The sequence below is a fragment of the Ramlibacter sp. AN1133 genome, from assembly GCF_037890035.1.
Taxonomy (GTDB): Bacteria; Pseudomonadota; Gammaproteobacteria; order Burkholderiales; family Burkholderiaceae_C; genus Ramlibacter.
Window position 1 is genome coordinate 1 of sequence record NZ_JBBKTQ010000006.1, and the last position, 55893, is coordinate 55893.

Annotated in this window: 53 protein-coding genes (1 of these 53 only partly in view); 34 read left to right on the forward strand and 19 right to left on the reverse strand. The window is 70.8% G+C overall.

From position 1 onward, the window contains the following. Positions 1-153: 153 nt before the first annotated feature. Complete coding sequence (locus WG923_RS09710) at positions 154-999, reverse strand: hypothetical protein (RefSeq protein WP_340350749.1); 846 nt, start codon at positions 997-999, stop codon at positions 154-156. A gap of 300 nt (positions 1000-1299) precedes the next feature. Here WG923_RS09710 and WG923_RS09715 point away from each other — a divergent pair, with 300 nt between their 5' ends. From WG923_RS09715 to WG923_RS09725, 3 genes are read left to right on the forward strand one after another with little or no spacing between them, the layout of a single operon-like run. Continuing rightward, on the forward strand, positions 1300-1947 hold the full coding sequence (locus WG923_RS09715; protein ID WP_340350750.1) for a GntR family transcriptional regulator: 648 nt from the start codon (positions 1300-1302) through the stop codon (positions 1945-1947). A 12-nt stretch (positions 1948-1959) separates the two neighbouring features. Further along, the gene (locus WG923_RS09720) at positions 1960-2448 is read left to right on the forward strand and encodes an OsmC family protein (RefSeq protein WP_340350751.1); all 489 of its coding nucleotides are present in this window, start codon (positions 1960-1962) and stop codon (positions 2446-2448) included. Next, complete coding sequence (locus WG923_RS09725; RefSeq protein ID WP_340350752.1) at positions 2445-2777, forward strand: hypothetical protein; 333 nt, start codon at positions 2445-2447, stop codon at positions 2775-2777. Before WG923_RS09720 ends, WG923_RS09725 begins: the two co-directional genes overlap by 4 nt. A 103-nt stretch (positions 2778-2880) precedes the next feature. Here WG923_RS09725 and WG923_RS09730 read toward each other — a convergent pair whose 3' ends face one another. From WG923_RS09730 to WG923_RS09740, 3 genes are all read right to left on the reverse strand, one after another. Beyond that, positions 2881-4953 carry a DUF1631 family protein gene (locus tag WG923_RS09730; protein ID WP_340350753.1) on the reverse strand — a complete coding sequence of 691 codons (2073 nt, stop codon included), beginning with the start codon at positions 4951-4953 and terminating at the stop codon, positions 2881-2883. 68 nt (positions 4954-5021) lie between these two features. Next, positions 5022-6689 carry an energy-dependent translational throttle protein EttA gene (gene ettA, locus WG923_RS09735; RefSeq protein ID WP_340350754.1) on the reverse strand — a complete coding sequence of 556 codons (1668 nt, stop codon included), beginning with the start codon at positions 6687-6689 and terminating at the stop codon, positions 5022-5024. Positions 6690-6917: 228 nt separating this feature from the next. Then, complete coding sequence (locus WG923_RS09740; protein ID WP_340350755.1) at positions 6918-9191, reverse strand: DUF1631 family protein; 2274 nt, start codon at positions 9189-9191, stop codon at positions 6918-6920. Positions 9192-9524: 333 nt separating this feature from the next. Between WG923_RS09740 and WG923_RS09745 the strand changes: the two genes are divergently transcribed. From WG923_RS09745 to WG923_RS09795, 11 genes are all read left to right on the forward strand, one after another. Continuing rightward, positions 9525-11318, forward strand: a complete 1794-nt coding sequence (locus WG923_RS09745; RefSeq protein WP_340350756.1) for a DEAD/DEAH box helicase — start codon at positions 9525-9527, stop codon at positions 11316-11318. A gap of 43 nt (positions 11319-11361) precedes the next feature. Beyond that, positions 11362-11919, forward strand: a complete 558-nt coding sequence (locus WG923_RS09750) for a hypothetical protein (RefSeq protein ID WP_340350757.1) — start codon at positions 11362-11364, stop codon at positions 11917-11919. A gap of 133 nt (positions 11920-12052) precedes the next feature. After that, positions 12053-14032, forward strand: a complete 1980-nt coding sequence (locus WG923_RS09755) for a hypothetical protein (RefSeq protein WP_340350758.1) — start codon at positions 12053-12055, stop codon at positions 14030-14032. A 121-nt stretch (positions 14033-14153) separates the two neighbouring features. Further along, positions 14154-15233 (forward strand): ABC transporter ATP-binding protein, encoded by a 1080-nt coding sequence (locus WG923_RS09760; protein WP_340350759.1) that lies wholly within the window; start codon positions 14154-14156, stop codon positions 15231-15233. Between the two features lie 53 nt (positions 15234-15286). After that, positions 15287-16597, forward strand: a complete 1311-nt coding sequence (locus tag WG923_RS09765) for an ABC transporter substrate-binding protein (RefSeq protein ID WP_340350760.1) — start codon at positions 15287-15289, stop codon at positions 16595-16597. Between the two features lie 111 nt (positions 16598-16708). After that, positions 16709-17563, forward strand: a complete 855-nt coding sequence (locus WG923_RS09770) for a carbohydrate ABC transporter permease (RefSeq protein ID WP_340351061.1) — start codon at positions 16709-16711, stop codon at positions 17561-17563. A 91-nt stretch (positions 17564-17654) separates the two neighbouring features. After that, the gene (locus tag WG923_RS09775) at positions 17655-18527 is read left to right on the forward strand and encodes a carbohydrate ABC transporter permease (RefSeq protein ID WP_340350761.1); all 873 of its coding nucleotides are present in this window, start codon (positions 17655-17657) and stop codon (positions 18525-18527) included. A gap of 179 nt (positions 18528-18706) precedes the next feature. Continuing rightward, on the forward strand, positions 18707-20443 hold the full coding sequence (locus WG923_RS09780; protein ID WP_340350762.1) for an IlvD/Edd family dehydratase: 1737 nt from the start codon (positions 18707-18709) through the stop codon (positions 20441-20443). Between the two features lie 17 nt (positions 20444-20460). Beyond that, positions 20461-21348: a 2-dehydro-3-deoxygalactonokinase gene (locus tag WG923_RS09785; protein WP_340350763.1), complete on the forward strand. Its 888-nt coding sequence runs from the start codon at positions 20461-20463 to the stop codon at positions 21346-21348. Next, positions 21345-21989 (forward strand): 2-dehydro-3-deoxy-6-phosphogalactonate aldolase, encoded by a 645-nt coding sequence (locus tag WG923_RS09790; protein ID WP_340350764.1) that lies wholly within the window; start codon positions 21345-21347, stop codon positions 21987-21989. The genes WG923_RS09785 and WG923_RS09790 overlap by 4 nt, the downstream gene beginning before the upstream one ends. After that, entirely contained in the window at positions 21986-22783 is a 798-nt protein-coding gene (locus tag WG923_RS09795) for an SDR family NAD(P)-dependent oxidoreductase (RefSeq protein WP_340350765.1), read from the forward strand. Before WG923_RS09790 ends, WG923_RS09795 begins: the two co-directional genes overlap by 4 nt. A 15-nt stretch (positions 22784-22798) precedes the next feature. Here WG923_RS09795 and WG923_RS09800 read toward each other — a convergent pair whose 3' ends face one another. From WG923_RS09800 to WG923_RS09815, 4 genes are all read right to left on the reverse strand, one after another. Next, the gene (locus WG923_RS09800; RefSeq protein ID WP_340350766.1) at positions 22799-22993 is read right to left on the reverse strand and encodes a CopG family transcriptional regulator; all 195 of its coding nucleotides are present in this window, start codon (positions 22991-22993) and stop codon (positions 22799-22801) included. Between the two features lie 62 nt (positions 22994-23055). Then, positions 23056-23238: a ribbon-helix-helix protein, CopG family gene (locus WG923_RS09805; protein WP_340350767.1), complete on the reverse strand. Its 183-nt coding sequence runs from the start codon at positions 23236-23238 to the stop codon at positions 23056-23058. 189 nt (positions 23239-23427) lie between these two features. Beyond that, positions 23428-24657: an MFS transporter gene (locus WG923_RS09810; RefSeq protein ID WP_340350768.1), complete on the reverse strand. Its 1230-nt coding sequence runs from the start codon at positions 24655-24657 to the stop codon at positions 23428-23430. Then, complete coding sequence (locus WG923_RS09815) at positions 24650-25105, reverse strand: MarR family winged helix-turn-helix transcriptional regulator (protein WP_340350769.1); 456 nt, start codon at positions 25103-25105, stop codon at positions 24650-24652. The genes WG923_RS09810 and WG923_RS09815 overlap by 8 nt, the downstream gene beginning before the upstream one ends. A gap of 52 nt (positions 25106-25157) precedes the next feature. Here WG923_RS09815 and WG923_RS09820 point away from each other — a divergent pair, with 52 nt between their 5' ends. After that, a complete protein-coding gene (locus WG923_RS09820; protein WP_340350770.1) occupies positions 25158-25688 on the forward strand; it encodes a PaaI family thioesterase in 531 nt (176 codons plus the stop codon). 4 nt (positions 25689-25692) lie between these two features. Here the strand turns inward: WG923_RS09820 and WG923_RS09825 are convergent, their stop codons facing one another. Continuing rightward, a complete protein-coding gene (locus WG923_RS09825; protein ID WP_340350771.1) occupies positions 25693-29484 on the reverse strand; it encodes a translocation/assembly module TamB domain-containing protein in 3792 nt (1263 codons plus the stop codon). Between the two features lie 11 nt (positions 29485-29495). Next, positions 29496-31277 (reverse strand): autotransporter assembly complex protein TamA, encoded by a 1782-nt coding sequence (locus WG923_RS09830; protein ID WP_340350772.1) that lies wholly within the window; start codon positions 31275-31277, stop codon positions 29496-29498. A 200-nt stretch (positions 31278-31477) separates the two neighbouring features. Here WG923_RS09830 and gloA point away from each other — a divergent pair, with 200 nt between their 5' ends. Further along, on the forward strand, positions 31478-31873 hold the full coding sequence (gloA, locus tag WG923_RS09835; protein WP_340350773.1) for a lactoylglutathione lyase: 396 nt from the start codon (positions 31478-31480) through the stop codon (positions 31871-31873). Here the strand turns inward: gloA and WG923_RS09840 are convergent. From WG923_RS09840 to edd, 3 genes are read right to left on the reverse strand one after another with little or no spacing between them, the layout of a single operon-like run. After that, a complete protein-coding gene (locus tag WG923_RS09840; RefSeq protein ID WP_340350774.1) occupies positions 31831-32679 on the reverse strand; it encodes an alpha/beta hydrolase in 849 nt (282 codons plus the stop codon). The genes gloA and WG923_RS09840 overlap by 43 nt on opposite strands. Next, positions 32676-33323 carry a bifunctional 4-hydroxy-2-oxoglutarate aldolase/2-dehydro-3-deoxy-phosphogluconate aldolase gene (gene eda, locus WG923_RS09845; protein ID WP_445322917.1) on the reverse strand — a complete coding sequence of 216 codons (648 nt, stop codon included), beginning with the start codon at positions 33321-33323 and terminating at the stop codon, positions 32676-32678. The genes WG923_RS09840 and eda overlap by 4 nt, the downstream gene beginning before the upstream one ends. Next, the gene (gene edd / locus WG923_RS09850) at positions 33320-35140 is read right to left on the reverse strand and encodes a phosphogluconate dehydratase (RefSeq protein WP_340350776.1); all 1821 of its coding nucleotides are present in this window, start codon (positions 35138-35140) and stop codon (positions 33320-33322) included. Before edd ends, eda begins: the two co-directional genes overlap by 4 nt. A gap of 160 nt (positions 35141-35300) precedes the next feature. On the opposite strand from edd, the gene WG923_RS09855 reads away from it, so the two are divergent. Further along, positions 35301-35864 (forward strand): gamma-glutamylcyclotransferase, encoded by a 564-nt coding sequence (locus tag WG923_RS09855; RefSeq protein ID WP_340351062.1) that lies wholly within the window; start codon positions 35301-35303, stop codon positions 35862-35864. 158 nt (positions 35865-36022) lie between these two features. Next, positions 36023-37039, forward strand: a complete 1017-nt coding sequence (locus WG923_RS09860; protein WP_340350777.1) for an ice-binding family protein — start codon at positions 36023-36025, stop codon at positions 37037-37039. Between the two features lie 48 nt (positions 37040-37087). Here WG923_RS09860 and WG923_RS09865 read toward each other — a convergent pair whose 3' ends face one another. Beyond that, complete coding sequence (locus tag WG923_RS09865) at positions 37088-37888, reverse strand: Crp/Fnr family transcriptional regulator (protein ID WP_340350778.1); 801 nt, start codon at positions 37886-37888, stop codon at positions 37088-37090. Positions 37889-38062: 174 nt separating this feature from the next. Here WG923_RS09865 and WG923_RS09870 point away from each other — a divergent pair, with 174 nt between their 5' ends. From WG923_RS09870 to WG923_RS09920, 11 genes are all read left to right on the forward strand, one after another. Then, the gene (locus WG923_RS09870; protein WP_340350779.1) at positions 38063-40027 is read left to right on the forward strand and encodes an ice-binding family protein; all 1965 of its coding nucleotides are present in this window, start codon (positions 38063-38065) and stop codon (positions 40025-40027) included. A 31-nt stretch (positions 40028-40058) separates the two neighbouring features. Next, complete coding sequence (locus WG923_RS09875; protein ID WP_340350780.1) at positions 40059-40826, forward strand: outer membrane beta-barrel protein; 768 nt, start codon at positions 40059-40061, stop codon at positions 40824-40826. Then, positions 40823-41149, forward strand: a complete 327-nt coding sequence (locus WG923_RS09880) for a hypothetical protein (RefSeq protein WP_340350781.1) — start codon at positions 40823-40825, stop codon at positions 41147-41149. The genes WG923_RS09875 and WG923_RS09880 overlap by 4 nt, the downstream gene beginning before the upstream one ends. Positions 41150-41172: 23 nt before the next feature. Beyond that, positions 41173-41547: a hypothetical protein gene (locus tag WG923_RS09885; RefSeq protein WP_340350782.1), complete on the forward strand. Its 375-nt coding sequence runs from the start codon at positions 41173-41175 to the stop codon at positions 41545-41547. Next, a complete protein-coding gene (locus WG923_RS09890; RefSeq protein WP_340350783.1) occupies positions 41544-41975 on the forward strand; it encodes a hypothetical protein in 432 nt (143 codons plus the stop codon). The genes WG923_RS09885 and WG923_RS09890 overlap by 4 nt, the downstream gene beginning before the upstream one ends. After that, on the forward strand, positions 41951-43009 hold the full coding sequence (gene ydiK, locus WG923_RS09895) for an AI-2E family transporter YdiK (protein WP_340350784.1): 1059 nt from the start codon (positions 41951-41953) through the stop codon (positions 43007-43009). The genes WG923_RS09890 and ydiK overlap by 25 nt, the downstream gene beginning before the upstream one ends. Positions 43010-43170: 161 nt before the next feature. Continuing rightward, positions 43171-43482 carry a BON domain-containing protein gene (locus WG923_RS09900; protein ID WP_340350785.1) on the forward strand — a complete coding sequence of 104 codons (312 nt, stop codon included), beginning with the start codon at positions 43171-43173 and terminating at the stop codon, positions 43480-43482. 26 nt (positions 43483-43508) lie between these two features. Next, positions 43509-43655, forward strand: coding sequence for a lmo0937 family membrane protein (locus tag WG923_RS09905; RefSeq protein ID WP_340350786.1), 147 nt, complete (start codon positions 43509-43511; stop codon positions 43653-43655). 55 nt (positions 43656-43710) lie between these two features. Then, complete coding sequence (locus WG923_RS09910) at positions 43711-44034, forward strand: DUF1840 domain-containing protein (protein WP_340350787.1); 324 nt, start codon at positions 43711-43713, stop codon at positions 44032-44034. A 23-nt stretch (positions 44035-44057) separates the two neighbouring features. Beyond that, the gene (gene mgtA, locus WG923_RS09915; RefSeq protein WP_340350788.1) at positions 44058-46595 is read left to right on the forward strand and encodes a magnesium-translocating P-type ATPase; all 2538 of its coding nucleotides are present in this window, start codon (positions 44058-44060) and stop codon (positions 46593-46595) included. Between the two features lie 89 nt (positions 46596-46684). After that, entirely contained in the window at positions 46685-47500 is an 816-nt protein-coding gene (locus WG923_RS09920) for a helix-turn-helix domain-containing protein (protein ID WP_340350789.1), read from the forward strand. A gap of 190 nt (positions 47501-47690) precedes the next feature. Here the strand turns inward: WG923_RS09920 and WG923_RS09925 are convergent, their stop codons facing one another. Beyond that, positions 47691-48248 (reverse strand): nucleotidyltransferase family protein, encoded by a 558-nt coding sequence (locus tag WG923_RS09925; RefSeq protein WP_340350790.1) that lies wholly within the window; start codon positions 48246-48248, stop codon positions 47691-47693. 37 nt (positions 48249-48285) lie between these two features. Here WG923_RS09925 and pdxH point away from each other — a divergent pair, with 37 nt between their 5' ends. Next, the gene (gene pdxH / locus WG923_RS09930) at positions 48286-48933 is read left to right on the forward strand and encodes a pyridoxamine 5'-phosphate oxidase (protein WP_340350791.1); all 648 of its coding nucleotides are present in this window, start codon (positions 48286-48288) and stop codon (positions 48931-48933) included. Positions 48934-49072: 139 nt separating this feature from the next. On the opposite strand, the gene WG923_RS09935 is transcribed toward pdxH, so the two are convergent. From WG923_RS09935 to msrA, 4 genes are read right to left on the reverse strand one after another with little or no spacing between them, the layout of a single operon-like run. Then, positions 49073-49570 carry a DUF3299 domain-containing protein gene (locus tag WG923_RS09935; protein WP_340350792.1) on the reverse strand — a complete coding sequence of 166 codons (498 nt, stop codon included), beginning with the start codon at positions 49568-49570 and terminating at the stop codon, positions 49073-49075. Positions 49571-49611: 41 nt separating this feature from the next. After that, positions 49612-50820, reverse strand: a complete 1209-nt coding sequence (locus WG923_RS09940; protein ID WP_340350793.1) for an ABC transporter permease — start codon at positions 50818-50820, stop codon at positions 49612-49614. Continuing rightward, complete coding sequence (locus WG923_RS09945; RefSeq protein ID WP_340350794.1) at positions 50817-51470, reverse strand: ABC transporter ATP-binding protein; 654 nt, start codon at positions 51468-51470, stop codon at positions 50817-50819. The genes WG923_RS09940 and WG923_RS09945 overlap by 4 nt, the downstream gene beginning before the upstream one ends. Beyond that, the gene (gene msrA / locus WG923_RS09950; protein WP_340350795.1) at positions 51467-52006 is read right to left on the reverse strand and encodes a peptide-methionine (S)-S-oxide reductase MsrA; all 540 of its coding nucleotides are present in this window, start codon (positions 52004-52006) and stop codon (positions 51467-51469) included. The genes WG923_RS09945 and msrA overlap by 4 nt, the downstream gene beginning before the upstream one ends. Positions 52007-52097: 91 nt before the next feature. Here msrA and WG923_RS09955 point away from each other — a divergent pair, with 91 nt between their 5' ends. From WG923_RS09955 to WG923_RS09970, 4 genes are all read left to right on the forward strand, one after another. Then, complete coding sequence (locus tag WG923_RS09955) at positions 52098-52862, forward strand: YdcF family protein (protein ID WP_340350796.1); 765 nt, start codon at positions 52098-52100, stop codon at positions 52860-52862. 122 nt (positions 52863-52984) lie between these two features. After that, positions 52985-53668, forward strand: coding sequence for a TetR/AcrR family transcriptional regulator (locus WG923_RS09960; RefSeq protein WP_340350797.1), 684 nt, complete (start codon positions 52985-52987; stop codon positions 53666-53668). Then, positions 53665-54858 carry an efflux RND transporter periplasmic adaptor subunit gene (locus tag WG923_RS09965; protein WP_340350798.1) on the forward strand — a complete coding sequence of 398 codons (1194 nt, stop codon included), beginning with the start codon at positions 53665-53667 and terminating at the stop codon, positions 54856-54858. The genes WG923_RS09960 and WG923_RS09965 overlap by 4 nt, the downstream gene beginning before the upstream one ends. A 6-nt stretch (positions 54859-54864) precedes the next feature. Beyond that, on the forward strand, positions 54865-55893 hold the 5' portion of the coding sequence (locus WG923_RS09970) for an efflux RND transporter permease subunit (RefSeq protein ID WP_340350799.1). It continues 2154 nt past the right edge of the window; only the first 1029 of its 3183 coding nucleotides appear in the window; its start codon is at positions 54865-54867; its stop codon lies beyond the right edge, outside the window.

Genomic DNA, 55893 nt, shown 5'->3' on the forward strand with positions numbered 1-55893 from the left:
CTATTTCCACAGCCTGCGAGGCGGACGGTCACGTCCTGGTCCGGGGCAGAGGCAACCGGCGAACGCAGTAACCATCGGCGACCCTTGTTCTAGTCTCCCCGACGAAAAGAAAAGCCGGCTCGCGGCCGGCTTCGTTCTTCGGGGCGGGGCGGCTCAGTTGCCGGCCTGGTACGCCGCGGTCATCATGCCCGTGTTGGCCATGCGGCCACGCAGTTGCGACAGCTGCGATTCCAGTTCCGCCGCTTCGCGGGCGCCGATGCGCGCGTTGGCGATGTGGCGGCGCGTCTCGATCGGCAGCTTCTTCGTGTTCAGGCCATTCCAGGCCGCGCGCCCCTTGGACGACAGGTTGTAGTAGATCGAGACGCCTTCGCGCAGCTTCAGCGCGTACTCGTCGGGCGAAAGCTTCAGGCCGGTCAGGCGCTTGGCGCTCCACTTCGCGGCGTCCTTCAGGTGCACGGCCAGCGCATGCACGGCCTGCACCGGGTCGGTGGGGTCGGTGAGGCCCACGGCCTTGGCCGTGGCGGGCTCGAACTGCGCGATGCCCAGGTTGGGCGTGCCGTCCTTGCTCGCACCCATCCGCGGCACCCAGGACGTCTCGGCGTTGATGATGCCGTAGACGTCGCGGTAGCTCAGGCCCACTTCGGACAGGTTCGCGCGTTGCGCCGCGGACTTGGCCAGCAGCAGGCGCGAGGGCACGTCGGGCGTCTTCAGGACGCTGCCCGCATAGCGCACCGGCAGCCAGGTGAGCCTGGAGCGCAGCTGGTCGTAGTAGCTGGTGTCGATCTTCAGCGCGCTGAACGGGTTGGCGGGTGCGGCAGCAGCCTGCACGGGCTGGGCCACGGCGGGCGCCAGCGCCACCACCTTGCCCGCCTGCGACCGCTGAGCCAGCGTGTCGGACGTCGGCGCCGGCGAACTGCCCATCGAGCCGGTGAGCGCCACGCTCGCCAGGCCCGCCAGCATCAGCACCGAAGCCACACCCGAAGTAACGCGCTCTTTCATTCGCTGGTCCCCTGTTCGAAATTTGCAAACAAGACTTACAGACGGACCGTGTCGGCGAAAGTTCGGGGGCTGGCGGGATGTCGTCCTACAGGACGCGGATTCGTGAAAAACTCTTGCGATTGGGGCCGAAAAAGCTGCTGCGGTGCAGCGAATGCGAAGCTCAGCCAAGGGAGCGAAAGCGCAGCTCTGGCGGTGAATATTCACGCCCGCAAACCATCCATCGCAGCTCGCAGCGCGGCTGTTGTATTCCCACCGCGGCTGGCTTGTAGCGCAAATTGTATACATGTATAAACCTGAGCCATGCCAGCCTCGTCCATTGCCCAGACCACCTCCACGGCCGTCACCCGGCTGCTGAGGCAGTCCCTCGACCACGGCCGCTGGGCTTCCGGCGAGGCGCTGCGCCAGGAGGAGATCGCCGCCGAGCTGGGCGTCAGCCGCGTGCCGGTGCGCGAGGCGCTGTTCCAGCTGCAGGCGGAGGGCCTGCTGCGCATGGTTCCGAACAAGGGCATGTATGTACGGACGGTCAGCGCCGCGGAACTGCGCGAACTGTTCCGCCTGCGCGGCCTCATCGAGGGCGACGTGCTCACCCAGGCCGTGCCGCTGCACACGGCGGCCACGATCAACCGGCTCGAGACGATCCAGGCCGCCCTCGACAAGGCCGCTGCCGTGGCCGACTGGATCGCGGGCGACCGCGAGTTCCACGAAGCGCTCTACGCGCCGGCGCAGCGCGGCGAGTCGATGGACATCGTGCGGCGCCTGCGCTTCCAGGTGGACCGCTACTACTACGCGCGCATGAAGCCGGGCACGCGCGCGCAGGGCTGGCACGAGGAACATCACGCGCTGGTGCGCGCGGTGCGCCGCCGCGACCCGAAGACCGCGCTCAAGGTGCTGCAGGCGCACCTGGCCGAGACCGAGCGCAGCGCCCTCGCCGCCCTTCCCCCGGCCTGAAAGGAGCCGCCGATGTCCCTCCATGGTTGCGTCGTGGAATGGTCCCGAGGCGATGCGCAGTTCACCGACGGGCGCTACCAGCGTGCCCACGAATGGCGCTTCGACGGCGGCGCGGTGGTGCGCGGCTCGAGTTCTCCGCATTCGGTGCGCGTGCCCTGGTCCGATCCGCAGGCCGTCGACCCGGAAGAAGCGCTGGTGGCCGCGGCTTCGAGCTGCCACATGCTGTGGTTCCTCTCGCTGGCGGCGCAACAGGGCTTCGTGGTCGACCGCTACAGCGATGCCGCCGAGGCGCAGATGGGTCCGATCGGCTTCGGCCGCCAGGGCATCCTCGCCATCGTGCTGCACCCGCAGGTCACCTTCTCCGGCACGCGCGCACCCGACGAGGCCGCGGTGCGCCAGCTGCACGAGGTGGCGCACGAGCGCTGCTACATCGCCAATTCGCTGCGCAGCGAGGTGCGCGTCGAGGGCGGCTGGCAGATGGCGAACGCGCGCCCCGCATGACCCGCCGGGGGGCGCAGCACCATCACGTGTACGTGGTGCAGCTGGACGACGCGGTCTGGAACAACGCGCGCTTTCGCCGCTGCAATCCCGGCTACGTGCCGGGCATGCCCTTCGTGTACGTCGGCATGACGGGGTTGGACCCGGACGTGCGCTTCGACAAGCACAAGGCCGGCATCCAGGCCAACGCCTTCGTGCGCGAGCACGGGATCAAGCTGCTGCCGCACCTGTACGAGGTCTACAACCCGATGCCGTACCGCGCGGCGTGCGAGATGGAGGTGGAGCTGGGGATCGCGCTGCGCGAGAAGGGCTACGGGGTCTGGCAGGCGTGACGCCCGCCGCCGTCATGCCCGCGCAGGCGGGAATCCGGGGCTTGCGCATTCGACGCGCTGCGCGCGTCCCCTGGGTCCCCGCCTGCGCGGGGATGACCTTTCCTCAGAGGCTGTTGCGCCACGCCGCCCGCGCCACCGCGTCCAGTGCGCCGTCCACCACCGGGTGCGCCGACACCAGCCGCACCGCGCCCTGCGACAGCATGTGAGTGAGCTTGCGGCGCGTCATCGAGCGCGTCGCGCCGGTGGCGTTGGTGAACATGAACAGCAGCCCGTGCGGGCTCGCCCAGGTGAGCTGCCAGCGCTCCCAGTTCGCACCCAGCAGGTCCACGTACGAGCCCACCGAGAGATCCTGCACCGGGAGCGTGTCCGCCTCCGGTGCAGCCGTCGTGGCCAGCGTGATCGGCACGTCGGGCACGTAGCCGGACTCGTGCATTTCCAGCGGCGCCAGCCAGGTGCTGACCCGCTCCGGCCCTTTCGGCTCCGTGACCGGGGCGGCGCTGCCCGTGGCGGCGGACAGCGCGAGGTCCCGCAGCGCCGCCAGCAGGTTGACCCACCGCTGCGTGTCGGCGGGCAGGTAGTCGATGCTCGCGAGGCCCTGGCGGATGCGCTGGACCATCTGCACCTGCTGGTTCGCGACGCGTCCCACCAGCGAAGGCTGCACGCTCCACAGCACCGTCGTCACCACCCAGCCATAGCTGCCGGGATCCTCCTGCGCCGCCATGTCGGTCAGGCGCGCCTGCGCCAGCACCTGCGCCCACGGGCCGGTGAGGAAGGCCAGCGCCTCGGCCGGCGCACCCTGCGCCTCGCGCCGCGCCAGGATCTCGCGGCCCATGCGTTCGGCCAGCAGGTTGCGCTGCTCGGCCCGGATCAATGCGCGCACGGCGCGCTCGCGGTTGCGGCGGCCACGCGGCTGCGCCTCGTCCCAGGCTTCCTGCAGCGCCAGCAGCGCGATCTCGAAGGCCTCGGGGCCGTTCGCGCGGGCATCCAGCAGCGCATCGGTGGCCTGCTGCAACGTGTCCATGAAGGCGGGGAAGCCCGCTTCGTGCTGCGAGCTCCAGGCCAGGCTGCGCTGCGTGATCTCCTGCAGCAGCTGGCGCGCCGGATGGGACTTGTCGCTGAAGAAACGCGGATCGGCCAGGGCCAGGCGCAGCAGCGGCGGCTCCAGCTCGCGCACCACGGTGCGCACGGCGGGCAGCAGGCGCGGGTCGGCGGCCAGGTTGCCGATCATGAGGTGCACGACCTCCAGCCCGAGCTCCTGCGCGGGCTTCTTCGCCTGCCTGCGCATCGCCTCGCGGAACGCATCCATGCTGTCGCGTTCGCGCCCGGGCATGGCCGCCTGCCGCTGCCGCAGCTGCAGCATCAGCTGGTCCACCTTGCGCATGTCCTGCACCATCTGCAGCGCCGCCGGCACGGTGTGGGAGAACTCCGTCTCGGCGAAGACGGCGGCGCCGCCCTGCGTGCCCTCGGCCGCTTCGCCGGCCATCAGCTTGCGCAGTTCGCGGATCGTGAGCTGGGTGGCGCGGTCCAGGTCTTCCTGCGTCACCGGCTGCAGCGGCGCACGGGCCTGGTCCTCGGGGTGCAGGCGCTGCGCAATGCGCGCATACGTGCGCGCCAGCTCGGGCGCCATCAGCACCGGCAGGTGGCGCACCCAGCGCCGGCGCACGGCGGGCGAGACAGGGGTGTGGCGCGCCAACCGGTAGACGGCGCGCACGTAGACCTCGGGGCGCAGCGGATGCCGCTGGGCGGCACCGACCGAAGTGAGTTGCGCCGCGACGAGCGTGTCCTCCAGCCCGGCGAGTTCCGGCCGCACGGCTTCTTCCAGTGCCCCGCAGGCCCGCACGAGGTCCGCGTTGTCCTGCATCTGCTCGTCGCCCAGCAGGGAGAGCAGTTCGAAGCTGAGGGGCGAGCCGCGGTCGCCGGCGATCGCATGCGCGAATTCGGCGAGCAAGGCCTGCGGGAAGGCATCGATCAGGATCTGCTGCCGGTCGCGCAGCACGGTGACGGCTTCCTGGAGCAGCCCGCGCTCGACGACGTCGTCGAGCGAGGCGGCGGCCTGCGGCAGCTCGCGCAGGGCGAGCGCCACCGTCGAGCGCATCAGCTCCGCCCCCTGGACGGCGGCGTCCTTGATGCAGGCCCGATAGAGCGTCTGGTACTGCGGCTGCTGTGTGCCGCTCATCGCGGCCGCCCCTCCTCAGTTCTGATCTGGTTCCCCGCCTCCGCGGGGAGACCTTGCATGGCGCAAGGTCACTTCAGCGCTTTATAGCGCACCCGGTGCGGTCTTGCACCTTCTTCGCCCAGGCGCCGGCGCTTGTCGGCCTCGTATTCGTGGAAGTTGCCGTCGAAGAAGACCCACTTGCCCTCGTCTTCGGCCGCCAGGATGTGGGTGGCGATGCGGTCCAGGAACCAGCGGTCGTGGCTGATCACCATGACGCTGCCCGCGAATTCCAGCAGCGCGTCTTCCAGCGCCCGCAGCGTTTCCACGTCGAGGTCGTTCGACGGCTCGTCGAGCAGCAGCACGTTGCCGCCCTGCAGCAGCGTCTTGGCCAGGTGCAGGCGTCCGCGCTCGCCGCCGGACAGCAGGCCGACCTTCTTCTGCTGGTCGCCGCCGTTGAAGTTGAAGCGGCCGCAATAGGCGCGGCTGGCCATCTGGAACTTGCCGATGTTGATGATGTCGAGGCCGCCGGAGACGTCCTCCCACACCGTCTTGTCGTTCGCCAGTTCGTCGCGGTGCTGGTCGACGAAGGCCATCTGCACGGTCTTGCCGATCTTCACCTCGCCGCTGTCCGGCTTCTCCTTGCCGGCGATCATCTTGAACAGCGTGGACTTGCCCGCGCCGTTCGGGCCGATGATGCCGACGATGGCGCCGGCCGGCACCTTGAAGCTCAGGTCGTCGATCAGCACGCGGTCGCCGAACGACTTGGAGACGTTGACGAACTCGATGACTTCATGGCCCAGGCGTTCGCCCACGGGGATGAAGATCTCGTTGGTCTCGTTGCGCTTCTGGTACTCGTAGTCGGACAGTTCCTCGAAGCGGGCCAGGCGCGCCTTGCTCTTGGCCTGGCGGCCCTTGGGGTTCGAGCGCGCCCACTCCAGTTCCTTCTTCATCGCCTTGGTGCGGGCGTCCTCGGTGCGCTGCTCGGACTCCAGGCGCGCTTCCTTCTGCTCCAGCCAGGTGGAGTAGTTGCCCTTGTAGGGGATGCCGCGGCCGCGGTCCAGTTCCAGGATCCATTCGGCCGCATTGTCGAGGAAGTAGCGGTCGTGGGTGATGCCCACCACGGTGCCCGGGAAGCGGGCGAGGAACTGCTCGAGCCATTCCACCGATTCGGCGTCCAGGTGGTTGGTGGGCTCGTCGAGCAGCAGCATGTCCGGCTTGGACAGCAGCAGGCGGCACAGGGCCACGCGGCGCTTCTCACCGCCGGAGAGGTTCTTGATCACCGCGTCCCAGGGCGGCAGGCGCAGGGCGTCGGCGGCGATCTCGAACTGGTGCTCGTGGTCGCTCTCGGCACCGGCGGCGGCGATGATGGCTTCGAGCTTCTGCTGCTCCTCGGAGAGCTTGTCGAAGTCTGCGTCGGGTTCGGCGTAGGCGGCGTAGACCTCTTCCAGCCGCTTCTTGGCGTCCATCACCTCGCTCATGCCGCCTTCGACGGACTCGCGCACGGTCTGCTCGGGATCGAGCTGCGGCTCCTGCGGCAGGTAGCCGATCTTGATGCCGGGCATGGGGATGGCTTCGCCCTCGATCTCCTTGTCGATGCCGGCCATGATCTTCAGCAGCGTGGACTTGCCGGAGCCGTTGAGGCCCAGCACGCCGATCTTCGCGCCGGGGAAGAAGCTGAGCGAAATGTCTTTCAGGATCTGCCGCTTCGGCGGCACGATCTTGCCGACGCGGTTCATGGTGTAGACGTACTGGGCCATGGTTCTGTTCTGCGGGAAACCGTCGATTATCCCGCATCACGAAATCGCGTGCGGGCGGCGGCGAGCAGGCAGTCAAAACTTCCGGACGCAGAGGACGCAAAGGGTACGCAGAGAGCGCAAAAGAACAGCCATCCTTGAGATGGTCTTCTTTGCGTCCTCTGCGTACCCTTTGCGTCCTCTGCGTCCGGCTGTCCGCCTTCGGGTCCGGCTGTCCGCTTTCCGGCTACCTCACCCCTCCGGCGGACGCTCCATGCTGTTCTTGAGCGCGGCCTGGGCGACCTGGTCGAGGGCCTCGTCGACCACCGGGCGGTCGGCCACCACGCGCAGCTGGCCGCCCGTGCGCAGCTTGTCCATGGTGCGGCGCGACATCGAATGCGCGGCACCGCCGATGGACGTGAACATGAACAGCGTCGCATGCGGGCTGCACCACGTGAGCTGCGCCCGCACCCATTCGCCCTTGATCCGGATCTCCACCCAGGCACCGATGCGCAGGTCCTCCGGCGCGACCACGGCCGCTTCGGCTTCCGGCTCCGGCGCCTGGCACGGCACCTGCCGCGCCCGGGCCGACTCCTGCTCGGCCCGCAGGGCCTCCTGGCGCGGCGCCTCCGGCGAGGCGACGTAATCGGTGTCGAGGTCCGCCTCCTGCTCGATGAAGCCGGACTCCTGCGCCTCGTTCTCGTCCAGCCACAGCTGCACTTCTTCCTCGGCGCCTTCCGGGTACTGCGACTGCTCCGACCACGCGGCCTCCGCGGCGGCCTGGATCGTGGCATCGCGCCCTTCCTGCACCGCGGCGCGGTGCAGCGTGATGAGGTGGTCGAAGAAGCGCTGCGTGAGCTCCGGCGGGTAGCCGATGCGCGCCAGGCCCTCGCGCAGGCGCTGCAGCAACGCAGGGATCATCTGCACCAGGCGGCGCGCGCGGCCCCGCTGGGCGGTGCTCTTCTGCACGCTCCAGATCAGGTCGTCGACCATCGCCCGGTAGCCATAGGGGTCCGGCGAGCCGTCCTCGCAACTGAGCTGCGCCTCGGCCACCACCTGCGCCCAGGCGTTCTTCAGGAAGTCGCGGATGAAGTCGGCGACGTCCAGGCTCTCGAGGCTGGCCGCGAATTCGGCCGCCAGCTTCTGCGCCAGCAGGTTGCGCTGTTCGGCATGCAGCAGCGCGCGGGCCGCATCCTCGCGCTTCTGGCGGGCGCCCTGGTCCTGGTCGCCCCACTGCCCCTGCAGTTCGTCGAGCATCTCGCCGAAGGTGTCGGCGTCCATCACCTTGCTTTCCAGCCAGCGGCTGACGGACTGGATCGATTCGAGGAAGCGGGGCCAGCCCGCGTCCTCCTCGGACGGGAAGGCCAGGCTGCGCTGGATGATGCGATCGAGCAGCTGCCGCGCCGGGTGGTTGCGGTCGCTGAAGAAGCGCGAGTCTTCCTTGGTCAGGCGCTGCACCGCGGGCTCCAGCGCCTTGAGCTGGCGCTTGAGCGTGGGCAGCAGGCGGCGGTCGTCCAGCAGGTTGTCGAACATGAGGCGCACCACCTCTTCGCCCAGCTGCTGCCCGATGCGGGCGGCTGCGGGCGGCTCCTTGCCGACGTCCGCCAGCATGTCCACGGGGCGGTCCGCCACCGGCGCGGGCTTGGTGCGCTGCTCCAGCCGCTTGACCAGTTCGTCGGTCTTCTTCAGGTCCTGCAACAGCGCCATCGAGGCGGGCACCGTGTGCAGGAATTCGGCCTTGCGGGGCTGGTCGAAGTCGCCGGCCAGGAGCTTGCGCAGGCGATCCAGCGTCAGCAGCGTCTTGGCCACCGTGTCCGTGACCGGGGCACCGCTCGCGCCGGTGGCCTTGTTGATCCGTCCGCCCACGGGCACCGCGGGCTCCACGCCGGTGGAGCGCAGCCAGTCCGCCAGCTCGCGGTACAGCTTGCGCAGCTGCACGCCCAGCAGGCCCGCCGCCGGCGTGATGAGGACCTCGCGCGCGCCGGCGTCCGCGACGTGCTCGGCCAGCGCGTGCTGCAGCGAGCGCACGAAGACTTCGGGCCGCAGCGGGTTGAGCCCCGGCTGGATGGTGCGCCAGCCGAGCATGGTGCTGATCAGGGCGTCCAGCGGCGGCAGCGTGTCGTCGACGGCGAGCGCCACTTCCTGCTGCGCGCGGGCGATCTCGATGCTCTGGTCCAGCTGCTCGTCCTCGAACAGCTGCAGGTCCTGGAAGCGCAGGACCTCGGTGGCCGTCTGGTCCTTGCCGCCGCCTTCGTAGACGAGGCGCGTGAGTTCCTTGACGAAGGTCTGCTTCACCGCGGCCGTGCGGGGTTCCAGGTCGAGGATGGCCATCTTGACCTGCGGGGCCTGCAGCGGTGCCATGCGCTGCGGCCCGGTGGCGTTCATGCCCAGCTCCAGGCCCTGCAGCACGTGCGTGATCAAGGCATCCGCCTGCTGCAGCATGGCTCCCAGGCAGTCGCTCAGGGACGGCTGCAAGGCGGTTGGATCGTCGGAGACGCCCAGCCGGAGCTTGATCATCTTGGCCATGTAGTGGTGTGCCCGGTCGGTCTCCTGATTATGGGTGAGGCCCAGCCGTGCGCCAATTTTCGGCAGGACGGGTGACGTTTTGTGCCCGACATGCGGTGCATCGACGCAACGCGGACGCCGCGAGCCCCCGAGCACGCCGAGCCGATCCATGCCACAATAGGGCTTCCCGCGGCTCCCCAGTTGCCCGTGGGCTCAGCGTTTCGCTGGGGACGAGGCGGGCTTGCAACGCCCGCCGGCTCCCACCCTAGAACCTCATCTGCCTTTGACTGGATCCGGCCTACGCGGCCTGGAACGGCCGATGCCCCCGCGCCCGGGAAGGCGCTTTATTGCTCAATGAATTTTGACGAACTGAATCTCGCTCCGGCCATCCTCAAGGCCGTCCACGAGCAAGGCTACGAAACCCCCACCCCCATCCAGGCCCAGGCCATTCCCGCGGTGCTCGCGGGGCAGGACCTGCTCGCCGGCGCCCAGACGGGCACCGGCAAGACCGCCGCCTTCACGCTGCCCATGCTGCACAAGCTGAGCAAGGGCCAGGGACGGAAGAACAAGTTCGGCAAGGACGGCATCGCCGCCCTGGTGCTCACGCCCACGCGTGAACTCGCCGCGCAGGTGGAAGAGTCCATCCGGACCTACGGCAAGTACCTGCCGCTCAGCTCCACGGTCATCTTCGGCGGCGTGGGCATGAACCCCCAGATCGACCGCATCAAGAAGGGCGTCGACATCCTGGTGGCCACGCCGGGCCGCCTGCTGGACCTGCAGCAGCAGGGCCACCTGGACCTGTCGACCGTGGAGATCCTCGTCCTCGACGAAGCCGACCGCATGCTGGACATGGGCTTCCTGCCCGACGTGAAGAAGATCCTCGCCCTGGTGCCCAAGGAAAAGCAGAGCCTGCTGTTCTCGGCCACCTTCAGCGACGAGATCCGCGAGCTGGCCCACACGCTGCTGCGCAACCCGCAGAGCATCCAGGTCACGCCGCGCAACACCACGGTGCAGCGCATCACGCAGGTGTTCCACCCGGTGGGCCGCGAGAAGAAGAAGGAACTGCTGGCCCACGTGATCCAGGAACACGACTGGTCGCAGGTGCTGGTGTTCACGCGCACCAAGTTCGGCGCCAACCACGTGGCCGACTTCCTGAACAAGAAGGGCATCACCGCGATGGCCCTGCACGGCAACAAGAGCCAGACCGCCCGCACGCAGGCGCTGGCCGGCTTCAAGAGCGGCGAGATCCGCGCCCTGGTGGCCACCGACATCGCCGCCCGCGGCATCGACATCGACGACCTGCCGCACGTGGTGAACTACGAGATCCCCAACGTGCCGGAAGACTACGTCCACCGCATCGGCCGCACCGGCCGCGCGGGCAAGGAAGGCCAGGCCGTGTCGCTGGTCTGCCTGGACGAGGAAGGCTTCATGCAGGAGATCGAGCGCTTCACCAAGCAGGACATCCCCGCGGTCGTGGTCGAGGGCTTCGGCCCCGAGCCGGGCGAGCAGGCCGAGCCGATCGCCATGGGCCGCCAGGTGCTGTGGGGCGGCAAGGGCCGCCCGCCCTCGCGCGAGGTGCTCAACGCCGCGGCCAAGGCGGCGCGCAGCGAGATGATGCAGCGCATGCGCGAGAACAAGGACAAGCAGGGCGGCTCCGGCCGCGGTGCGCGCAACGGCAACGGCGCGTCCGCGGGTGGCCAGCAGGCCCGCAACGGCGACGGCAACGGCCGGGGCCGCGCGAAGCCGCAGCAGCCCCATGGCGCCCCGGCCCAGCCGCGCGCGGCCAGGCCGGCGAACGGCGCGCGCAACGGCCAGAACGTCAACGGCAACAGCAGCGTCCAGGGCCAGCAGCGCCAGCAGGCGCAGCGCCCGCCGCGCGACGACGAACGCCAGCAGGCCCAGCGCCCGCCGGTGCGCGACGAGGAACGCCAGCCGCGCGAGGGCGCGCACAATAGCCGCAGCCCCTTCGTGATCCGCGAAGCCGCCAACCGAAGCACCGATGGACAACCCGACCCGCTGCGCACCAGCGTCGACAGCATGGCCCGGAACGGCCGCCGCGGCGGCGGCGGCGGGCGGCCGAACCGCACTGGTGGCGGGGGCGTCGGGCCTCGTGGGCCGGCAAATCCTGCAAGGACTTTTGGACGATGAAGCGGTCGCGGCGGTCCATGCCCTGGTCCGCCGCCCCCTTGGGGTGCAACACCCCAAGCTGACGGTCCACACCGTCGATTTCGCGGCGCTGCCGGCGCTGCCCCCCATCGATGAAGCCTATCTCGCGCTCGGGACCACCATCAAGGTGGCCGGCAGCGAGGAGGCCTTTCGCGCGGTCGATTTCGATGCCAGCCTCGCCACGGCCCGTGCCGCGCAGGCGGCGGGCGCGCGCCGCGCCGGCGTGGTGAGCGCGATGCAGGCCGATGCCGGCTCGCGCATCTTCTACAGCCGCGTGAAGGGCGAGCTCGAGGAAGCCGTCACCGGCCTCGGCTTCGAAGGCGTGGTGATCGCCCGCCCCTCGCTGCTGGTGGGCGACCGCCAGGCGCTGGGCCAGCGCGAGCGCGCCGGCGAGAAGATCGGCCTGCAGGTCGGCCGCTGGCTCAAACCCTTCATTCCCGCGAACTTTCGTCCGATCACCGCCGCCGAAGTGGCGCGCGCGCTGCTGCGCGCCGTGCCCGTCGCCCGCGGCCATCGCATCCTGCTCTCGGGGGAGATGCAGGACGACGCGTCGCTGGCCTGGCGTTCGTCCGGCTGGAACTGAGCGCCCCGCGCGGGCGCATCACCGACCGGCGGCTCCGTCCCCGACGCCGAACTTGCGCATCCGCAAGTTCAGGCACCCGCGGCCTTCCACTATTGCCCCTGACTCCGCAAGAAGGGTCACGAGGAGGGATGCCATGGACTGCCTGCGCACGCTGCGCCTGGTTGCGGGTTCGCTGGTCCTGCTCGCCGCGGGTTGCGGCGGCTCCGGCGGGACAGCCGACTCCGGCCCGCCGGACACCCTGCAGTACCTGTTCGTGCAGACGGCCGACAGCGGCAGCTTCGTGGCCTCGGACGACGAGCAGGACGTCTACCTGCTGACGCTCAAGGGCGCCCAGCCCGTCACCACGTTCTTTTCCGACCGCCCGTACCGGCTGGCCGGCATCATCGAAACCGGCGACTTCGTCGGCGGGTGGAACGACACTTCCGACGACAGCTTCCTGCGCGACCCGCCGAACGCGGCGCTGCAGATCGAGGGCGCGCCCGCCGGTGCCGACGTGGTCATCGTCGAACTGCTGGAGGTGCTGTACGACGCGCCCACGGCCACGCTGAAGTACCGCGCGAAGGTCGTGCGGCATGCCGACGATTCGATCGAGCTGTTCCACGCGCGCGGCGACAGCGCCGCGAAGATCCCCGCGAGCTTCGGCGCCGCGTCGCTGTTCATCGACAGCTGGTTCAGCCGCGCCTGGCACAAGGTCAAGCAGGTCGCCGACGACGCCGCCGAGATCGCCCGGAAACAGGCGGCGGAAGCGGCAGCCCGGCTGAAGAAGGCGGAGGGCGATTTCGAGCATGCCGTGGCGGACAACGCCAAGGCACTCGCGAACCTGGGCACCAACCCGGAGGGCATGCTCCAGATGGCCGACGAGGACCTGCACCGCCTCCTGACCCTGGCGCTGCCTTCCGGGCTGGGCGTCTGCCTGTCGGTCATCCCGGCGGAACCCCTGTTCGATCCGACCGCGGCGATCCCGCTGTCGCTGGCGCACGTGGACTGGATGGCGCAACGCGCGGCGAGCCTCGGGCCGCGGCCGCTGCGGCAGGTCGCGCTGCCGGGATCGCACGACTCGGGCACGTATCCGATCAATGGCGTGTCTCCCCTGAGCAAGGAGTTCCAGCAGTTCGGCGGCGCCACGCTGCTGAACGACCTGCGCATCCTGTTCCCGGCGTCGTATCCGCTCACCGCCGCGGCGGCCAGGTGGTCGCGCGCGCAGCGGCACACGATCGCCGCGCAACTGCTCGCAGGCGTGCGCTACCTGGACCTGCGGATCATCCCGGGCGCGGATGGCAGGAGCTTCCGGGCCACCCACATGTTCGCGGGCGCCGACCTCGACACGATGCTGCCGGAGATTTCCGCCTTCCTGGCGGCGCACCCGAAGGAGGTCGTCGTGCTGGACTTCCAGCACCTGTTCGACCGCGCCGGCAACCAGGACGAGATGAGCGCGGCGGATGCGCAGGAGCTGCTGGCGCGGATCGTGGCGGCGTTCGGCGAGCGCATCGTGACTTCCGCCGACACCCTGAATCCGAAGGACATGACGATGAACGAGATCTGGGGCCTCGGCCGCCAGCTCGTGGTGCTCTTCGAACCGGACACGCTCGGCCGCCTTTCCCCCGCCTCGCGCACCGGGCTCTGGCCGAGCGAAGCCGGCTGGAAGGAGCCGTCGCCGCCGAAGGAGCCGGGCAACCGGTACGTCGACCGCTTCTGGCCGAACAGGCAGCAGTGGGACGGCAGCAATGGCGTGGGCGCGTACCTTGACGGCGAAGCCGTCCATATCGCCTCCTCCGGCAACCTCGTGATCGTGCAGGGGCAGATGACGCCCACGCCGGACCTGGTGAAGAAGCGGGTGATCCTCACGATGGCGGCAGGCACGGCGAAGGCACAACTGGACTGCCTGAAGGCCGCCTCGGGCATCGCCTCCGAACTGGTCGGTTCGGTCAGCACGCACCTCGAGCGCCTGCTGCTGATCGACCTGAGCCTGTCGCTGCAGGAGGATGCGTTCCACTCGGTGCCGAAGTTCCGCAGCTGGCTGCGCCAGCACCCGCAGGCGCACATCGTGGTCAACGACTTCATCGCGGACTATCCGGAGCTGATCACGCAGATCATCGACGCCAACGGTCCCTGAGGGCGCATCGACCGGGTTTACCCGCGCTGTGGCGCCGGCGCGGGTGCAATGCTGATGACGCAGCATTTGTTCCATGCTACAAGGTGCGTCGCTTTCCAGCGTGTTCACACCAGCGGGGACGATGGCCAACGTACAGATCCGGGACGTCGAGAAGTTCTTCGGTGCCGCGCACATCATCCGCGGCGTCAACATCGACATCGAGGACGGCCAGTTCGCCGTGCTCGTGGGGCCGTCGGGCTGCGGCAAGTCGACACTGCTGCGCATGATCGCGGGGCTCGAGGAGATCAGCCGCGGGGAGATCCGCATCGGCCCGCGCGTGGTCAACGACCTCACGCCCAAGGAACGGGACATCGCCATGGTGTTCCAGAACTACGCGCTCTACCCGCACATGACGGTGCGCGACAACATGGCCTTCAGCCTGATGCTCGCCAGGCAGCCGAAGTCCGTGGCCGACGAGCGCGTGAAGAAGGCGGCGGAGATCCTCGGCCTCGAGGCCCTGCTCGATCGCTACCCGCGCCAGCTCTCCGGCGGCCAGCGCCAGCGCGTGGCCATGGGCCGCTGCATCGTGCGCGACCCGCAGGTGTTCCTGTTCGACGAGCCGCTGTCCAACCTCGACGCCAAGCTGCGCGTGCAGATGCGCACCGAGATCAAGGAACTGCACCAGCGCCTGAAGACGACTTCCGTTTACGTCACGCACGACCAGATCGAGGCCATGACCATGGCCGACCAGATCGTCGTGATGCGCGACGGCGTGGTGGAACAGACCGGCTCCCCCCTGGAGCTGTACGACCACCCGGTCAACCAGTTCGTCGCCGGCTTCATCGGCTCGCCCGCCATGAACTTCCTGCCCGGCGTGGTGCGGCGCGCGAACGGCAGCGCGCGCATCGACTTCGGCCCGGGCCTGTCGCTGCCCGCGCCGGCCGCGGCGCTGGCCGCGCAGGACGGCCAGGGCGTCATCTACGGCACCCGCCCCGAGCACATGGAACTCGCCGCCGAAGGCGAGGGCATGCCGGGCGAGGTGGTGGTGGTCGAGCCCACCGGCGCCGACACCCAGGTCTTCACCAAGCTCGCCGGCGTCGAGGTCACCAGCGTGTTCCGCGACCGCCACGCCTTCCGCCCCGGCGAGATCATCCGCCTGCGGCCCGACCCCGCGCGCGCCCACCTGTTCGATCCCGCCAGCGGGATGCGGCTGGCGCAGTGAGCGCGCCGCGGCCTGCCCCGAGCTTGCTCCCTTTCACCTCCAAGGAGACAACCATGACGAACCGTCGGAAGTTCCTGAAGAAAGCCTCGGCCGGCGCGGCCGCCGTCTCGCTGCCGCTGCTGTGGCCGGCGAGCGCGCAGGCGCAGTGGAACAACCAGCCCGAGAAGGGCGCCAAGCTGCGCGTGCTGCGCTGGAAGCGCTTCGTGCAGGGCGACGAGGATGCGTACATCGCCAACGTCAAGAAGTTCAGCGCCAAGTACGGCATCGACGTGCGCCTGGACAACGAAGGCTGGGAGGACGTCCGCCCGAAGGCAGCCGTGGCCGCGAACACCGGCGCGGGCCCGGACATCATCCTGTCCACCAACGACGACGCGAACCTCTATCCCGAGAAGCTGGTCGACATGACCGACGTCGCCGACTACCTCGGCAAGAAGTACGGCGGCTGGTACCCGGCCTGCGAGGCCTACCTGAAACCCGATGGCCGCCACTGGATCGGCGTGCCGCTGGGCGGCACCGGCTCGATGATGGTGTACCGCGATTCGCAGCTCAAGGCCGCGGGCGTCACCGCCTTCCCGAAGGACACCGACGGCTTCCTGAAGATGTTCCAGGCGCTCAAGGCCAAGGGCACGCCCGGCGGCATGGCGCTGGGCCACGCCACCGGCGACAGCGGCTGGACGCAATGGCTGATCTGGGCCTTCGGCGCGGCGCTGGTCGACAAGGGCAACAAGGTGATCATCGACAGCCCCGCGACGCTCAAGGCGCTGGAGTACGGCAAGGAGCTGTACGCCACCTTCGTGCCCGGCACGCTGTCGTGGCTGGACCCGAACAACAACAAGGCCTTCCTGGACAACCAGGTCTCGGTCACCAACAACGGCATCTCGATCTACTACGCGGCCAAGAACTCCACCGACCCGAAGGTCAAGGAGATGGCCGCCGACATCCAGCACGCCTCCTTCCCGATCGGGCCCGTGGGCGTGCCGACCGAATACCACCTGTTCTTCAACCAGATGGTGTTCAAGCACACGAAGTACCCGAAGGCGGCCAAGGAGTTCGTGCGCTTCATGATGGAAGAGGAGCAGTACGGCCCCTGGATGCAGGCCGCCGGCGGCTACATCTCGCAGCCGCTGCGCGCCTACGAGAAGAACCCGGTGTGGACGGTCGACCCGAAGAACACGCCGTACCGCGACGCGGTGAAGAACATGCGGCCGGCGGGCTACATGGGCAAGCTCGGGTACGCCTCCGCCGGCGCGCTGGCCGACTTCATCGTGCAGGACATGGTGGCCGAGGCGGTGAGCGGCGCCAAGAGCCCCAAGGAAGCGATGCAGCGCGCCGCCCAGCGGGCCGAACGCTACTACAAGGTCTGATCCGCCATGGAAGCGGGCGCGCTCCAGCCACCGGACGAAGCAGCCGGCCGCGCCCGGCCCGCGCGCCGGCACCGCCTGTCCAACAGCCGCAACTTCCTGGGGCTGCTGTTCATGGTGCCGGCCGCGGTGCTGCTGCTGCTGTTCCTCACCTACCCGCTCGGCCTGGGCGTGTGGCTGGGTTTCACCGACACCAAGATCGGCCGCGGCGGCGAGTGGGTGGGCTGGTCCAACTATGTGTTCCTGTGGGGCGACAGCGTGACGCGGCTGGCGCTGTTCAACACCCTCTTCTACACGGTGGTGGCCAGCGTCATCAAGTTCGGGCTGGGGCTGTGGCTCGCCATCCTGCTGAACGAGAACATCCCGTTCAAGACCTTCTTCCGCACGGTGATCCTGCTGCCCTACATCGTGCCCACCGCGCTGTCGGCGATCGCCTTCTGGTGGATCTACGACTCGCAGTTCTCCATCGTGAGCTGGACGCTCATGAAGCTCGGGTGGATCGACCGCTACATCGACTTCCTCGGCGACCCGTGGAACGCGCGGCTGTCGACGATCGCGGCCAACATCTGGCGCGGCGTGCCCTTCGTGGCGATCACGCTGCTGGCCGGCCTGCAGACGATCCCGCCTTCGCTGTATGAAGCCGCGGCCATCGACGGCGCCGGCGGCTGGAAGCGCTTCCGCTACATCACGCTGCCGCTGCTCACGCCCATCATCGCGGTGGTGATGACGTTCTCGGTGCTCTTCACCTTCACCGATTTCCAGCTGATCTACGTGCTGACGCGCGGCGGGCCGCTCAACGCGACGCACCTGATGGCGACGCTGTCGTTCCAGCGCGCCATCCCCGGCGGGGCGCTGGGCGAAGGCGCGGCGATCGCGATCGCGATGGTGCCCTTCCTGCTGGCGGCAATCCTCTTCTCGTACTTCGGGCTGCAGCGGCGGGCCTGGCAACAGGGCGCGAGCGACGCATGAGCGCCGCACGGCCGCCCGAAGGCGCTCGCCCCCTCCGCTTGCGCAGCGGGGAGGCGGAGCGTGAAATGCGGAGCCTGGGGGAGGTCTTTCAATGAAGAAGCAGGACAACGAGACCCAGGGCATGAACTACCTCAGTTCATTGCCTTCCCGCACGGTCACGCTCTACATCCCGCTGGCCGTCTTCGTGTTCGTGCTGCTGTTCCCCTTCTACTGGATGGCGGTCACGGCCTTCAAGCCCGACCACGAGCTGCTCTCGCGCGACGGCAACCCGTTCTGGATCGTCGGCCCGACGCTGGCGCACTTCAACAAGCTGCTGTTCCACACCGACTACCCCGCGTGGCTGTGGAACACGATGGTGATCTCGGTCGTTTCCACCTTCGTTTCGCTGCTCTGCTCGGTGCTCGCGGCCTATTCGATCGAGCGGCTGCGCTTCCGCGGCTCCAAGCAGGTCGGGCTGTCGATCTTCCTCGCCTACCTGGTGCCGCCGTCGATCCTGTTCATCCCGCTGGCGGCCATCGTCTTCAAGCTGGGGCTGTTCGACACGCGCTGGGCCCTGATCCTCACCTACCCCACCTTCCTGATCCCGTTCGCGACCTGGCTGCTCATGGGGTACTTCCGCTCGATCCCCTACGAGCTGGAGGAATGCGCGCTGATCGACGGCGCGAGCCGCCTGCAGATCCTGTGGAAGATCATCCTGCCCCTGTCGGTGCCGGGGCTGATCTCCGCCGCGATCTTCGCGTTCACGCTGTCGTGGAACGAGTTCATCTACGCGCTGACCTTCATCTCCTCGTCCGAGGTCAAGACGGTGTCGGTGGCGGTGGTGACCGAGCTGGTCGAAGGCGACGTGTACCACTGGGGGCCGCTGATGGCGGGCGCGCTGCTCGGGTCGCTGCCGGTGGCGATCATCTATTCGTTCTTCGTCGAGTATTACGTGTCGGGGTTGACGGGGGCGGTGAAGGAGTAGTCCGGGCCACCTTCCGGGCGATGCGGGCCCGCAGGCTGGCGGTGAGCCGCGAAGCGCGAACCCCAGCGATGCGCGAAAGCGCTGGGGTTCCGGCGCTGACGCGCGTCACCACCAGCCTACGAATTCACCCTGCCGCGAGCACATAATCCGGACAGCAAGACCCACGGACGGACCACGCCATGACCCCTCCCCGCAAGAAGAAGCCCGAAGAACTCCGCTCCCAGCAATGGTTCGGCCGCCAGGACCGCGACGGCTTCGCCTACCGCAGCTGGGTCAAGGGCAAGGGCGTGCCGCACGACCAGTTCGACGGCCGCCCCGTCATCGGCATCTGCAACACCTTCAGCGAGCTGACGCCCTGCAACTCGCACTTCCGCACGCTCGCCGAGCAGGTCAAGATCGGCGTGTATGAAGCGGGCGGCTTCCCGCTCGAATTCCCGGTCATGTCGCTGGGCGAGACGCTGCTGCGTCCCACCGCCATGCTCTATCGCAACCTCGCCAGCATGGACGTCGAGGAATCGATCCGCGGCAACCCCGTCGACGGCGTCGTGCTCCTCATGGGCTGCGACAAGACCACGCCGTCGCTGATCATGGGCGCCTCCAGCGTCGACATCCCCACCATCGGCGTGTCCGGCGGCCCCATGCTCAACGGCAAGTGGCGCGACCAGGAACTGGGCTCGGGCACGGGGGTGTGGAGCATGAGCGAGCAGGTGCGCGCCGGCACGCTCAAGCTGCAGGACTTCTTCGAGGCCGAGAGCTGCATGCACCGCAGCCACGGCCACTGCATGACCATGGGCACGGCCTCCACCATGGCGAGCATGGTCGAAGCGCTGGGGGTGGGCCTGCCGGGCAACGCGGCCTATCCGGCCGTCGACGGCCGCCGCAACGTGCTGGCGCGCATGGCGGGCCGGCGCATCGTCGACATGGTGCACGAGGACCAGAAGCTCTCGTCGATCCTGACCCGCAAGGCCTTCGAGAACGCGATCAAGACGCTGGCGGCGATCGGCGGCTCCACCAACGCGGTGATCCACCTGATCGCCATCGCGCGGCGCATCGGCGTGGAGCTCTCCATCGAGGACTTCGACCGCCTGGGCAGCGAGATGCCCTGCCTGGTCAACCTGCAGCCTTCCGGCCAGCACCTGATGGAGGACTTCTGCTACGCCGGCGGCATCCCGGTGGTGATGAACGAGATCCGCGCGTCGCTGCACCTCGATGCGGTGACGGCCAACGGCCGGACGGTGGGCGAGAACATCGAGGGCGCGCAGAACTGGAACAAGGAAGTGATCCAGCCCCTGGAGGCGCCCTTCAAGGAGAAGGCGGGCATCGCGGTGCTGCGCGGCAACCTGGCGCCCCGCGGTGCCGTGATCAAGCCGAGCGCCGCCACCCCGGCACTGATGGTGCACCGCGGCCGCGCGGTGGTGTTCGAGGACATCGAGGACTTCCACAAGCGCATCGACGACGAGAACCTCGACGTCGACGAGACCTGCGTGCTGGTGCTGAAGAACTGCGGGCCCAAGGGCTACCCCGGGATGGCCGAGGTCGGCAACATGCCACTGCCGCCGAAGGTCCTGCGCAAGGGAATCACCGACATGGTCCGCATCAGCGATGCGCGCATGAGCGGCACGGCCTACGGCACGGTGGTGCTGCACACCGCGCCCGAAGCCGCCGCGGGCGGTCCGCTCGCGGTCGTGCGCAACGGCGACATGATCGAGCTGGACGTGCCGAAGCGCCGGCTGCACCTGGAGATCGGCGACGAGGAACTCGCGCGCCGCCTGGCCGAATGGAAGGCGCCGCCGCCGCCGCTTTCCTCCGGCTACTGGAAGCTCTACACCGACCACGTGCTGCAGGCCGACGAAGGCGCCGACCTGGACTTCCTGGTCGGCAAGCGCGGCTCCTTCGTGCCCCGCGACAATCATTGAGGGCGGGGGGCATCGAAGTGCGTCCCCTCGTCGCCGTGGATTGGGGCACCTCGTCCCTTCGCGTCGCCCGCGTCGGCAGCGATGGCACGGTGCTGGAGGAAAGGACGTCCGACCGCGGCATCCTCTCCGTGCCCGCGGGTTCCTTTCCCGAAACCCTGCGCGAAACCTGCGGCGACTGGCTGAACCAGCCCGACGTGCTGTGCCTCGTGAGCGGCATGGCCGGCAGCCGCCAGGGCTGGCAGGAAGCGCCCTACTGCACCTGCCCGGCCGGCTTCGCCGACGTCGCGCACGCGCTCGCGTGGATCGAGCCGGGCCGCATCGCGCTGGTGCCGGGCCTGTGCTTCGAGTTCCTGGACACGCCCGACGCGCTGCGCGGCGAGGAAGTGCAGGTGTTCGGCGCGATGGACCTGCTGCATCTCGACGACGGCGTGTTCGTGCTGCCCGGCACGCATTGCAAGTGGGTGCGCGTGGCCGAGGCACGCGTGCAGTCCTTCGCGACCTTCATGTCCGGCGAGTTCTACAGCCTGCTGCGCCAGCAGTCGATCCTGGCCCGCACGATGCCCGACGAGGACGGCCCGCTCGAGGAGGCCGCCTTCCTGCGCGGCGTGCACCACGCCCAGCAGGCGCGCTCGCTGCTGCACAGCGCGTTCAGCGCGCGCACGCTGGCGCTGTTCGACATCCTGCCCACGCAGGCGCTGCCAAGCTACCTCTCGGGCCTGGTGATCGGCGAGGAACTGCGCGCCCGCGCGCTGCACGGGCTCGAAGTGGTGCTGATCGGCGCGCCGGCGCTCACGGAGCGCTACGCGCTCGCCCTGCACACGCTGGGCTGCGCATCGCACCGCCTCGGCTCGGAGGCCACCTGGCGCGGCCACTGGGCGCTCGCGCGCACGCTGCAGAAGGCATGAACCCCCTGCTCGCCGAGGCCTGGAAGCGCGCGCTCGACGACCTGCCGCTGGTGGCGATCCTGCGCGGCATCGCGCCGGCCGAAGCCGACGCCGTCGGCGACGCGCTGTGGAACGCGAACTGGCGCGTCTTCGAGGTGCCGCTGAATTCGCCGCAGCCGCTGGAAAGCATCGCGCGGCTGGCGCGCCGCTTCCCGGGCGCGGTGGTCGGCGCCGGCACCGTGCGCACCGAAGACGAGGTCCGGCAGGTGCACGCCGCCGGCGGGCGGCTGGTCGTGTCGCCGCATTTCGACGCCCGCGTCGTGCGCGCGGCCACCTGGTCGGGCATGGCCTGCCTGCCCGGCGTGATGACGCCGACCGAAGCCTTCGCGGCGCTCGAGGCCGGCGCCACCGGCCTGAAGCTCTTCCCCGCGGAAATGATCCCGCCGGCCGCCGTGAAGGCGCTGCGCGCGGTGCTGCCGCCGACGGTGCCGCTGTTCCCCGTGGGCGGCATCGCACCCGCGACGATGGCGCGCTACCTGGCCGCGGGCGCGAACGGCTTCGGCATCGGCTCGGCGCTCTACCGGCCGGGCGCCGCGGCCGAGGAAGTGGCCCGCATGGCGCGCGCCTTCGCGGATGCCTGGGCAGGTACCATGCGCGCATGAACAGCGCGCCCGCTTCCACGCCCTCCGCCCCCATCAACTTCGGCCTGCAGGGCCGCGTCTGCATCGTGACGGGCGCGGCACAGGGCATCGGCGAAGCCTGCGCGCGCCGCTTCGCGCGCGAGGGCGCGACGGTGGTGCTGAGCGACATCGAGGATGCGCGCGGCGGGGCGGTGGCGCAGGAGCTCGGCGGCACCTTCATCCACTGCGACGTGGGCGACAAGGCGCAGGTCGACGCGCTGGTGCGCCAGGTGATGGCCGCGCACGGCCGCATCGACGTGCTGGTGAACAACGCGGGCATCTTCAAGGCCGCCGAGTTCCTCGACGTGACGGAGGCGGACTTCGACGCGGTGCTGCGCGTGAACCTCAAGGGCTCCTTCCTCATGGGCCAGGCGGTCGCGCGCGAGATGGCCAGGGCCGGCCGCGGCGCCATCGTCAACATGAGCTCGGTCAACGCGGTGCTGACCATCCCCACCATCTCCAGCTACAACGTGAGCAAGGGCGGCATCAACCAGCTCACGCGCGTCATGGCGCTCTCGCTGGCGGACAAGGGCGTGCGGGTGAACGCGGTGGCCCCCGGCACCATCGCCACCGAGCTGGCGGCCAGGGCGGTGCTCACGAGCGAGGAAGCCAGGCAGCGCATCCTGACGCGCACGCCCATGAAGCGGCTCGGCGAACCTTCGGAAGTGGCGGACGTGGTGGCGTACCTGGCGAGCGACGCGGCCAGCTATGTCACGGGAGAGATCGTCGTGGTGGACGGCGGGCGGATGACCCTCAACTACACCGTGCCGGTGTAGTCGCCGCGGCGGCGGTCAGCGGGCGCGGCGGGGCGCGGCCTTGCGCGCCGGGGCGCGGCGCGGCGCCGGCGCTTCCTCTTCCATGAAGTCGCGGATCAGGCGCCGCACCACCTGCGAGGGCGTCATGTCCTGCGTGCGGCACAGTTCCTCGAAAGCCTGTTTCTTCGCCGGATCGATGAGGATGGTGAGCCGGGCGGTCTTGAGCTCCATGGGGGCGAACCGGTTCTGATGTTAATCAGATTGTAATTGTTTTCCGTTCGCCGGTGGCACGACTATCCCGATGCCGCGTCCGAGCCGTCGGCCCGGTACGAGACGCCGTGCTTGGCGAGGTACTCACGGATCAACTGGCGCACCACCTGCGACGCGGTGATGTCCTGGGAGGCACACAGCGCCTCGAATGCCTTCTTCTTGTCGGCGTCGATGAGCACCGTGAGGCGGGCGGGTTTGTCTTCCATGCGATCGTTCTGGCTGCCAGACATGATAATACTGTGCACCTGACATGTGAGTCGGATGGTAGTACTGCGACGCATGAGCCATGCCGAAGATGCCGCGCTCCGAAGACGGCTTGCGGCTCATCGGCCTGTAGGCCGGCGGAAACGCTGAGCCAGATGCGGCCTCGCCGGCCGCCTTTCAAGGGGGGTGCGTCAGGCCGCGACGGTGCCGCCGGCGGGCGCCAGCTTGGCCTCCCGGATGGGCAGGTGGATCAGGGCGGCGCCGATCGCCAGCAGGATGTCCACGTACCAGAACCAGTCGTAGGCACCGGTCCACTCGAACACCTTGCCTCCCAGCCAGGCCCCGAAGAAGGCGCCGACCTGGTGCGTGAGCAGCACGAGCCCGAACAGCGTGGCCATCTGGGCCGGGCCGAAGAACTTGGCGACCAGTCCGGCGGTGGGCGGCACCGTCGACAGGTAGCTCAGGCCCATGACGGCCGCGAACACGAGCACCGTCACGCCCGTCTTCGGCATGAACAGGAACACCATCACGGCCACGGCGCGCACGGCGTAGATCAGCGCCAGCAGCGACTTCATGCGCCAGCGGCCGACCGCCCAGCCGATGGCCAGGCTGCCCACGATGTTGAACAGGCCCAGCATGGCGAGCGACCAGCCGCCCCACTGCTTGGGCAGCCCGCACGCCTCGACCACGCCCGGCAGGTGCACGGCGAGGAAGGCCACGTGGAAGCCGCAGACGAAGAAACCGGCGCACAGCAGCAGGTAGCCGGGATGCCGCAGCGCCTCGCGCACGGCGGCCCCGGCGCCCTGGGGCTTGCGTTCCTCCGCCGCGACCGTCTGCGCCGCGGTGCCGCGCAGCACCCAGGCCGCGGGCAGCGCGGCCAGCACCATCAGCGCCAGCACCTGCATCGCGACCGTCCAGCCCATGCCCACGATCAGGGCGGCCGCGACCGGCGCGGTGGCGAACTGGCCGAAGGAGCCGCCCGCATTGACGATGCCGGTGGCGAGGCCGCGGCGGGCCGGGGCGATCATGCGCACCGCCGCCGACATCAGCACCGCGGGGCCCGCCATGCCTGCCCCGCCGGAGGCCAGCACGCCGATGGAGAACACGAGGCCCAGCGTGGTCGTCATGAAGGGCGTGATGAAGGTACCCAGCGCCAGCAGCGCGAGGCCGGCAACGAGCACGCGGCCGACGCCGTACCGGTCCGCCAGCGCGCCGGCGAAAGGCTGCGTGAGGCCCCACCAGAGCTGCCCGAACGCGAAGGCCAGGCTGATGCTGCCCAGGCCCAGGCCGGTCTGCGTGTTGAGCGAGGACAGGAACAGCCCCATGCTCTGGCGCGTGCCCATCGTAAGCGCGAAGGTTCCGGCCGCCGCGAGCAGCACCAGCCAGAACGCCACGCGGCGCACGAGCGTTGCTTCAGTCATGGAGTTCCCCTTCGGGCAGATCGTCCAGCAGATCCTGGCATTCGTCCAGCAGCGCGTGCAACGCCGCCACGCGAGCGGCGCCCAGCCGCCGATTGAGTGACTCCTGCGCCACACGCCAGCGACGTTGTGCCTCCTGGCGCTTCTCCCGCCCGGCGGCGGTGGCTTCGACCAGCCGGCTGCGCGCATCGGCGCCGGCGCCCTGCGCGACGAGCCCGGCGGTGATCAGAGGCCGCAGGTTGCGCGTGAGGGTGGAGGCCTCCACCTTCATGGCGCGCGCCAGGTCGACCGGCCGCACCGGCCCGAGCCTGACCACGTACGACAGCAGCGAATACTGCGTGCCGCGCAGGCCGGTCTTGCCCACCTCGGCGTCGTACAGCTGGGCGACGCGGCGCATCAGCTGGCGCAGCTTGAGGTTGGTGCAGCCCTGCGGCTTGACAGCGGTGTCCATCGCAGATTATTGTAGCTGCAACCATTGCATATGCAAGTTTCCGGAGAGCGGGATGAGTGATCGACTGGAACAGTGGCTGGCGCGCGAGCGCGAGGTGGCCGGGCGGCTGCAGGCCGGGGCCGGCTGGGGCGTGGTGCCGCCCGAGGCGTTCACCGGCCGCAGCGGGCTTCAGGTGATGCAGGCCATGCTGCGCGGCGAGCTGCCGGGGCCGCCCATCATGCGCACGCTGGACTTCCTGCTCGTCGAAGCGGGCGAAGGCCACGCCGTCTTCCAGGGCACGCCGGGGCCGGCGCACGCCAACCCGATGGGCGGCGTGCACGGGGGCTGGTACGCCACCCTGCTCGATTCGGCGCTCGGGTGCGCCGTGCACACCATGATGCCGGCCGGTCGCGGCTACACGACGGCGGAACTGAGCATCAACCTCGTGCGGGCGATCGGCCCCAAGGTGCGGCGCGTGCGGGCCGAGGGCAAGGTGGTGCACTGCGGCCGGCAGCTCGCGACCGCGGAGGCGCGGCTGGCGGGCCCCGACGGCGCGCTGTACGCGCACGCCACCACGACCTGCCTGGTGTTCGACCTGCGCTGAGCGTTCAGCGCACCGGCTCGCTTGCGCGGCGCCGGCCCAGGCCGTCGAACGCGAAGGTGAAGATCAGGTCCACCCCCGCGCGCTCGCCCGCCTCGGCGCGCACCGTCACGCGCTGCGAGACGTCGTAGAAGATGAACAGCGTGCCCATGGCCCCGGACAGGCTGCGCTCGTAGGCGGCGTAGAAGTTGTCCGCGAAGCGCTTGCCCACCCGCACCACGGCGCCGGCGGTGGCGTCGGTGCGCACGGTGACGTCGTCGAGCCCGAGCTTGCCCGCGATGCCCTTGCCGGTGCCGCCGCGGCCGGCGAGCAGCGCGCTCGCCGCGCGCTGCAGCAGCGCGGTCTCGGCGCCGCCGCCGGCCGAGGAGCGGCCCAGCACCAGGTAGGACAGCGTCTCGGCTTCCGACAGCCCCGCTTCCGAATACAGCTCCACGTGCGGCGACTGCGCGCGCCCGGACACCTGCACGCCCACCTTGGGCGTGAGGTTCGGCCGCAGCGCGAGGATGTCCAGCGCCGGGTTGTCGGGCGCGCCGGTGAAGCGCAGCTCGCCTTTCTCGATGTTCATGCGCTGGCCGTAGGCCTCGTAGGTGCCGCCCGCCGTGCGGATCAGCCCGGTGAGCTGCGGCAGGCCGCCCGCCGCGGCGCCCTCGACCTGCACCGAGCCGACCAGCCGTGTGTCCACGCCGCGGCCGCTGACGCGGAAATCGTTGCCGAGATCGAAGCTCACCTTCATCGTCACCGTGCGGCCCGTGCCCTCGCTGGCCGCCGGCCGCACGCGGCGCTCCGCCTCCGTCACCGCGACGCCCGGCGCGTTGCGCACGATCACGTCCTCGCCCAGCCGCGGCGGCGTCTCGTCCGGGATCTGGATGCGGGCGCGATCCACCCGCAGCTGCCCGGTGATGCTGGTGCCGGTGCGGTCCATGCGCGCTTCCACGGGACCCGACACGGTGAGCTGCCGGTCGCTGCGGATGCTGGCTCGCAGTTGCGACAGCTGCGCGTGCGCCTCGAACACCGGCCCCTCGGCCGTCCACGTCCCTTCGCCGTAGGCGAGCAAGGTGCCGCCCCCGCCCCCCTCCTCGCTGCCGCGCAGCAGGAATTCGCTCACGGCCAGTTTCTGCCCGGCCAGCTGCGCGCGCAGGCGCCCGTTGCGCAGCTCGATGCCGTCCACCACCGAACGCAGGGCGAGGTCGTCCGCCTGCACCGGCCCCGCCAGCTGCGGCAGCGCCCGCGTGCCGGCAACCGTGATGTCCGCGGTCAGCGAACCGCGCAGCCGCCATCCCGGCGGCGCCAGCAGCGACCAGACGCCGATGCGCGGCAGCTGCGCCTGCACGCGTCCGGCCAGCGGCGCGTCCGCGGGCCACTCCCAGCCGCCCTCCGGCGTGTGCGCCAGGCGGCTGCGGATCTCGCCTTGCGCGTGGCCGGCCCGCTCGCTGTCCCACAGCAGGTTCAGCACCACCTGCTCGCCTTGCGTCGTGAGCGTCACCCGCGCCTCGCGCACGCCGGCGGTCACGCGCGCGGCCGCGCCGTCGATGCTTTCGGCCAGCACGTTGACGTCGCCGCGCACGCGCGCCAGCGTGGCCTCGATGCGCGGCGTGGGCCCCAGCACGGCGTTCCACTGCGCATCGAACACCATGTCGCCGGACAGCGCCGAGCCGGCGAGTTGCGGGCCGCCGAACAACTCGATCCACGCCATCGGCAGGCCGGCCAGGCGGCCCGAGGTGGCGAGCTGGCCGCGCTCGCGGCGCACCGGCGTCCACGTGAGCAAAGCGTCGGTCGCGGGTGCGCCGCCGCGCATCGCCGGGGCCCGCAACAAGGCCTCGCCGGCCGACAGCGTGAAGCTCTCGCCCTGCAGCCGCCAGTCCACCGGCCGCTGCAGTTGCAGCCGCCAGGCATCGCGCGTGAGCGCCGGGTCCCGCACGGTGAGCGCGAGGCTCGCGACCTGCCCGCGCCACAAGGGCGCGGCAGCTAGCGTTCCCGCCAGTTGGCCGGTAGCGGTGAGATCGAACTTGCGCTGGCCCTGCTCCGCCTGCGCACGCAGTTCCAGGGCGGCATTGCGCAGCCGCCCCTGCAGGCTCAGCGTGGCTTCGCGCAGCAGCCAGGGGGGCGTCGCGTTCGGGCCGCCGGCGGCTGGCTGCCACGCCAGCGATTGCGCCGTCACGCGTCCCTGCAGCGCGGGGTCGCGCCAGCCGCCCTGCCACGCGAGCTGCGCCTGCGCGTTGCCGCGCAAGGCCAGCCCCTTGAGCGCATTGGCGAGCCCCGGCCAGCGCGCCAGCCAGCGCTGCGCCTGCGCGAGGTCGCTGGCGGCGACGTCGGCGTTGCCCTGCCCCCGCGTTTCGGAGAGGCTGCCGCGCGCGGTGGCGCGCAGGCCTGGCGCCTGCAGTTCGAGTTGCCCGCTGCCGGCGGCCTGGGCCAGTTGCAGTTCGAGCTTGCCGTCCAGGGTCGCATCGGCCGTGCGCACGCGCAGCATGGCCAGCGACAGCGCATTGCCGGCCCAGCGCCCCTGCGCGGACACGTCGCGCAGTTCCAGCGCGCCGGCGGCCGCGAGCACGCCCTGGGCGTCGCCCTTGGCGCGCCGCGCAGGTGCACGCGGCGCGCCTGCCTTGAGCGACAGCACGAAGCCGACCGCGCCGGGCTCGCCTTCGAGCTCCAGCGGCCCCGTCAGCGGCAAGGGCGCGAGCCGGCCGTGCAGCTGCGACGGATCGACATCGTCCACCCGGCCGGCGAAATGCCAGCCGCGCTCCTTCCAGCTGCCCTCGCCCGTGACCGTGCCGCCGCCGGCTTTCGCTTCCAGGCTGCGCACGAGGGCCATGCCGCCGCGCCAGTCGCCCTGTGCCCGCAGCGATGCGATCGGCAGCCGTCCTGCGTCCCACGGCCCGGGCAGCGCGTTGCGCAGCTCGCCGCGCAGGGCCCAGCTCTTGTCCGCCTGCGGCACCACCTCGACATGCCCGGACAGCCGCGTGCGCGGCGCCTGCGGCCAGAACAGCGCGGCATCGAGCTGGCGGAAGTCGGCCTCGCCCTGCGGCACCGGCATGGCATCGAAAGGCGTGATGCGCGCCGTCGCCGTCGCCTGCGGCAGCAGGCCGCGGTCGGGCCGCGGCTGCAGCACGTGCAGCTGCGCGCGGGCATCGATGCGCGCGGCCGGCCCCTGCGCCTGCAGGCCGAATTCGATCGGCACCGGCTCCGCGCGGCCCGGCACCGGCGCCTGGAAGCGGCCGGCCAGCTTCGCATCGAGCGTCATGGGCGGCAGCGCGAGCATCTTCGCCTCGCCGCTGTAATCGCCGCCGGCGATGTGCAGCGACTTCAGTGCGATGCGATGGTGCAGCCCGTCGAAGGCATAGCCGCCGGCCAGCCCGCTGGCCTGCAGCTGGAAGCGGCCGTCGTAGGCCAGTTCGCGCACCTGCAGCTCCTCGACGTTCACGCGCCAGGGCAGGCGCAGGTCGGTGGGCGGCTTCAGCGGGTCCGGGCTGGCGGGGCGGCGGTCGGTCACGCGCGCGCGGGCCACCTGCACCTGCTGCAGCTGCAGTGTCTTGTTCATCAGGGCGAGCGGCTGCCACTCGAGCCGGATGTCCTCGGCTTCCAGCCGCAGGCCGTCGCGCTCCCAGACGATGCGGCGGATCTTCCAGCCGCCGCGGATCGAGCCTTCCACGCCCTCGGTGCCGAGGGGCCCGCCGCCGATGCGGTGCAGCAGCCAGTCGAGCGATCCTTCCTGACCCGCCCACCACCAGAGGCCCGCGGCCAGCAGGATCAGGAGCAGGCCGAGGTTCAGGACGATGCGCGTCGTCCAGCGTGCCGCGCGCAAGGCCCGGGCCTTCAAAACACGAACCCCGCGCTGAAGTGCAGGCGGAAGCGCCGCGCCTGCATGCCGTAGGCGATGGCGCCCTCCACCGGGCCCACCGGGCTGCGCCAGCGCACCCCGGTGCCGATGCCCACCTTGGGCTTCAGGTCGCCGATCTGGTCGGCCACGGAGCCGGCGTCGACGAACAGCGTGTGCTCGAACTCCGTGCGCCGGCCGCCGCGGACGATGGGCCGCTGCCACTCGACGCTGCCCACCGCGAGGTAGCGGCCCGGGCCGACGAAGCCGCCGGGCAGCGGCACGCCGATGTCGAGGTACTTGTAGCCGCGCACGGTGGTGTCGCCGCCGGTGCGGAACAACTGCGGCGCCGGGATGGTCGCATTCTGCCTTGCCAGCACGGCGCCGCCTTCCGCGCGCAGCTGCAGGCGACCGCGTTCCAGCGGGCGGAAGCCGAGCCAGCGCACGACGGTGCGCTGGAAGGGCTGGCGCACGTTGCCCAGCGTGAGGCCGCCGCCCAGCTCCAGGCCGATGCCGTAGCCCCTGGTGGGCAGCTGCAGGTCGTCGAAGTAGCGGCCCGTCCAGATGTAGTTGCCGGTGATCGCCGAGCCGGTGCCCGTGTCCACCGGCGTGAGTTCCACGTTGCGCGGGTTGTCCACGGTGGCCCGCTCGTACTGCACGTACATGTTGCGGTCGATGCGGTCGCCGTTCTGGAACCGGCCCATGCGCAGGCGCTGGCTGTTGGTGACCAGCCGGTCGTCGTCCAGCCGCTCGGCGCGCGCCAGCGCCGCCCAGCGCCAGCCGGATGCGTCGGGAATGGCGATCCACTCGGTCTGCAGGTACGGATTCTTCTTCTCGGCCTGCAGCTTGGTCACGGCCCGCCAGCCGATCACGGGCAGGCGGTTGTGCGTGTGTTCCACCGTCGCGCGCGGGCCGCCGTCGGTGGTGAAGCCCAGGCCCAGCACCACCTTCTGCAGCGGCGCCTCGCGCACCGTGACCTGCACCGGCGCCGCCTGCGGGTCGGACTGCGGGTCGATGAAGATGAAGGCCGAATCGAAGTAGCCGCTGCCCGCCAGCCGCAGCTGCGCCTGCACGATCCTGTCCTGGTCATAGACCGTGCCTTCCGGCAGGCGCGCCAGCCGCGAAACCAGCACCGGGTCGTAGCGCTCGATGCCGGCGACGCGCACGGGGCCGAGGCGGAACAGCGCGCCCGAATCGAGCCGCAGCCCCAGCTTGGCCGACGCGCTGGCGGCATCCACGTCGGCCAGGCTGTAGCTGATGCGGCCGGCCGGATAGCGGCGCGCGAGGAGCTGGCGCGTGGCGGTGGACTTGGCCTGGTCCCAGGGCGCCGACGCGAAGGGGCGCCCGGCCGGCAGTTCCCAGCCGGCGACGATGGCCTGCCGCTGCGCCACCGCATCGGCGTCGGTGCTGGTCGCGATGTCGCCCTCGAACGCGATGTCCACGTCGGTGACGCGCGTGCGTTCGCCCGGCTGCACGTCCACCACGAGGCGCGTACGGGGGCCCGGTTCGCGCGCGATGCTCACCTGCGGCGCGAAGTAGCCCTGGGTGGCCAGCAGTTCGCGTGCATCCTTGTCGGCCAGCACGATCAGGCGCGCGATCTCGGCGTCGTCGAGGTCGCTCACCTGCCGGTAGCGCCGCAGTTCGAGGTTGCGCTCCAGCAGTTCGCGCAGCGGGCCGGGCGCGCGCACGACGAGGTCGAACGCGGGCTGCTGGGCCTGGGCCCACGCGGGCTGCGCGAGCAGGCACAGCAGTGCCAGCCCGGCGGATGCCAGCAGGCGCATGGCGTGGCCGATCGCGGGAATCCCTTCAACAGCCGGACGCAGAGGACGCAAAGGGTACGCAAAGGACGCGAGAAACTTCCATCGAGATGGATGGAATCCTTTTGCGTTCTCTGCGTACCCTTTGCGTCCTCCGCGTCCGGTAGTTCGGCTGTTCGGCTGCCCGAGTGTGGGGCTTTTCATCAACCGCCCATAATGCCAGCATGCGACTCCTCCACACCATGCTGCGTGTCGGCGACCTGCAGCGCGCCATCGATTTCTATACGAAGGTTCTCGGGATGGAACTGCTGCGCACGACCGACCGGCCGGACCAGAAGTACTCGCTGGCCTTCGTCGGCTACGGGCGCAACCCCGAGCATGCCGAAATCGAGCTCACGTACAACTACGGCGTCGAAACCTACGAGCTGGGCACGGCCTACGGCCACATCGCGCTCGGCGTGCCGGATGTCTACGCCGCGTGCGACCGCATCCGCGCGGCGGGGGGCAACATCACGCGCGAGCCCGGCCCGGTGAAGGGCGGCAGCACCGTGATCGCCTTCGTGACGGATCCGGACGGCTACAAGATCGAGCTGATCCAGCGCTCCACCGACTCCGAATAGGGCCCCGGCAGCCCCAGCTGGCGGTCGATGTCCATGTGGCCCCGGGCCACGGGCTGCACTTCGACCTTCACGCCACCGCGCTCGGCCCGCGCCGCGAACGCCTGCGCCTGGGCGCAGGCGGCGGGGCCGCGCGTGGAGCACACGGCCAGCATCCTGCGCGCGTCGCGGGCCATGGCGTGCAGCGGCGACACGGCGCGCCAGTAGGCGTGGCTGGCGCCGAAGGCCCGGTCGTACAACTTCGCGTGCGGGGCATTCATCAGCGCCGGCACGTCGAAGGCGGGGTTGTCCAGGCATACGGTGCCGCGCCACGGATCGGCGCCCTGCTCGCGCGCCAGCGCCGGCTCCGCCGACAGCAGCGCGACGAGGTGCGCCCCGGAGGAATGCCCCATCAGCACGCAGTGCGTGGCATCCGCGCCCCAGCCGGAGGCGCGCCGCTGCACCTGCGCGAGCGCCTGCGCGACGTCGCGCGCCTGCTCCAGCGGGTGGGCCTTCGGCAGCAGCCGGTAGTTGGTCGAAACCACGACGTAACCGCGGGCCGTCCAGTAGCGCACCTTCGCGAGCGCGCCGCCGGAGCGCTTGTCGCCGCCGCTCCACGCGCCGCCGTGCACCAGCAGCAGGAGCGGCCCGCCGGCCGTGCCGGGCAGGTACGCATCGAAGCGCTGGCGGCGGTCGCTCCCGTAGGCGATGTCGCGCTCGGCGCGCACCGCCAGGTCGTTCATCGCCGCGGCGATGGCGTTGTCCTGCTGCGCCCGCGCGGGCAGGGCCGGCAAGGCGAGCGCCGCGCGCAGCAGCGCCCGCCGCTTCATCCGCGGGGCAGCGCCGCCGCCTGGGCGGCAAACCGCGTGATGCGGGACCAGTCGCCGGCCTGCAGCGCGTCGGCCGGGACGATCCAGGAGCCGCCGACGCAGGTCACGTTGGGCAGCGACAGGAACTCGCGCGAGTTCTGCAGGGTAATGCCGCCGGTGGGGCAGAAGCGCACGTCGTTGAAGGGACCGTGCCAGGCCTTGAGCATGGCCGAGCCGCCTGCCTGCAGGGCGGGGAAGAACTTCAGCGCGGTGTAGCCGTCCTCCTGCGCCAGCATGATCTCGGTGCCGGTGGCCACGCCGGGCAGCAGCGCCAGTTCCAGCTCGTGGCAGGCCTTGCCGACGGCGTGCGTGTAGCCCGGGCTCACCGCGAAGCGCGCGCCGGCCATCACCGCGGCCTGCGCGTCGGCGGCACTGCGCACCGTGCCGGCGCCGACCACGGCCTCCGGCACTTCCTTGGCGATCGCCTCGATGCAGGCCAGCGCCACCGGCGTGCGCAGCGTCACTTCCAGCATGCGGATGCCGCCCGCCACGAGCGCGCGCGCCAGCGGCACGGCCAGTGCCACGTCGGTCAGGACGATCACCGGGATCACCGGCGCGTCCTCCATCACTTCCCTGGATGTCGGCCGCGCCGACAGGGGTTTCATAGCCATGTGCAGGCGCCCTCCTCCGCCATCATCGCATTGCGGCGGAAGCCCGCGAAGAGTTCGCGCCCGACGCCGTGGCCGTTCGCCGCGGCCTGCTCGCCCGTGATCTGCGCCGGCTGCCGCCTGGCCCATTCCGCCGCATCGACCAGCGCTTCGAGCTTGCCCGCGGGCGCATCGAGCCGCACGAGGTCGCCGTCGCGCAGCAGCGCGAGCGGGCCGCCCGCGGCCGCTTCGGGGGTGACGTGGATCGCGGCCGGCACCTTGCCCGAGGCGCCGCTCATGCGGCCGTCGGTGACCAGCGCCACGCGGAAGCCCTTGCCCTGCAGCACCGCCAGCGGCGGCGTGAGCTTGTGCAGCTCCGGCATGCCGTTGGCCCGCGGGCCCTGCCAGCGCACCACGCAGACCACGTCGCGATCGAGTTCGCCGGCCTTGAAGGCGGCCTGCAGGGCGTCCTGGCTGTCGAAGACGCGCGCCGGCGCCTCGATCACGTGGCGGTCGTCGGGTACCGCGGACACCTTGATCACGCTGCGGCCCAGGTTGCCAGTGAGCAGCTTGAGGCCGCCGGTGGGGCTGAAGGGCTGCTGCGCCGGGCGCACGACGCCCGCATCGCGCGACGGCCCGATGTCCTTCCAGGCCACGCCGCGCTCCGCATCCGCCACCGGCTCACGCGTGTATTCGCGGATGCCGCCTTCGCGCACCGTCAGCACGTCCTCGTGCATCAGGCCCGCATCGAGCAGTTCGCGGATCACGAAGCCCGGGCCGCCGGCGGCCTGGAACTGGTTCACGTCGGCCGAGCCGTTCGGATAGACGCGCGCCAGCAGCGGCACCACGGAAGACAGTTCGTCGAAATCGTTCCAGTCGATGGAGATGCCGGCGGCGCGTGCCACCGCCACCCAGTGGATCAGGTGGTTGGTGGAGCCGCCGGTGGCCAGCAGCGCCGCCATCGCGTTGACGATGCAGCGCTCGTCGACCATCCTGCCGATCGGCGTGAAGCGGCGCGCCTTGAGGATGCCCAGTGCCGTGCGCACGGCCTCGCGCGTGAGGTCCTCGCGCAGCGACAGCTGCGGCTGCACGAAGGCGGAGCCGGGCACGTGCAGGCCCATCGCCTCCATCAGCATCTGGTTGCTGTTGGCGGTGCCGTAGAAGGTGCAGGTGCCCTGCGTGTGGTAGGCCTTCTCCTCGGCTTCCAGCAGTTCCTTGCGGCCGACGAGGCCCTGCGCCGCCTGCTCGCGGACGCGGGCCTTGTCGCTGTTGGACAGGCCGCTGGGCATGGGGCCGCCCGGCACGAACACCGTGGGGATGTGGCCGAACTGCAGCGCGCCGATCAGCAGGCCGGGCACGATCTTGTCGCAGATGCCCAGCATCAGCGCGGCGTCGAACACGTCGTGGCTCAGGCCCACGGCCGTGGCCATCGCGATCACGTCGCGCGAGAACAGGCTGAGCTCCATGCCCGCCGTGCCCTGCGTGACGCCGTCGCACATGGCAGGCACGCCGGCGGCAACCTGGGCCGTGGCGCCGTGCTTGCGGGCCTCGTCCTTGATCACCTGCGGGAAGCTGGCGTACGGCGCGTGCGCCGACAGCATGTCGTTGTACGAGTTGACGATCGCGATGTTCGGCGCGCGTTCGGCGACGACGCGGAACTTGTCGCTGGGCGGGATGCCGGCGAAGGCGTGGGCGACGTTGGCACAGCCCATCCGGTCGGCGCCGCGCTCGCGTGCGGCCGCCTCTTCGATACGGGCAAGGTAGGCTGAACGGCTGGGGGCGCTGCGCTCGCGGATGCGCTGTGTCACCGCCTCCAGCACGGGGTGAAGTTTCATTCGGGATGGCGCCAGGAGGTGTTGCTTGCATCCTACCCCGCCGTGCCCGGCTTGTGGCCCGTCGGCAGGTACGAACCGGTTACCAACATCCGGACGGTACCGCGTGCGCTAGAGTGGCGGCGTGAGCGAAGTGTTGAAGCCGCATCGCGACCCGCAGCGCATGCTGGAGCACGCCCTGGCCGAATGGGGCGGCCGCGAGGACCTGTGGATCTTCGGCTACGGGTCCCTCATCTGGCGCCCGGAGTTCGACTACGTCGAGCGCCGGCCGGCGCGCGTGCACGGCTGGCATCGCGCGCTGAAGATGTGGAGCCGCATCAACCGCGGCACGCCCGAGCGCCCCGGCCTCGTCTTCGGCCTGCTCACCGGCGGCTGCTGCCGCGGCATGGTGTTCCGCATCCCGCGCGAGGAAGGCGCGCAGACGCTCGCGCGCCTGTGGAAGCGCGAGATGACGCTGGCCGTGTACGACCCACGCTGGCTCGCCGCGCACACGCCGCAGGGCCCCGTGCGCTCGCTGGCCTTCACCCTCTCGCGCAAGAGCCCCAGCCACACCGGCGAGCTGAGCGAGGACGAGTACCGCGCGATCTTCGCCTTCGCCTCGGGCATCTACGGCACCACCCTCGATTACGCGCACCGCACCTTCGAGGAACTGCAGCGGCACGACATCCGCGACCGCAACCTCGAGCGGCTGCTGCGCAGGATCCAGGCGGAACAGCGCAAGTCCTAGGAGACTCCTAGCCCTCGATCGTGGCCGGGGCGCAGTCGGTGCGCTGGCGCACCGACTGCTGCAGCGCGGCCCGCTACCGTGACGGCTGGCCGACTGGCGCTGCATCCGCATTCTCGCGGGGAGCCGCGGCGCACGGCCGCGGGCTCCAGGAGCACTCCATGACACTCAAGATCCTTTCTCCCGCCCTGGTGGCGGTGTTGCTCGCCACGAGCGCTCCGGTGTTCGCCCAGGGCCAGTCCGACCACGGGGGCCGCCAGGGGGACGATCGCCGGCAGCAGCGCCACGAGGACGGGCGGCACGCTGCGCCGGAACACGACCAGCACGGCCGGCACCATGACGGGCACGGCGATCCACGGCGCGACGCGCCGCCCCTCGGCGCGGCGTCGGGCTTCTCGGTCCTGAGCGCGGCCCGCGGCGGCACGGGCGCGGTGACCTGCACCAACTCCAGCATCGCCGGCGATGTGGGCTCCTCCGGCTTGCCGGTCTCGGTCACGCAGACCGCCTGTGCGATCGCGGGAGCCGTGGTCGCGCCGGTCTCCACCCAGGTGCTGGCCGACTTCAACGCGGCCTACGACCGATTCGCGGCCATCCCATGCACGGCAACGCTGGACGCTGCCTATACCGGCATCGCGCTCACGCTGGCGCCAGGTGTCTATTGCAGCGCGGCCGCGGTGACGTTCACCGACACCGCCTTGACGCTCGACGGGCAAGGCGATGCGAACGCCAGCTGGCTCTTCAAGATCGGGACCGCCGGCACCGGCGCGCTGACCGGCACCAACCTTTCAGTGGTGCTGGCCAATGCCGGGGCACCCTGCAACGTGAACTGGTGGGTTGCGCAGGCCGTGACGATGACGACCTCCGCCTTGCAGGGCAGCATCCTGGCCGGCGCGGCGATCACGATGACGGGCCTGGCCGGCAACACGACGCCCTTCAACGGGAATGCCCTGGCGAAAGGCCCCGTCACCTTGACCGGCATCACCGTCGCCGGCTGCAGGGCGTCCGTCGGCCCCGGCACGGTGCCTGGCATGTGCAACCAGGGCGTCGGCAACGGGCCGGAGCACTGCGATCCCGGCAACTCCGACCACGGCAGGGTGTCCCCGTTCGGTCCGAACTCCAACGACGAGCTCGGCGGCGTGCCCGGCTATCCCGGCCGCAAGGGCGGGAACAAGAAGTAGACCGGCAGGCATGCAACGCCGGATGACTGGCGGCAATCCGCCGGCTGGTCATCCGGGCGCTGCGGGGAGCACGCCGCGCTGCGGCTCGCCCTGGCGCAGGAGGCGGAACGCCGCCCGCAGCGGGGCGATCGCAGCGTGCTCGCAGGCGCCTCGCAGGCGCTGGTACTCGGCCGCGAGGACCATGAAGCACTCGCAGGCGCGCTCCTCCAGCCCGCCGCGGTCGAGAATGGTGATGTGGCCGCGCGAGTACGCGATCAGGCCGGCCTTCTGCAGCTTCAGGGCCTCCGAGGTGACACTGCCGCGGCGCACGCCGAGCCAGCAGGAGAGTTCCTCGTGCGTCATCTTCAGCCGGCTGTCCCGCTGCAGGTCCATGCCTTGCAGCAGCCGCAGGCACAGCCGCTGCTCGATGCTGTGGTGGCGGCTGCACACCACGCCCTGCGCGACCTGCGCCTCCTGCGCCATCATGTACTGCAGCAGCAGCCGCGACACCGCCCGGGAAGCATCGAATTCCGCCCGGATCCGCGCGGCGCTCAAGCGCAATGCACGGCCCGCGCCCTGCACCACCGAGCGCGTCGGCGCGCCGCAGCCCATGAAGGTCGACACGCCGACCATGCCCTCCCGCCCGACGATCGCGACCTCGTCGCAGCGGCCGTCCTCGGACTGGATCTGCAGCGACACGACGGCGCGCAGCGGAAAGTAGGCGTGGCGCGGCGGCTGCCATGGTTCCTGCAGCACCTGCCCCGCCGCCAGTTCCACCCCTTCGAGCCAGCCGTTCCAGCGCTCGCCATCCTCCTGCGGCAGGGCCGCCAGCAGCTGGTTGTCACGCGCGTCGAAGGCGGCGAGCTGCATCGGATCTCCCCAGGTTCCATTCCCTTATAGGTGGCACCCCGCGCCCGGAGTTGACTGCCATCAAGCTTTGCGTGCGACAGCGTACCGATGCTGCTCGACCAGCGCGCTATGTACCTTGGCGTACAGACCGATCGCCGCGCAGTCTTCATCCTGCGCTCCATGTGGAGGCTCAACATGAAGACTGCATCGAAACTCGTCCGACCACGGCTGGCAACCCTGCTGCTGGCCGTGCTGATCGCGGGCTGCGGCGGCGGCGGCCGCGACCCCATCCTCGGCTTCGACGGGCCTCCGCCCGCGCCACCCGCGCCACCCACGGTCACCGCGGTCGCGCCGCTCAACGGCGCGACCGGCGTCGCGCTCAACAATGCCGTGATCAGCGCGGACTTCAGCGAGCGGATGTCAGCCCTGGGCGGCACTGCCACTTTCGTCGTCACCTGCGCGGCGCCCTGCACCAGCCCCGCAGGCACCGCGAGCCTGGATGCGGCCAGCCGCGTCGCCACGTTCGCGCTGCCCGCGGGCGCTTCGCTCGCGCCCCTGACGCAGTACACCGCCACGGTCACAGGCGCGCGCAGCAGCGTCACCGGACTGGCGATGACGGCGCCTTTCGTGTGGCGCTTCACCACCGGCGTGGCAACCGACACCACCCGACCGCGCGTCACGCTGACGGTGCCGGCGACCACCGTGCCCGGCCCGACGGCCGGCGTCCCCGCGAACACCGCGGTGACGGCCGCGTTCACCGAGGACATGGCGCCCACCAGCATCTCGGCGGCGAGCTTCACGCTCACCTGCGCGGCGCCGTGTACCGCGCCCGCGGGCGCGGTGAGCTACGTGGTCGCCAACCGCACCGCCGTCTTCACGCCGACCGCGCCGCTCGCGGCGGGAACGACCTACACCGCGACCGTCACCACGGCGGCCACGGACCTGGCCGGCAATGCACTGGCGGGCAACCAGGCCGCCCTCCCCGCGGCCAGCAACTACGTGTGGACCTTCCGCACCGCGGCGGCCGTGCCAGCCGCCCGCGTGTCGGTCGCCAGCACCAACCCCGCCGCCAACGCCGGCAACGTGTGCCCGGATGCCGCCGTGAACGCGACGTTCACCGTGCCCTCCGGCCTGCGCATGGATCCCGCCAGCATCAGCGCGGCCAACTTCGCGGTGACCGGGCCCGCGGGCGCCGTCATCGTGCCGGCCTCGGTGGCGCTGGACGCCGCCACCGGACGCATCGCCACCTTCACCCCGCTCGCACCGCTGCCGCTCGGCGCGTACATCGCGCGCGTGCGTGGCGGAGCCGCCGGCGTCAAGGACCTCGCCGTGCCGGGCAACACGCTGGTCAGCGACTTCGTCTGGGGCTTCACGGTCGTGTCCTGCGCCGTGGTTCCGCCGCCGGTGCCGTTCCCGCTGGGCGCGGCCGCCCCCTTCGGCGTGTTCGGCGGCTCGGCCGGCACGACCAACCAGGGCATCCTGACCATCGTCAACGGCGACATCGGGACCACCGGGGTGTCCACCACCGTCACCGGCTTCCACGATGCCGGCCCGGGCTGCACCTATACCGAAACGCCGCTGAACATCGGCGCCGTCAACGGGCAGATCTTCACCGCGCCGCCGCCGCCGACCCCGGGGTGCCCGAGCGAGGGCACGGCGGTCACGCTGGCCGTCGCCACGCAGGCGCGCGCGGATGCGCTGATCGCGTACGGCCAGCTGGCCGCGCTGCCCGGCGGCCCCGACCCCGGCGCCGGCAACCTGGCCAACCGCACCCTGGCGCCCGGCGTGTACACGGCGGCCGCGGGCACCTTCCGCATCCAGGGCGGCGACCTGACGCTCGATGCGCAAGGCAACGCGAACGCGACCTGGGTGTTCCAGATGGCGACCTCGCTGACGGTCGGCGGCCCCGGCGCGGCCTTCCCGAGCAGCGTGATCCTCACCAACGGCGCGCAGGCGAAGAACGTGTTCTGGCAGGTGGGTTCGGCCGCCACGATCAACGCCGGCGGCGGCGGGACGATGGTCGGGACCATCATTTCGCAGGCGGGCCAAGCCGTTTCCACGGCCGGCGCCCTCGCGGTGACGACGATCGACGGGCGGCTGCTGTCGCTGGGCCCGTCCGTCACGCTGGTCAACACCGTCATCAACGTGCCGGCACCGTGATGCGCCGCCCTCCCTTCACGAAGGACGAATCATGAGGATCACTTCCAGACACACCGTGGCACTCGGCTGCATGGTGGCCGCCGCCCTGGCCGCGCCCGCCAGCATGGCGCAGGGCGCCCGCTGGTACGGCGGGGCCAGCCTCGGGCGCTCCGCCGCCACCATCGACGACACGCGCATCACCAGCGGCCTGGCCGGCCAGGGGCTGGCCACCAACAGCATCTCCCACCGCGACCGCGACACCGGCTACCGGCTGTTCGGCGGCTACCAGGTGAACCGCAATTTCGGCATCGAGGCGGGCTGGCTGGACATGGGCGAAATGGGCTACACCGCCACCACCACGCCGGCCGGAACGCTGGTCGGGGATGTGCGGTTCAAGGGCCTCAACCTCGACATCGTCGGCACGCTGCCGATCACCGAGCGCGTCTCGCTGCTCGGGCGCATCGGGGGCGCCTCCGTCCGCAGCACAGGCACCTTCAGCGCCACCGGCGCGGTGACGATGCCCTACGCCGCCAGCAGCACCAGCGCGCGCCACTTCGGGGCCAGGTATGGCATCGGCGTCGCCTGGCGGCTCACCGATGCCTGGGAACTGCGGCTCGAGGGCGAGCGCATGCGCGTGAACGACAGCGTGGGCAACCGCGGGCACGTGGACCTCCTGAGCCTGGGGGTCGTCTACTACTTCGGCGGCGCGGCTGCACCTGCGCGCGCTGGCGCACCGGCGCCCGCCCACGTCGCCGCACCCATGGCGACGCCGTTCGCGGCCGACCTTCCCGAGCTTTACACCGAAGAGGAACCCTCATGATGAACACCACCCGCACTTCCGTCGGCGCCCGCGTCTCCGATGCCGCCGACGAAGCCAGGCACTTCGCCACCGACGCGGCCGGCAGGATCGGCGAGACCGCCCGCGAACTGCGCGACGACGCTGCCGATCTCGCCCGCACCGGCGTCGAGACCGTGAGCGACGCGACGGCCGCGGCGCAGAGGCAGCTGGGGAACTATGCAAGGGCGACCCGCCGCCACGTGGCCAGGGAGCCGATGAAGTCGGCCCTGATCGCCGCCGCCATCGGGGCCGCCGCGACCGCGCTCGTGCTGGCGATCTTCCGCAACCGGCGCGACGCGGACTGAGGCCCTTGCGCAGGGGGCGCGGCATGGCTCACCCGATCCTTTCGGTGCTGGTGGCACGGCCGGACCTGGTCGTGGAGCATGTCGCCGGCTACGCGGAGCTGGTGCGGGAAGAGGCCTCGGCGCTGGGCACGCAGCTGGCCAGGCGTGCCATCGCCGGCGTGCTGGCGGCCGTCGGCCTGCTCGTGGGGCTGACCACCGCCGGCGTGGCGGTGATGCTCGGCGTCACGCAGGGCGCATTCCATCCGGTGCTCGTCGCGGTGCCGGGGAGTGCGTTGCTGGTGTCCGTCTTGGCCTGGGTCGTGGCGCGGCAGCGGCTGCCGGCGGAGATCTTCGGCGAGCTGAAGGCGCAGTTCGACGCCGACGCGCGCGCACTCCATGCAGCAGGGGCGCGGACGTGAGCAAGGCCGTCTCCAGGCTCGCGCGCAGCCGCCAGGCCATCAGCGAACAGATGGCGCAGGCCACGCAACGGCCGCAACGCGGCGAGGCAGGCGGCTGGTTCGCGCGCCTGAGGGCCGCCGGGAGCACCTGGTGGCGCTACCACCCGGTGCACCTGGGCCTGCAGCTGGCCACGCCCTTCGTGTCGGCCTGCGCCAGCCGCTGGCCGTGGCCCTTCCTGGCCGTGGCCGCCGCCAGCGGCGCGCTGATCGCCGTGACCCGCCCGTGGCGCCTGCTGGCCGTGTCCGGCGTGGGGGCCGCCGTTGCCAGGTTCTCGCGACTTCCCGCCCTGCTGCTGTCGGGGCTCGCCGCCGTGGGATCGCGGGGAATGCCGGTCACGCCAACGCAGCGGCTTGCGGGTCACCCATGGCGGAACGTCAACGCGAGCTGACCCGCACGCTGCTGGGCGCGATCTTCCTGGGCGGGTTGATCGTCGCCTCGCTCTGGATCCTGCGGCCGTTCCTTGCCGCGGCGATCTGGGCGACGATGATCGTCGTCGCCACGTGGCCCGTGCTGCTGTGGTTCCAGGCCCGCTTGTGGCGGCGCCGGTGGCTTGCCATCGTGGCCATGACCGGGGTGCTGCTGCTGGTGTTCGCGGTGCCGCTGGCGCTCGCGATCGGCACGGTCGTCCTGAACGCGGACGAGATCGTCGCGTGGGCGAAATCCATGGCCAGCTTCCGCATGCCGACGCCACCGGCCTGGATCGCCCACCTGCCCTTCATCGGGCCGAAAGTCGTGCCGGTCTGGGAACAGGCCGCGGCGTCGGGGGTCGAGGGACTGCTGGCGCGGGTCATGCCTTATGGCGGAAGGCTGGCGCAATGGCTGGTCGCGGAGGCCGGCAACGTGGGGATCCTGTTCATGCAGTTCCTGCTGACGCTCGTGCTCACGGCGTTGATGTACGCGGGCGGCGAAGCGGCCGCGCGGGTGGTCCTGCGCTTCGGCCGCCGCCTGGCCGGGGACCGCGGCGAGAACGCCGTGCGGCTGGCCGGCCAGGCGATCCGCGGCGTCGCGCTCGGCGTGGTCGTCACGGCGATCGTGCAGGCCGCGCTCGCCGGCATCGGGCTCGGCGTGGCCGGCGTCAAGTTCGCCGGCCTGCTCACGGCGGTGGTCGCCTTCCTGTGCATCGCGCAGCTCGGCCCGTCGCCGGTGCTGATCCCCGCGGTGATCTGGCTCTATTGGAGCGGCGAGACGGGCTGGGGCACCTTCCTGCTCGTCTGGTCCATGATCGTCGTGACCATGGACAACGTCCTGCGGCCCCTTCTCATCAAGCGTGGCGCCGACCTGCCGCTGCTGCTGATCTTCGCCGGCGTCGTCGGCGGGCTGCTGGCGTTCGGACTGGTGGGTGTGTTCGTCGGGCCCGTCGTGCTCGCCGTGGCGTATACGCTGCTGCGCGCCTGGATCGACGACGACGGGCTTGCAGCCTAGCGCCCATGCCGGCCATCCGTCGCCTCGCACCCCACGCATTTGCGGAGCATCAACTGCGATGCGCGCAAGCCCGCGCGGGCCCCTCGCAGGAAGCGGCCGCGGCCTAGATTGCAGGCGCGGTGCAGCACCCGCCCCCTCCGAACCCTGAAAGGAGATCCACCATGTTCATGCGTTCCACCCTCACCGCCCTCGCCGCTGCCGTCCTGCTCGCTGCCGGCGGCTGCGCCGTCACGCGCGGCCAGGAAACCGCGGGCGGCTACGTCGACGATGCCACCATCACCACGCGCATCAAGGGCCGCTTCGTCGAGAACCCGGACGTGGCGGCGACCAGCATCAAGGTCGAAACCCTCAATGGCACCGTCCTGTTGTCCGGCTTCGCGAAGAACGCGACGGAAAAGTCCACCGCGGAGAGGATCGCCCGTGAAGTCAGCGGCGTGAAGTCGGTCCGCAACGAAATCCTCGTGCGGCCCTGAGCCCGCGCCCGCGCAAGGAGAAAATCATGCTCTTCACGATTGCCGTCGTCCTGGTCGTCCTCTGGCTCCTGGGCCTGGTGACCTCGTACACCATGGGCGGCCTGATCCACGCGCTGCTGGTGATCGCCCTCGTCGTGATCGCCGTGCGCCTGCTGCAAGGCCGATCCCTCTAGCGGCCCGCGACGCCCGCTCGCCGCGCCCGCCAACGAACCGAGGCCGTACCGCACCATGACCTACAAGTTCAAGTCCAAGGCCACCGGTGACCTGATCATGCTGGATGCCGATGGCCGGCGATTGCTGGAAATCATCGGCAAGGATGCCGGGCCCAGGGGCATCATCCTGCCCGGGCAGATGGCCGCGGCGGTGCAGGCCCTGGAGGAGGCCATCGGCAGGCAGGAAGCGGAGCACGGCGCGCTGATCGACGCAGCGAAGGGCCAGGGCGCACTGCCCCCCGCGCTCGACGAAGTCCCGTTGCGGCAGCGCGCCATGCCCTTCATCGACATGCTGGTGCGCTGCGCGAAGGAGGGAGCCGACATCGTCTGGGGCGTCTGAGTGCCCCGCAGGTCGCGCAACTGATGCGGACTGCTCCGTCGCCGCCAGACTACTGGAGCCAGCCGCCCGGGCGGCTGATGGAGCGCTTGCGCGCCGCGCCCACCGGCCTCACCGGCGCCGAGGCCCGCGCGCGCCTGGCGCAGCACGGGCCCAACTCCCTCGAGAGTGCCAGGAAGGCCGGTGCGCTGGGCCTGTACGCCAGGCAGTTCGAGAGCCCGCTGATCCTGATCCTGATCGTCGCCTCGGGCGTGTCGCTGGTGGCCACCGAATGGGTCGATGCCGTCGTCGTGCTCGCGGTCGTCTTCGGCAGCACGATCCTCGGCTTCCTGCAGGAGTTCATCGCCAGCCAGGCGATCGAACGACTGCGTTCGCAGGTGACCATCCAGTCGATCGTGCTGCGCGACGGGGTGGAACGCACACTGCCGTCGTCGCAGGTCGTCCCCGGCGACGTGGTGCGGCTGGCCGCCGGCAGCCTGATCCCGGCCGACGCCCGCGTGCTGGAAGCCAACGATTTCTTCGTCAGCCAGGCCGTGCTCACCGGCGAGACCTTTCCGGTGGAGAAGATGCCCGGCACCGTGGCCCCCGCGGCGGTGCTGGCGGCGCGCAGCAACTGCGTCTTCATGGGCACCAGCGTGCGCAGCGGCACGGCGCGGGTGCTGGTCGCGGCGACGGGCAGGGACACCGTCTTCGGGCAGATCGCGGGCCGGCTCGCGCTGCGTCCGGCGCTGACCGAGTTCGAACGCGGCATCCAGCGCTTCGGCTACCTGCTCACGCGCATCATGCTGGCGATGGTGGTGGTCGTCCTCGCCATCAACATCTTCCTGGCCAAGCCGCCGGTCGCCTCGCTGCTGTTCGCGCTGGCGCTGGCGGTCGGACTCGCGCCCGAACTGCTGCCCGCCATCGTCAGCGTCACGCTGTCGCACGGCGCGAAGCGGATGGCGCGGCTGGGCGTCATCGTGCGGCGGCTGAATTCCATCGAGAACCTGGGCAGCATGGACGTCCTGTGCACCGACAAGACCGGCACCCTCACGGCCGGCGTCGTGCAGCTCGATGGCGCCGTCGACGTGGCCGGCCAGCCCAGCCCCGGGGTGCTGCGGCTCGCCTGCATCAACGCGCGCTTCCAGACCGGCATGGCGAACCCGCTGGACGAGGCCGTGGGCGCGGCCGGGGACCGGGCGGGCGTGGACCTGGCCGGGGTTCGCAAGATCGACGAGATTCCCTACGACTTCGTGCGCAAGTCGCTCTCCGTCGTGGCGGGGGACGCCGGCGCCGCGCGCCGCCTGGTGACGAAGGGCGCGCTGGCCAACGTGCTCGCCCTGTGCGACCGGGTGCGCGACGGCGTTGCCGCGGTGCCGCTCGATGCGGCGGCGCGGGCGGCGATCGAGGCGCGCTACGACGGCTGGAGCACCCAGGGATTCCGCGTGCTCGGGGTCGCCTCGCGCGAGGTGGACGAGCGCGCCGGTTCGTATTCGCGCGCCGACGAAGCAGGCATGTGCTTCGAGGGCTTCCTGCTGTTCCTGGATCCGCCCAAGGACGACGCGCGCCAGACGCTCCTCGACCTGGCGCAGCGCGGCGTGCGGCTGAAGATGATCACCGGCGACAACCACAAGGTGGCCCGCCACATCGCGCAGGCGATCGGCCTGCCGGTGGAAGTGACGCTGACCGGCGCCGGCCTGGCCGCTATGAGCGACGAGGCCCTGCTGCACTCCGCGCAGCAGGCCACGGTGTTCGCCGAGGTCGACCCCAACCAGAAGGAGCGCATCATCCTGGCGCTGCGCAAGTCCGGCCACGTGGTCGGCTACATGGGGGACGGCATCAACGATGCGCCCGCCCTGCACAGCGCGGACGTCGGCATCTCGGTCGACACCGCGGTGGACGTGGCCAAGGATGCCGCGGACTTCGTGCTGCTGCGCAAGGACCTGACCATCCTGCGGGCCGGCATCGACGAAGGCCGCGTGATCTTCGCCAACACGCTCAAGTACATCCTGACCACCATCAGCGCCAACTTCGGCAACATGTTCAGCATGGCGGTGGCCTCCGTGCTGCTGCCCTTCCTGCCCTTGCTGGCCTCGCAGATCCTGCTGAACAACTTCCTGTCGGACATCCCGGCGGCGGCGATCGCCAGCGACAACGTCGATGCCGAGTGGGTGGCCAGGCCGCGCCGCTGGGACACCGCGTTCATCCGGGACTACATGGTGCTGTTCGGCCTCGTGAGCTCGGTGTTCGATTTCCTCACCTTCGGCGCCCTGCTCTGGGTGTTCCATGCCGGCGCGGAGGAATTCCGCACCGGCTGGTTCATCGAATCCCTGCTGACGGAACTGGTGATCGCGCTGGTCGTGCGCACGCGGGGCCCCTTCTGGCGCAGCCCGCCGGGGCACCTGCTGCTCGCGAGCACCGCGGGCGTGATCGCGCTGACCCTGGCGCTGCCGTACCTGCCGTTCGTGTCCGTCTTCGGCTTCGTGCCGCTGCCCGCGTCCATGGTGCTGGCGATGGTCGCACTGACGCTGGCGTACGTGGCCGCAGCCGAGGTGGCCAAGCGCAGCTTCTACGCCCGACGCTAGCGGCCCGAGGCCGGGCTCCTATGTACGACAGCGCACAGACCCGCGCAAGCCCCGGATTCATCCTTTCGCCACCTTTGGCCAAAGGACCCATGATGCTGCCCCGCCTCGTCGACCCTGCGCCCGGCGATTCCCTGTCGAGAGCGGACCCGCTCCCGTCGTTGCGGAGCAGGAGGCGCGATGGCCCCGGCGCCGGCAACGACGCCGCGCAGCCGCCGCCGCTGCATCTTCTTCGTTACGACGCCCACCGGCCGGCGGACGCCGGCGACGCACGCTTGCCGGAGGTCGACGGCCAGGGGTTCGCGCCGCGCCGGTTGCACGCCGGTCGCAGGGTCTTCGTGCAGGGCCAGGCGTTCGACCATCTGCACTCCGTGCATGCCGGCAGCTTCAAGACGGTGATCGTGCTTCCGGACGGCCGCGAGCAGGTCAGCCAGTTCTGCTTCACTGGCGACCTGATGGGGCTGGACGGCCTGGGAGGCGGCATCCATGCCAGCACCGCCACCGCGCTGGAGGACAGCGTCGTCTTCGAGGTGCCGGTCACGAGCCTGTGCGACGCGGCGGTGCCCAGCAAGCCCTGGCACGAGGTGCTGTACTGCCACATGAGCCGGGAGATCGTCCGCGAGCACGCCCAGATGCTGCTGCTCGGCAGCATGGGGGCGTTCGCCCGCCTCGCGACCTTCCTGCTCGAACTTTCCGACCGCATGGCCGTGCGCGGCTTCTCGCCGCTGGATTTCCACCTGCGCATGACCCGCTGCGACATCGGCAGCTACCTGGGCCTGAGCATGGAAACCGTCAGCCGCATGTTCTCGACGCTGCAGCAACACGGCGTCATCCATGTGGACAGGCGGCACGTCGTCATCCGCTCGCCCGGGCAACTGCGGGAGTTGCGGGACCGGAACAGCGCCTGAGGCAGCGCCGTACCGTAGCCGTACCTACGTCGCGGCGCCCCGGGCTCGCCCGCCGGCGGCGCCACGACGTCGGCAGTGGAAGCGGCCATCTTCCGGATTCCTGCCTCGGCACGAGGGACGGACTCCTCCCCTGAGCGGACTTCCGTGCCCCCCGCGGCGCGCAGCGCCCAGGCCTCGGGCGAGATCCATGTCAGGCGCGGGAATCCGCCTGGCCCCGCAGGCGCCGGTCGAACAGGCGCTGCGCGCGCGCGAGGTCTTCGAGCGTGTCGATGTCGGTGACGATGCCCTCGTCGGCGAGTTCCAGCTTCAGCGGCTGCCCGGCGCGCACGATCGCCGCCGCGCCTTCGGCGCCCTTCAGGGCCATCAGCGCGGGACCGTGCTGCGCGCCGAAGCCGACCGGATGGCCGCGCGTGCCTTCATGCACGGGCAGCACGATGGACGCGCGTTGCAGCGCCTGCGCCACCGCGCGCAGCGACTCGGCGCGCACCAGCGGCAGGTCCGCGGGCAGCACCAGCCAGCCGCCGGCATCGGCGGTGGCGCGCACGCCCGCCGCGATCGAATCGCCCATGCCGGGATGGCCCGCGTCCTCGACGTGGAACGGCAGGCCGCTCGCGCGCACCGCGGCCAGCGTGTGCTCGATCACCGGCTGGCCGGCCAGCAGCGCCTGCAGCTTGGAGCCCTGGCCGCCGGAGGCGAGGAAGCGTTCGCCGCGGCCGGACGCGAGCACGAGGACGAAGGGGCTTGCCATGGGGAGCGAAGTTAGCACCGAATGCGACAATCCCCGCATGACCAGCCCGTCCGAACACATCGCCGACCTGCGCAAGAGCTACGAGCGCGCCGAGCTGAGCGAGGATGCTTCGCATGCGGACCCGCTGCAGCAGTTCGACCAGTGGCTGGCCGAGGCGATCGCGGGGCAGATCCCCGAGCCGAACGCGATGACGCTCGCCACCGTGGCTGGCGACCTGCGTCCCAGCACGCGCATCGTGCTGGTCAAGGGGTACGACGCGCGCGGCATCGTCTGGTACACCAACTACGAGAGCCGCAAGGGCGTGGAGCTGGCGGGCAATCCGTATGCGGCGCTGCAGTTCCACTGGGTGGAGCTGGAACGCGTGGTGCGCATCGAAGGACGCGTGGAGAAGACGAGTGCCCAGGAAAGCGACGCCTACTACGCGAGCCGCCCGCTCGATTCGCGCATCGGCGCCTGGGCCAGCCCGCAAAGCCAGGTGATCCCGGGCCGCGGCATGCTGGTGGCGAACGCGGCGAAATACAGCGCGCAATTCATGCTGAACCCGCCGCGTCCGCCGCACTGGGGCGGCTATCGCCTGGTGCCGGATGAATGGCAGTTCTGGCAAGGCCGCAAGAGCCGCCTGCACGACCGGCTGCGGTACCGTCTCGACAACGGCGCCTGGGTGCGGGAGCGTCTGGCGCCTTGAATGCGGACTTCCGGACGCAGAGGACGCAAAGGGTACGCAGAGGACGCAAAAGAAAACCTTCTAAAGTCTTCTTTGTCTTTTTTGCGTCCTCTGCGTACCCTTCGCGTCCTCTGCGTCCGGAAGTTGGCTGTTCCCCTGCCTACTTCACCGCGACGGCCTCCGTCACGCGGTAATACAGCCCGTACTCGTCATCGCTCAGCGTGACGAACTTGCCTTCCACCGTCACCGGTTCCATCGTGTAGCGCACCGGCGTCTTCGCCTTCACTTCCACCATGCTCTCCGGGCCGCCCGGCAGGCAGAACTGGCAGGTGAGGGGGACGGAGCTGAGGAGGAAGTGCGTCTGCTTGTCGCCGGGCTCCAGCGGCATCATGAAGCCCTGGATGCGCTGCGGCTTCTGCGTCAGCGCCAGGTGCTCCTTCGTGAACACCGGCAGCAGCCGGTTCTTCTCGTTCTTCGTGCTGACCGACGTGAGCAGCGACCAGGGCACCACGTCGTTGCGCTCCTGCAGCGGCGGGAAGGGACTCAGCGGACTGTGCACGCCGGCCCCCGTGCCCTGCGGGATGCCCGCGGGCGACTGCGCCCAGGCCGCGCCGGCGACAAGGGAGGTGGCCAGGACCAAAGTTGCGATCTTCTGCATGGCGTGCTCCTCGGTGGAGGCCGTATTCTGCCCAAACCGGCTCAGGCGCGCTGCAGGAGTTGCGCGACGTCGACCCGGTAGGCGCTGATGGCCGGGATCAGCGCGGCCGCGCCCGCCGTCAGCAGCGCCGCCGCCGGGATCCACGCCTCCTGCGGCAGCCACACGGCGCCGGTGATCGGCAGCGACTGCTGCGCTGCCAGCACCGAGCCGACGGCGCCGGCCAGCAGGTGCCCCAGCGCCAGCCCGAGCACCGAAGCCAGGATCGCCAGCCACAGGCCCTCGGCCAGCAGCAGCGCGGCGACGCGCCCCGGCGAAGCGCCCAGCATGCGCAGCATGGCCAGGTCGGCGCGGCGCTCGCGCACCGCCGTCCACAGCGCGATGAACACCGACAGCGCCGCCGTCAGCAGCAGCACGGCGCCCACGCCCTGCAGCACCTCGCTGCCCACGCCCAGCAGGCGCAGCAGGCGCGTGACCTCGATCGCGGGTGCCGCCGCCTGCATGGCCGTTTCGCTGTTCACGTAGCGCGGGAAGCTCACGGCCGCCAGCGGCGTGCGGTAGCGCACCAGGGCGAGCGTGATCTCGCGCTCCTCGTCCTCGTGGTCCGCGGCGTCGTCGGCCTTGCCGCCCATGTGCCCCTTCTCGTGCACGTGCCAGACCGATTCGGTGGGCGTGAGGATCAGCCGGTCCAGCACGCAGCCGCACGGCGCCAGCACGCCCGTCACCGTGTACGGCATCGCGGCATGCGCAGCCCCGCCGCCGCCCAGCCCGTGGCCGCCGACGAAGCGCTCGCCCGGCTTCAGGCCCAGCGCCTGCGCCACCTGGGCGCCGAGCACCGTCTCCATCGCCGCCGACCACAAGCGCCCCTGCGCCACCGGCACGCGGTAATGCGCCAGGTACTGCGGCGTGGTGCCGACGATGCGAAAACCGCGGTAGCTGTCGCCGAGGCTGATGGGGATCACCTGCGCGATCTGCGGTTTGGCCGCGAGCGCCTGCACGTCGGCCAGCTTCACGTTGCCGGGCGGCACGTCGATGTGGAACACGCCCGCCAGGATCAGCTGCAGGGGGCTGCCCTTGGCGCCCACCACCAGGTCGATGCCGGCCAGGTCGCGCTGGAAGGAACGCTGCACCTGCTCGCTGGCGAGCACGACGAAGGTGATCGACGCGAGCCCCAGCGTGAGCAGCAACAGGTTCAGCACGGTCGCCAGCGGCCGCGCCCAGAGATAACGGAAGGCCAACGCCAGCAGCTTCATGCGAGGGCCTGCGCGGGCTCGAGCCGCAGCACCTGCGCGCTGGGCAGCGCGGCGCGCACGCGCGCATCGTGCGTGGCCAGCACCAGCGTGGCGCCGCAGCGCCCGGCGGTCGCGCGCAGCAGGCCGACCGCCGCCGCCGCGGCTTCGTCGTCGAGGCTGGCCGTCGGCTCGTCGGCCAGCAGCACGCGCGGGTGCAGAAGCACGGCGCGCGCCAGCGCCACGCGCTGGGCCTGGCCGCCCGAGAGTTCGCCGGGGCGGCGCTGCGCCAATCCATCGACCTCCAGCGCCGCGAGCGCGGCGCGCACGCCAGCGCGATCCTCGGGCAGGCCGGCGGCGAAGAAGGCGAGCGCCAGGTTGCGCTCCACAGACAGCGCGTCGCTCAGGTGCAGCCGCTGCGGCAGGAAGCCGATGGTGCGGCCCCGCCAGCGATCGCGCTCGCCGCGGCGCAGCGCACCCACGTCCTGCCCCGCCACGGTCACGCTTCCCGCCGCGGGCGTGAGCAGGCCCGCGACCAGCGACAGCCAGGTCGACTTGCCCGCCCCGGAGCGGCCCTGCAGCAGCAGGGTGCCGCCCTGCGCCACGTCCACGTCGGGGAAGGCGAGCGCCGGCCCCTGCGGGTAGCGGTACGCGAGCGAGCGCGTGAGGATCACCGCCGCGCCAGCTCGGTGAAGGTCTTGCGGAACTTCGCCACCTTGGGCGCGGCCACCGCCATGCAGTAGCCCTGGTGCGGATTGCGTTCGAAGAAGTCCTGGTGGTAGGGCTCGGCCGGCCAGTAGTTCGCCAGCGGCGCGACCTCGGTGGCGATGGGCTTGCCGAACAGCTTTTCCTGGCTCATGGAGCGGATCATGTCGTCGGCGAACTGCTTTTGCTCCGGCGTCGTGGTGTAGATCCCGCTGCGGTATTGCGTGCCGACGTCGTTGCCCTGGCGATTCAGCTGCGTGGGGTCGTGCACCACGAAGAAGATCTCCAGGACCTGCCGCAGGCTGATCTGGGCCGGGTCGAAGGTGAGCTTCACGACTTCGGCGTGGCCGGTGGTGCCGGTGCAGACCTCCTCGTAGCCGGGGCGCTCCACGTGCCCGTTGCTGTAGCCGGATTCCACGTCGAGGATGCCGCGCACTTCCTTGTAGACCGCTTCGGTGCACCAGAAGCAGCCTCCGCCCAATACGATCGTCTGCGTTTCAGCCATGCCTTGTTCTCCTGAAGCGCCAACTGTAGTGCCCGCGCGCCTGCCTTACCATCGCGCCCCATGCACGACAACGCTGACGCAGGGGCCTCGCTTGCAGCCCGGTGAACTCAAGCCGATCCTCACCGCGCTGGTGCTGCCGCCGACCGGCCCGCTGCTGCTGGCGCTGCTCGGGCTGCTGCTTGCCACGCGCCGGCGCACGGCAGGCCTGGCGCTCGCGGCCGTCTGCATCGTCCTGTCGCTCGCCCTGGGCAGCCACGCGGTGGCGCGCCTGCTCGCGCGCGAACTGCTGCCTCCCGTCACCGCCGCCCGCACCGCCGACCTGCGCGACGTGCAGGCCATCGTGGTACTCGGCGCCGGCGTGTGGCCCGATCCGCCCGAGTACGGCAGCCCGCAGCCGAGCGAACCGGCCCTGGTGCGCCTGCGCTACGCGGCGCGCCTGGCCCGCCAGACCGGCAAGCCCCTGGCCTTCGCGGGCGGGGCGGGCTGGGGCGGCGTGGCCGGCGCGGAGTCCGAAGGCACGGTCAGCCGCCGCATGCTGCAGGAGGACTACGGCCTGGCGGTGCGCTGGCTCGACGACCGCTCGCGCGACACCGAGGAGAACGCCGTGCGGATGGCGCAGCTCGCCGGCCGCGACGGCGTGCGCCGCATCGCCCTGGTGACCGATGCGATCCACATGCCGCGCGCCGCGGCCGCGTTCCGCCGCGCCGGCTTCGACGTGGTGCCCGCGCCCACCGACTTCCCGCGGCCGCAGCACAACGCCGTCCTGGAATGGCTGCCCTCGACGCCGGGGCTGGCGGCCTGCCGGCACGTGATCCGGGAGTGGCTGGGCGGCGTCGTGGCGCGCGCCACGCATTGATGCCGGCCGTCGGCCGGACCCGCTCACGGATGGGCTACCTTGACCGGAGCGGCCCGCCGCGGCTACATTACTAACCGGTCAGTCATTAACTTCCATCCTTCGCCGCCACCCGGAGCGCGATCTTGTCCGTGCCCCTGTCCGAACTCGTTCCCGAAGAAGAGCGCACGCCGCGCCGCGGCCGCCGCAAGGAGGCCCGTCCCGGCGAACTGCTGGACGCCGCGCTGCACCTGTTCGTCGAGAAGGGCTTCGCCGCCACCCGCGCCGAGGAGGTGGCCGCCCGTGCCGGCGTCTCCAAAGGCACCCTCTTCCTCTATTTCCCGAGCAAGGAGGAGCTGTTCAAGGCCGTCGTGCGCGAGAACATCTCCGGTCGCTTCGCCGAATGGGAAGAGGAGTTCGAGGCCTTCGAGGGCTCCACCTGCGACATGGTGCGCTACTGCATGCGGGTCTGGTGGGAGCGCATCGGCGCCACGCCGGCCTCGGGCATCACCAAGCTGATCATCAGCGAGGCGCGTAACTTCCCCGACATCGCCGCCTTCTACCAGCAGGAGGTGGTCCGGCCAGCCAACGTGCTGATCCGGCGCATCCTGCAACGCGGCGTGGACCGCGGCGAATTCCGCAGCCTGGACGTCGAATACACCGTCTTCAGCATCGTCGCGCCGATGGTGTTCCTGATCATGATGAAACATTCCCTGGGAGCCTGCGCGCCGCAGGAATATCCACTCGATCCGCTGCGCTACATCGACACGCAGCTGGACAACCTGCTGCAGGGCCTGTGCGTGCGCGTCGCGCCCGGGGGGCGGCCATGAAACGCTGGCGCTGGTTCCTGGTCGCCTTCCTGGTGGCCGTGGTCGCGATCGGCGCCTGGCGCGTGCTGTCCGCGCGCCGCGTGCAGCAGGTCGCGCAGTCGGCGGCGGTGGCGCAGCGCGTCGAGCCGGTGGTCGAACTCGCGGCCACCGACGTGGTGCGGGCCGAGACGCGCGAGCTGCAGCGCGGCCTGCCCGTGTCGGGATCGCTCAAGGCCGTGAATTCCGCCTTCGTGAAAGCCCGCACGCCGGGCGAGCTGCAGGGCCTCACCGTGCGCGAGGGCGACACCGTACGCGCCGGCCAAGTGGTGGCGAAGGTCGATCCGGTCGAGGCGCAGGCCCGCGTCAAGCAGGCGCAGGAGCAGGCCGATGCGGCGCGGGCGCAGATCGAGATCGCCGAGCGGCAATGGAGCAACAACAAGGCGCTGGTGGACCAGGGCTTCATCTCGAAGTCCGCCCTCGACACCTCGCTGAACAACCTGAACGCGGCGCAGGCCAACCACAAGGCGGCGCTGGCCGCGGTGGACGTGGCCCGCAAGGCGCTGGAAGACACCGTGCTGCGCGCGCCCATCGGCGGCGTGGTGGCGCAGCGCCTGGCGCAGCCCGGCGAACGCGTCTCCGTCGACACGCGCGTGATCGAGATCGTGGACCTGGGCCGGCTGGAGCTGGAGGCGACGCTGGGGGCCGCCGACTCCGTGGACGTGCGCGTGGGCCAGGAAGCGCTGGTGCAGGTGGAAGGCAGCCCGCGGGCGATCGCCGCGCGGGTGGCGCGCATCAACCCGAGCGCGCAGGCGGGCAGCCGCAGCGTGCTGGCCTACCTTGCCCTGGCGGACACCACCGGGCTGCGGCAGGGCCTGTTCGCGCAGGGCACGCTGGCGCTCGGCCACGCGTTGGCGCTGGCGGTGCCGCTGGAGGCGGTGCGCACGGACAAGCCTTCGCCCTACGTGCAGGTGGTGGAAGGTGGCAAGGTGGCGCACAAGGCCGTGGAGCCGGGCGCGCGCGGCGAGGCGAACAAGGAGACCTGGGTCGCGGTGACGGGGGTGCAGCCCGCGGCCGTGGTGATCCGGGGGCATGTGGGGGCGTTGCAGGAGGGGACGAAGGTGCGGTTCACGCCGGATTCGCCCTCGGGCTCCGGAGCGCCCCCACCCCAACCCTCCCCCAGAGGGGGAGGGAGCAAGGCGACGAGCCCGTAACCCCTTATGTGGTTCACCCGCGTCAGCCTGAAGAACCCCGTGTTCGCCACGATGGTGATGCTCGCCATCGTGGTGCTGGGCGTGTTCTCGTACCAGCGGCTGCATGTCGACCAGTTCCCCAACATCGACTTCCCGGTGGTGGTGGTCACGGCCGAATACCCCGGCGCCTCGCCCGAGGTGGTCGAGAGCGAGGTCAGCAAGAAGATCGAGGAGGCGGTGAATTCCATCGCCGGCATCAACGCCCTCACCTCGCGCAGCCTCGAAGGCCAGTCGGTGGTCATCATCGAGTTCCAGCTCTATGTCGACGGCCGCAAGGCGGCGGAGGACGTGCGCGAGAAGATCGCCGCGATCCGCCCGACCTTCCGCACCGAGGTGAAGGAGCCGCGCGTGCTGCGCTTCGACCCGTCCAGCCGCCCGATCTGGTCGCTCGCGGTGCTGCCCGACGCGAGCCGCGGCAAGCCCATGACGGCGGTGGAACTCACCAACTGGGCCGACCAGGTGCTCAAGAAGCGGCTGGAGAACGTGCGGGGCGTGGGCTCGGTCGCCCTCGTCGGCGGCACCAAGCGCGAGATCAACATCTACCTGCAGCCCGCGGCCATGGAGGCGCTGGGCATCACCGCCGACCAGGTCGCCGCGGCCGTGCGCAACGAGAACCAGGACCTGCCGGTGGGCGCGATCCGCTCGCTGGCGCAGGAACGCGTGGTGCAGATCGACGCCCGCGTGCAGCGCCCCGAGGAATTCGGCAAGATCATCATCGCCCGCCGCGGCGGCGCGCCGGTGCGCGTCGACCAGGTGGCGCGCATCGCCGACGCCGGCCAGGAGATCGAGAGCCTGGCCCTCTACAACGGCCAGCGCACGCTGGTGCTGCAGGTGCAGAAGGCGCAGGACGAGAACACCATCGCGGTGATCGACGGCCTGCAGGCGACGCTGGCGGAGATGCGCGCGCAGCTGCCGGCGGGCGTCAAGCTCGAATCGGTCACCGACGCATCCCGGCCGATCCGTGTCTCGGTGCAGAACGTGCGCCAGACGCTGATC

Bases quoted from the DNA above. Each gene is read 5' to 3' on its own strand.
- WG923_RS09755 (WP_340350758.1), top strand. From the start codon at position 12,053: ATGGACTGCCTGCGCACGCTGCGCCTGGTTGCGGGTTCGCTGGTCCTG.
- WG923_RS09860 (WP_340350777.1), top strand. From the start codon at position 36,023: ATGACACTCAAGATCCTTTCTCCCGCCCTGGTGGCGGTGTTGCTCGCC.
- WG923_RS09870 (WP_340350779.1), top strand. From the start codon at position 38,063: ATGAAGACTGCATCGAAACTCGTCCGACCACGGCTGGCAACCCTGCTG.
- msrA (WP_340350795.1), bottom strand. From the start codon at position 52,006: ATGGCTGAAACGCAGACGATCGTATTGGGCGGAGGCTGCTTCTGGTGC.
- WG923_RS09925 (WP_340350790.1), bottom strand. From the start codon at position 48,248: ATGGCAAGCCCCTTCGTCCTCGTGCTCGCGTCCGGCCGCGGCGAACGC.
- WG923_RS09885 (WP_340350782.1), top strand. From the start codon at position 41,173: ATGGCTCACCCGATCCTTTCGGTGCTGGTGGCACGGCCGGACCTGGTC.
- WG923_RS09900 (WP_340350785.1), top strand. From the start codon at position 43,171: ATGTTCATGCGTTCCACCCTCACCGCCCTCGCCGCTGCCGTCCTGCTC.
- WG923_RS09710 (WP_340350749.1), bottom strand. From the start codon at position 999: ATGAAAGAGCGCGTTACTTCGGGTGTGGCTTCGGTGCTGATGCTGGCG.
- gloA (WP_340350773.1), top strand. From the start codon at position 31,478: ATGCGACTCCTCCACACCATGCTGCGTGTCGGCGACCTGCAGCGCGCC.
- mgtA (WP_340350788.1), top strand. From the start codon at position 44,058: ATGCGGACTGCTCCGTCGCCGCCAGACTACTGGAGCCAGCCGCCCGGG.
- WG923_RS09815 (WP_340350769.1), bottom strand. From the start codon at position 25,105: ATGGACACCGCTGTCAAGCCGCAGGGCTGCACCAACCTCAAGCTGCGC.
- WG923_RS09855 (WP_340351062.1), top strand. From the start codon at position 35,301: ATGCTGGAGCACGCCCTGGCCGAATGGGGCGGCCGCGAGGACCTGTGG.
- WG923_RS09910 (WP_340350787.1), top strand. From the start codon at position 43,711: ATGACCTACAAGTTCAAGTCCAAGGCCACCGGTGACCTGATCATGCTG.
- WG923_RS09745 (WP_340350756.1), top strand. From the start codon at position 9,525: ATGAATTTTGACGAACTGAATCTCGCTCCGGCCATCCTCAAGGCCGTC.
- WG923_RS09715 (WP_340350750.1), top strand. From the start codon at position 1,300: ATGCCAGCCTCGTCCATTGCCCAGACCACCTCCACGGCCGTCACCCGG.
- ydiK (WP_340350784.1), top strand. From the start codon at position 41,951: ATGGCGGAACGTCAACGCGAGCTGACCCGCACGCTGCTGGGCGCGATC.
- WG923_RS09770 (WP_340351061.1), top strand. From the start codon at position 16,709: ATGGTGCCGGCCGCGGTGCTGCTGCTGCTGTTCCTCACCTACCCGCTC.
- WG923_RS09830 (WP_340350772.1), bottom strand. From the start codon at position 31,277: ATGCGCCTGCTGGCATCCGCCGGGCTGGCACTGCTGTGCCTGCTCGCG.
- WG923_RS09800 (WP_340350766.1), bottom strand. From the start codon at position 22,993: ATGGAGCTCAAGACCGCCCGGCTCACCATCCTCATCGATCCGGCGAAG.
- WG923_RS09940 (WP_340350793.1), bottom strand. From the start codon at position 50,820: ATGAAGCTGCTGGCGTTGGCCTTCCGTTATCTCTGGGCGCGGCCGCTG.
- WG923_RS09790 (WP_340350764.1), top strand. From the start codon at position 21,345: ATGAACCCCCTGCTCGCCGAGGCCTGGAAGCGCGCGCTCGACGACCTG.
- WG923_RS09875 (WP_340350780.1), top strand. From the start codon at position 40,059: ATGAGGATCACTTCCAGACACACCGTGGCACTCGGCTGCATGGTGGCC.
- WG923_RS09725 (WP_340350752.1), top strand. From the start codon at position 2,445: ATGACCCGCCGGGGGGCGCAGCACCATCACGTGTACGTGGTGCAGCTG.
- WG923_RS09810 (WP_340350768.1), bottom strand. From the start codon at position 24,657: ATGACTGAAGCAACGCTCGTGCGCCGCGTGGCGTTCTGGCTGGTGCTG.
- WG923_RS09905 (WP_340350786.1), top strand. From the start codon at position 43,509: ATGCTCTTCACGATTGCCGTCGTCCTGGTCGTCCTCTGGCTCCTGGGC.
- WG923_RS09730 (WP_340350753.1), bottom strand. From the start codon at position 4,953: ATGAGCGGCACACAGCAGCCGCAGTACCAGACGCTCTATCGGGCCTGC.
- WG923_RS09775 (WP_340350761.1), top strand. From the start codon at position 17,655: ATGAAGAAGCAGGACAACGAGACCCAGGGCATGAACTACCTCAGTTCA.
- edd (WP_340350776.1), bottom strand. From the start codon at position 35,140: ATGAAACTTCACCCCGTGCTGGAGGCGGTGACACAGCGCATCCGCGAG.
- pdxH (WP_340350791.1), top strand. From the start codon at position 48,286: ATGACCAGCCCGTCCGAACACATCGCCGACCTGCGCAAGAGCTACGAG.
- WG923_RS09805 (WP_340350767.1), bottom strand. From the start codon at position 23,238: ATGGAAGACAAACCCGCCCGCCTCACGGTGCTCATCGACGCCGACAAG.
- WG923_RS09720 (WP_340350751.1), top strand. From the start codon at position 1,960: ATGTCCCTCCATGGTTGCGTCGTGGAATGGTCCCGAGGCGATGCGCAG.
- WG923_RS09965 (WP_340350798.1), top strand. From the start codon at position 53,665: ATGAAACGCTGGCGCTGGTTCCTGGTCGCCTTCCTGGTGGCCGTGGTC.
- WG923_RS09740 (WP_340350755.1), bottom strand. From the start codon at position 9,191: ATGGCCAAGATGATCAAGCTCCGGCTGGGCGTCTCCGACGATCCAACC.
- ettA (WP_340350754.1), bottom strand. From the start codon at position 6,689: ATGGCCCAGTACGTCTACACCATGAACCGCGTCGGCAAGATCGTGCCG.
- eda (WP_445322917.1), bottom strand. From the start codon at position 33,323: ATGAAACCCCTGTCGGCGCGGCCGACATCCAGGGAAGTGATGGAGGAC.
- WG923_RS09820 (WP_340350770.1), top strand. From the start codon at position 25,158: ATGAGTGATCGACTGGAACAGTGGCTGGCGCGCGAGCGCGAGGTGGCC.
- WG923_RS09935 (WP_340350792.1), bottom strand. From the start codon at position 49,570: ATGCAGAAGATCGCAACTTTGGTCCTGGCCACCTCCCTTGTCGCCGGC.
- WG923_RS09760 (WP_340350759.1), top strand. From the start codon at position 14,154: ATGGCCAACGTACAGATCCGGGACGTCGAGAAGTTCTTCGGTGCCGCG.
- WG923_RS09865 (WP_340350778.1), bottom strand. From the start codon at position 37,888: ATGCAGCTCGCCGCCTTCGACGCGCGTGACAACCAGCTGCTGGCGGCC.
- WG923_RS09795 (WP_340350765.1), top strand. From the start codon at position 21,986: ATGAACAGCGCGCCCGCTTCCACGCCCTCCGCCCCCATCAACTTCGGC.
- WG923_RS09880 (WP_340350781.1), top strand. From the start codon at position 40,823: ATGATGAACACCACCCGCACTTCCGTCGGCGCCCGCGTCTCCGATGCC.
- WG923_RS09920 (WP_340350789.1), top strand. From the start codon at position 46,685: ATGATGCTGCCCCGCCTCGTCGACCCTGCGCCCGGCGATTCCCTGTCG.
- WG923_RS09780 (WP_340350762.1), top strand. From the start codon at position 18,707: ATGACCCCTCCCCGCAAGAAGAAGCCCGAAGAACTCCGCTCCCAGCAA.
- WG923_RS09765 (WP_340350760.1), top strand. From the start codon at position 15,287: ATGACGAACCGTCGGAAGTTCCTGAAGAAAGCCTCGGCCGGCGCGGCC.
- WG923_RS09840 (WP_340350774.1), bottom strand. From the start codon at position 32,679: ATGAAGCGGCGGGCGCTGCTGCGCGCGGCGCTCGCCTTGCCGGCCCTG.